Here is a 57,671-nt window from a genome sequence, read left to right as displayed (position 1 = left end):
GCATCCCGAATCAACAGCGCCACCCCCGCCAATTGCTGCAAACTGAACCGCGCCTGCACCCGGCGCCGGCCCAGTTCCTGGTTGAGCAGCACCAGCATTCCCGGCCGGTAGCGGTTGATTTCATCCACCACCGTCGCCAGCGTGGCGTTGTTGAATACCAGCACCTGCTCACGCCAGGCCACCACCGCCTGGGTGTCCACGCTCGTCACTTCGCTGATGCCGGCCGCGCCGTAGCTCAATTGCCGGCCACTGCCCAGGTTCACACGATGGCCGCCAATGTCCACCGACAGCGCCCCGTCGATACAGGTGACGCAGACCGTGCGATCGGTGTGCCGCACGTTGAACCGCGCCTGCGCCGCGCTCACCCAGCCCTCGGCGGCCTGGACCTTGAGCGGCTGTACAGCCTGGGCGAGCACTTCGACTTCACCCTCAAGCAATTCGATACCCTGGCCCACCCGGCTGATGCGCGTCTGCGTATTGAGCTCCAGGCTCACACCCTCGCTCAACAGCACATGCCGCTGCTCACCGACCTCGGTGCGATAGTCCGCCGTGAGCCCGGCAAAACCACCCGGCACGCCGACCCGCACCATCACTACCGCCGCCGACGCGGCAATGGCGCCGCCCAGGAACGCGCGCCGGCCAAACTGACGCGGGCGCTGCGCCGTTTCGGCCGCCGCGCCCACGTGCCGCCACAACATTTTGGCGCGCTCGAACGCCTGGGCATGCTCCGGGCTCTGGGCGCACCAGGCTTTGAGCGCCTTGGCATCGGCCACGGTGGCGCGGCCCGAGGTCAGCAGAACCAGCCAGTCGCGGGCTTCGTCGTGCAAGGGGCTGGCGGCGTTTTGCCGGGCGATGGAGAAGCTAAAAATGTTCAAGCGCGCACGTACTCACGGTTTTATCAGGGACTCAACACTAAGACGGTTTTCCGGCCCCGGGACCGAACCGCTGGATGACTTTTCTTTCCAGGCGCTTGGCGCAGTGGCCCAGGGCGGCCTTGATTTCCTTTTCGACCATGCGCGTGGAAATGCCGAAACGCTGGGAGATTTCCAGGTGCGGCGCCTCCTCCAGGCGCGCGGCGATGAGGATCTTGCGTCGGCGCGCCGGCAGTTCGTAAAGGGCCTTGACCAGGGACTGGATTTCTTTCTGGCCGCCCACCACCCGCGACGGGTCCTGGGCTTCATCGGCGCTTTGCAGCAGCTCTTCCACCTCGCTGCCGGTAAGCAAACGCGCGTCGGCCTGGCGGCGGTCGGCGGCGATGTTCAGGGCCATGCGGTACAGGTAAGCGTTGGGTTGCGCGAGGTTCGGCGGCATGTCCATGCGGTCGACGCGCAGGTACGTTTCGTGCAGCACGTCGTTGGCCAGGTCCTCCGAGCCCAGGCGCTTGCGCAAACGGACCTTGAAGTCTTCGTAGGAGGCCAGGAACAAGCTGACCATCGTACTGTGCCCGGTATTTTTCATCCGCCCCAGGCTCCTTTTGCTGCTGTGCATTCCATGCGCGTTCCTGTTGTGTCGGGCATCAAAAGTAAAGTCACCGGTTGGCGCAATGAACTGGGCGCCGGGCGCTCCACCCGTGCAGTGCCCAGGCTGCGTACCAGTGCTTCATCGCGTTGTTCGTCGCCGGTGGAGCTGACCAGCCGGCTGTGTTCGATCAGCCCCTCACGGTTGACCCACACCTGCACCAGCGCGCGAAAACTGCCGGGGCGCGTGAGGGGCGACCGGCACAGGCTGGTTTCGATGGCCTGCTGCAAGGCCGTGGCATAGCTGTTATTGATCCGCGCGGCATTGCGCGCCGCCACGCCATGGGCCGGCGGCGGCTGGCTGACCTCGGGCAACTGCAAGGTAAACGCATCGCCGCGTGCATAACGTGCCATCAGGCCGCTTCCTGTCAGCAACATCGCCAGAGCCTCCTGCGCCGTAAAGCGCCCGCGCACCCCGATGGCGCGCCGGCCCCGCGTCAGCTCGCGGTCTACCAGCACGGCCATGCCGGTGGCGCGGCTATACGCTTGCAGTGCAGGCTCCAGGTCTTGCGCCGGCAGGTTCAGCAGCAACAGCGGTGCTTCTGCCTGCGCCAGGCGACCGCCGATCAGCAGCAACAGCAAGCCCAGGGCGCATACGGCGCGCCGACAGGCTCCCTGTTCACCCCCTGCTCCGCATCGCTGCACGGCCGACGCACCCTAGAAAACCGTCATCCTGAGGCCCGTTTATGAACCTGATGTTACGGTGATAGCAAAAAACATCACGGTGACGAGCAGGCCCGCTGCACTACACTTTGCAGCCTTACCGGCCCACTCCCGCGGCCCGCCAGGAGGCCATGATGAAGCTGCTCCCGTTGCTTGCCAGTGTGTTGCTGTATACCGCCGTGCCCGTGCTTGCCCAGGCCGACAACGCTGCGGGCGGTTGCACCGAGGTCACAGTGGATGGGTACAAGGCGCCCGACTATGGCTGCCTGGGCCAGCAGATGGGCAATGACACGAACGCGGCCAAGGCCGCGCAAAAGAACCGCGAGGCGCAGCAGCTTTCGGTCCAGAAACGAACGCCGAATGCGCTGGGCTTGTCGACCCCGGCGGCGACGGGAGTGCGCATGGGTAATACGTTTGGAACATCCGTCAAACCACAACGGCCGTAAGGCCAATCGACGCGCGTAGACGCTGAAACGTTCAACCAAGCACGTCCATACAATTCCCCCGCGCCCCTGCCCCTAACCTCACGGCTTTCTATCCCGTAGAAGCGCTGGAGAATGGGCATGCGTAACAAAGCAATCAAAGTAACCGTGGCATTGACGCTGCTGGCGAGCGCAATGATGGGCAATGCCTTCGCGGCAACCCCGAGCGTGGCCGTGGCGCCGCAATATGACACCAGCCATGTGTATGTCGCCCCGGCGGATGTGGACCGTTTCGCCCAAAGCTTCCTGGCCACCTTCGGCGGCAAGAGCACCGCCCAGGTGGTGGTGAATGTGCTGCCGGTGCCGAGCAGCACCACCTCGCAACTGCTGCAGACGCCGGCGGGCACGGTATCGCTGTTCGGCTTTACCACACCGATCCCGCACCCGTTTGGCCAGGAGCGCAACGGCTATCTGGTCAAGGACATGGACGTCGCGCTCAAGGCCGCCCGCGACAACGGCGCGGCGGTGATCGTCAGCGATTTCCCGGACCCCATCGGGCGCGACGCGGTGGTGCAATGGCCGGGCGGCGTCAACATGCAGCTCTACTGGCACACCAAGACCCCGGACTATGCCGCCTTCCAGACCGTACCGGAAAACCGCGTGTACCTCAGCGCCGAGCGGGCCGACGCCTTTATCAAAGGGTTCGTGGGCTTCTCCCACGGCAAAATACTGGCCGATGACCAGCACGCGCCGGGCATCGATGTAGGCCAAGCCAGCGGCACCTACCGGCGTGTCGATATCGAGTCGCCGTTCGGGCGCATGGCGGTGCTGGTAACCAACGGCCAACTGCCCTACCCCTTCGGCCACGAAACCACCGGCTACCAGGTGGCCGACCTGAGCGCCACGCTGGGCAAAGCCACCGGCTCCGGTGCCAAAGTGGTGGTGCCGGCGTTCGACAGCAAGGTCGTCGCAGCGCGCTGGTCGAATTCCCCGGCGGCTACGTCGCGGAAATTCACCAACTCAACGCCGCAAAATGATGCGCCGTACAGGCTGGAGCCTGGCCGTGCTGTGGCCGCTGCTCGCCGGCAGCGTCCACGCCGACGAGCAACCGACGCGGCCGGCCATCAAGGCCAATCGCTGGCAGGAAGACTGGTCCGTACTGCAGAACCCGGCGCTGCGCACGCAAGCGCTGGACAACCTCAAGTACATCCCGTTGTCAGGCGCCAACCCGTACACCTACCTGTCGCTCGGGGCGACCTTGCGCGAGCGCTTCGAGATGAACGACGCCAGTGGCTTCGGCGTGAAGAATGTGCAGCGTGATCGCTACCTGATCCAGCGCTTGCAGGTACACGCCGACCTGCATCTGAACGAACACTGGCGGGTATTTACCCAGCTGGAAGATGTGCGGGCGTACGACAAGACCACCGTCGGTGGCGCCGACCAGAACCGCGTCGATTTGCGCCTGGCCTTTGCCGAGTACGTCAACACCTTCGACAGCGGCACGTTCAAGGCGCGAGCCGGGCGTCAGGACTTTGCCTTCGACTTGCAGCGCTTTATCTCCTCGCGGGACGGCCCGAATGTGCGGCAGTCGTTCGATGCGCTGTGGGCCGACTGGGAGACCACCCACTGGCGCTTTATCGGCATCGCCAGCCAGCCGGTGCAGTACCAGGACGGTCGACATTTCGACGACAAGTCCAACAGCGACGCGCGCTTTCACATGGTGCGCGTCGAGCGGCTGGTGGGTGGCAAGAACGAGCTGTCGGCCTACTACGGCGTGTATGAACGCAGCGCCGCGCATTACCTGGATGCCGACGGTGACGAGACCCGCCACCTGTTCGATGCGCGCCTGGGCGGCGCGGCCATGGGGTTCGACTGGGACATCGAAGCGATGCTGCAAAGTGGCTCGGTGGGCAGCAAGGACATTCATGCCTGGGCCGGCGGCAGCCGCACCGGCTACACCTTTGACAGCCTGGCCTGGAAACCGCGCATCGGCCTGCAACTGGACATCGCCTCGGGCGATCGCAAGGCGGGTGACGGCACCCTCGGCACCTTCAACCCGCTGTTTCCCAACGGCTATTACTTTTCCCTGGCGGGCTACACCGGCTACAGCAACCTGATCCACGTCAAGCCATCGATCACCGTCAAGCCCCTCGACAAGCTCAGCGTGCAAACCGCCGTCGGCCTGTTGTGGCGGCAAACCACCGATGATGCGGTGTACACCCAGCCCAACCTGCCGGTGGCGGGAACCGCCGGCCAGGGTGATCGCTGGACCGGGGCCTACGCGCAACTGCGTACCGACTATGGCTTCACCCCCAACCTCACCGGCGCGGTCGAAGCGGTGCACTACGCGGTGGGCCAGACCCTGCGCGATGCCGGCGGCGCGGACAGTAATTACCTGGGGGTCGAACTCAAGTTCAGTTGGTAGCCCCAAACAAGCACACCGGTACAAGCCGTGAAGCCGGTTTAACGGCCATAGTAATCCCGCGTTTTACCCACCCCTATCAAGGAGTTTTGCATGAGCACATTCGTTGCCAAAGACGGTACCCAGATCTACTTCAAGGACTGGGGCAGCGGCAAGCCCGTGCTGTTCAGCCACGGCTGGCCGCTGGATGCCGACATGTGGGAATACCAGATGGAATACCTGAGCAGCCGCGGCTACCGCACCATCGCGTTCGACCGCCGTGGTTTTGGCCGTTCGGACCAGCCGTGGACCGGCAACGACTACAACACCTTCGCCGACGATATCGCGCAGTTGATCGAACACCTGGACCTCAAGGACGTGACCCTGGTGGGCTTCTCCATGGGCGGTGGCGACGTCGCGCGCTACATCGCCCGCCACGGCAGCGCCCGTGTTGCCGGCCTGGTGCTGTTGGGCGCGGTGACGCCGATCTTCGGGCAGCAACCGGATTACGCCCAAGGCGTGCCGCTGGAAGTGTTCGCGGGTATCAAGGACGGTTTGCTCAAGGACCGTGCGCAGTTCATCTCAGACTTCAACACCCCGTTCTTTGGCCTCAACAAAGGCCAGGTGGTGTCTGAAGGCACCCTGAGCCAGACCCTGCAGATCGCCATGCTGGCCTCGCTCAAGTCGACCGTGGACTGCGTCACCGCGTTCTCCGAAACCGACTTCCGCCCGGACATGGCCAAAATCGACGTGCCGACCCTGGTGATCCACGGCGACGGCGACCAGATCGTACCGTTCGAAACCACTGGCAAGGTGGCGGCCGAGATGATCAAGGGCGCCGAGTTGAAGGTCTACAAGGACGCGCCCCACGGGTTCGCCGTGACCCACGCCCAGGCGTTGAACGAAGACTTGCTGGCGTTCCTGAACCGCTGAAACAGCTGAAACACCGCTCTCCTTATTTGGCCGGGCTTGCCCGGCCCTTTTATTCAGGCAAACCGCCCGCCCAATGTGAAGCGACCCGGCCCGGCGAGCAGTACGCTGGTAAAGATGATCAGCAGCAACCAGCCGAACTGCCCTTCCAACAACGTCCACTGCGGATGCACCACCAGCATGGCGATCAACAGCACCGCCAGGATCGGCAAGCAGGCCAGGCGCACCAGCACCCCGGCGACGATCAACACGGGGCACAGCACCTCGGCAAAAATCGCCAGTAGCAAGGTCATGTGCGCGCCCAAATGAAACGGGTCTTCGATCTGCTTCAACTGTTCGCTGTAGTCGAGCACCTTGGGCAAGCCATGCACCCACAGCAGGAACAGCGCCCCGCTCGCCCGTAGAAACAACAGCCCCAGATCCCGGTGTTTTGATTCGTTCATATGCGCTCCCTGTAGATGGTTATCGACGTCGATTGTGTCCACCGAGGCGCATGCACGCTTGCAAGCCTGTGCTGACCTTTACTCCCCCGTGCCGGCGAACGCCGTGACGATTTCCTCGATCACCGCGCGCACCCGTGCGGTGTGACGCAGGTCGGCGTGGGTCACCAGCCACACGTCATACGGCAACGGCCGTACACGCTGCGGCCACAGGCGCACCAGGCCGTCGCGTTCGCCGGTGCACACCGGGATCTCACCGATGCCCAGCCCGGCCGCGATGGCGCGGCGCACCAACAGGCTGGAACTCAACGCCGCGACGATGCGCCCCCGGCCCAGAGGTTCGCTGACCAGCGTCAGGTCCTTGTGGGTTTGCAGGTAGGGTTGGTAGACCACCAGGTCGTGGCCGTCGAACAGGCCGCCCGGCTCAGGGCTGCCGTGGCGCTCGATATAGGCCTGCGACGCAAACAGCCCCACCGGCCAACGGGCGATGCGCCGGGCGATCAGATCGGGATTGTCGGGACGGGTATTGCGCACGGCGATATCGGCTTCGCGCTTGGCCAGGCTGAGGATCTGGGTGGAGGCGTCCAGTTGCACGCGCACATCCGGGTGCTTGCCGTGCAGGCTGGCGATGGCCGGGATCAGGAAATCGATGGCCAGGGAGTCAGTGGTGCTGACCCGCACGATACCGGTCAGGCGGTCGTCCAGGCCTTGGATCTGGCGCTCCAGGTCCAGGGCCGAGCGCTCCATTTTTTCCACCGAGTGCAGCGCGGCCTCGCCCACGGCGGTCAGCGCATAGCCTTCGGAGGTGCGCAGGAACAAGGTCGCGCTCAAGGATTTTTCCAGGGCATTGATCCGCCGCCCGACCGTGGCCTGATCCACCCCCAACACCCGTGCGGCACCGCGCAATGTGGACTCGCGGCATACCGCCAGGAAAACCCTCGCATCATCCCAATTCATCTCCGCTCCCGCTGCATATATGCATCATCGTGCCGTGTAATCGCTGCATTATTGCACCTTCAATCCTGGATATGCTGGGCACCGGAAAAATCCTCAGGATCGCCATCATGCACGACACCCCACCCCGCAGCGCTGTCTGGCTGCCGATCTTCGCCGGTTTGTGCGCCAGCCTGGTCAGCATCGGCCTGGCGCGCTTTGCCTACACCCCGTTGATTCCTTCGTTGATCCAGGCCCATTGGTTCAGCGCCAGCGATGTGGTGTACCTCGGCGCCGCCAACCTGGTCGGCTACTTGATCGGCGCGTTGATCGGTCGGCCCATCGCTCAGCGCACCTCCAACAAAACCGCCCTGCGCCTGATGATGGTGGCGGTGACCCTGGCGTTTTTTGCCTGTGGTTTTCCGCTGTCGCTGACCTGGTTCTTCGGCTGGCGCCTGCTGTCGGGCATCGCCGGCGGCGCGATCATGGTACTGGTGGCCGCGACCGTGCTGCCGCATGTTCCCGTCGCGCGCCGGGGCCTGGCCAGTGGTGCGATTTTTCTCGGGATCGGCCTGGGCATTGCCGGTTCCGGCACGCTGGTGCCGCCGCTGTTGAGCCTTGGCCTTGCGCAAACCTGGTTCGGCCTCGGCCTGCTGGCCGTGGCGCTGACGGCCGCCAGCTGGTGTGCCTGGCCCAGTGGCACGCCGCAGCAAGCGCCGACGCCATCGGGCGTCTCTGCACCCACACCGCCGGCCGTCTATCTGCTGTTTGCGCAATACGCCTTTATGGCTGCGGGCCTGGTGCCGGCGATGGTGTTCCTGGTCGACTACGTGGCCCGGGGCCTGGGTGCCGGGGCGCATGTGGGGGCGATGATCTGGGTGATGTACGGCCTGGGTTCGATTGCGGGGCCGGTGACCTACGGTTTTCTGGCGGATACGCTGGGCGCGCGCTTGAGTATCCGCCTGGTGCTGGTGGTGCAGGCCATCGCGGTGGGCGCATTGGCAATGGCGAGTGACTTCATGGCCCTCGCCACCCTGGCGGTGATCCTCGGTTCGTTCCCGCCAGGCATCGTGCCGCTGGCGCTGGCGCGGGTGCACGAGCTGATCCCCAACCATCACCAGCAACAAGTGGCCTGGAGCCGCGCGACCGTCTCCTTTGCCACGTTCCAGGCGATTGCAGGCTTTGCCTATTCGGCGCTGTTCAATCTCAGCGGCGGCCAGCATGCTCTGTTGTTCGTAATCGCCGCCGTGGCAATCGTGGTTGCGCTGGCGCTGGAACTGGGCATGATCCTGCTGAACCGCCGACCGCTCGATACGGTCCCAACCCATACGCTCATCGCTGCAGGTACTCTCAAATGACGCTTCCCAACGACATGACCCTGATTGAAATCACCACCCCTGGCGACCCGGATGTGCTGCAACCGCGCCAGGTCGACGTGCCGGTGGCCGGCCCCGGCGAGATCCTGATTCGCGTGCACGCCGCCGGGGTCAACCGCCCCGACGCCCTACAACGTGCCGGCAAGTACCCGATGAAACCCGGCATGAGCCCGTACCCCCGGCCTGGAAGTGGCCGGTGAAGTGGCGGCATTGGGCGACGGTGTGTCGGCGTTCAAACTGGGTGACAAGGTGTGCGCGCTGACCAACGGCGGCGGCTACGCGCAGTATTGCGCGGTGCCTGCCGGCCAGGCGCTGCCGGTCCCCAAGGGCATGGACTGGATTCAGGCCGCTGCGGTGCCGGAAACTTTCTTCACCGTGTGGGCCAACCTGTTCGGCCTCGGTGATGCGCACACCGGCCAGCGCGTGCTGATCCATGGCGGCACCAGTGGCATCGGCACCACCGCGCTGATGCTGTGCCGCGAGTTCGGTATACAGGCCTTCGCCACCGCCGGCAGCGCCGACAAATGCGCGGCCATTGCCAAGTTGGGTGGGGAGCCGATCAATTACCGCGAGCAGGACTTCGCCGAGGTCATCAGCCAACAGACCTACGGCAAGGGCGTGGACGTGATCCTCGACATCATGGGCGGCTCGTACCTCAACAACAACCTCAAGGCCCTGGCCATGGACGGGCATCTGGTGATGCTGGGTTTCCTCGGCGGCGCCAGGGCCAATGACGTTGACCTGCTGACCATCCTCGGCAAGCGCGCGGTGATCACCGGCTCGCTGCTGCGCGCGCGCACCCGTGAAGAAAAAGCCGCGATCGCCGAACAACTGCGCGAGTACATCTGGCCGGTACTGGAGGCCGGGCGCTGCCTGCCGATCATCGACAAGGTCTATGCCTACACCGACGCGGCCCAGGCCCATGCGCGGATGGAAGGTGGGGATCATATTGGCAAGATTGTGTTGCAAGTCAGCTGACCTGACAGCCCCGACGGCTCAAGGGTTTGAGGTGCTTGGCCTCAAGCCCGGCCTTGTGAAAATCTCAAACCAAATGGAGTTTCCCTGTGGGGGCCGCGTGTTTATCCGGGGTACGTGGGGTAGTCGGTATAGCCCACTGCCCCGCCGCCATACATGCCCTCTTCCCGCAGTGGGTTCAGCGGCCAGCCGTTGAACAAGCGTTGCGGCAGGTCTGGGTTGGCAATGAACGGTCGCCCGAACGCGATCAAATCCGCCAGCCCCGCGTCCACCAGTTTGGCAGCGCGTTCAGCGGTGTAGCGCCCGGCGTAGATAATGCGCCCGCTGAAGGTGCTGCGTACGGCTTCACGGAAGCTGTCGGGCAGCACGGGCGCGTTGTCCCAATCGGCCTCGGCGATGGAGACATAGGCAATGCCCGAAGCTTGCAGCACCTTGATCGCTTCGATATAGGTGTGGTGCGGGTCTTCTTCCACCAGGCCGATGTAGACGCGGTCCTCGTCGGTGCCGCTGAACAACGGTGAAAAACGCACGCCCAGGCGTTCCGGCCCGACCACCTTGCACACGGCTTCGACGATCTCGCGCAGAAAGCGCAGGCGGTTTTCCAGGGAGCCGCCGTATTCATCATCACGGGTGTTGGAATGGGCCGAGATGAACTGGTTGACCAGGTAACCATTGGCCGCGTGGATTTCCACCCCGTCGAACCCTGCGTCCAGCGCATTGCGTGCCGCTTGTGCGTAGTACCCGACCAGTTCCTCGATCTCCAGCACGGCCAAGGCACGCGGCACGGGTGGCGACATCAATTCTCCAACCCCAGCACCGGTTTCAATAAAGGCCTTGGCCTGCAACGCCGGCAGCGCGGAAGGCGCCACCGGTGCGGCGCCGCCCGGCTGCAAGGCGTTATGGGACACCCGCCCCACATGCCACAACTGAGCGAAGATCACCCCGCCTTCGGCATGCACCGCGTCGGTGACCTTGCGCCAGCCATTGATCTGCGCCGGAGTGTAGATGCCCGGTGTCCACGCATAACCCTGGCCACGCGGTTCGATCTGCGTGCCCTCGCTGATCATGAAACCGGCGCCGGCGCGCTGGCGGTAATACTCGGCCATCAGGTCGGTGGCGATATCACCGGGTTGCGCGCTGCGCTGACGGGTCAACGGTGGCAGCACCACGCGGTTGTTCAAGGTGCGGTGCCCCAGCTTTACCGGGGTGTTCAAAATACGGTCATTCATAGCGGATCTACCAAATTCAGGACGAGTAAACGCATTGGCGGCCCGTTTGGGTCGCCAATGAATGGAGCGGTCAGTCAGGTCAAGCGGTGAGTTTCAGCAGGGCCTTGGCCACCTCGCTGGAACTGCCGGGGTTCTGCCCGGTGACCAGCAGGCCATCGACGATCACGAAGGACTGCCAATCGGCACCCTTCTCGTACTGGCCGCCCAACTGCTTGAATTCATCTTCAATCAGGAACGGCACCACCTTGGTCAGGCCGACCGCTTCCTCTTCCGAGTTGGAGAAGCCGGTAACGCGACGGCCCTTGATCAACGGCTCGCCGTTGACCGCCTTGACGTGACGCAAGGCGCCCGGCGCGTGGCAGACAAAACCAACCGGCTTGCCGGCACGCTCAAACGCTTCGATCAGCGCGATGGACACCGGCGACTCCGCCAGGTCCCACAGCGGGCCGTGGCCGCCTGGGTAGAACACGGTGTCGAAGTCGTCGGCGTTGACTGTGTCCAGCTTCACCGTGGTGGCCAGGGCCTGCTGCGCGGCCGGGTCCTTGCCAAAGCGCTCAGTCTGCTCGGTTTGCGCATCCGGCTCATCGCTCTTAGGGTCCAACGGAGGCTGGCCACCGGCAGGGGATGCCAGCACCACCTCGGCACCGGCGCCCTTGAACACGTAATAGGGAGCGGCAAACTCTTCGAGCCAGAAACCGGTCTTGCGCCCGGTATCGCCAAGCTGGTCGTGAGAGGTCAGTACCATTAATACTTTCATGTTCCAGTGCCTCGATCAGTGAATGTCAGTGTGTTCAGGGTGACCCAAGAGCTGTCGGGTCAGCAGCAGCGCCTCGTCGAAGGCGCGGGTGTACGGGTGATCTTGCTCATCACGCTGGCGCCCAGCCATAACGCGTAAAGCTGAGGGGCCAGTTGTTGTGCGCTGTGCCCAAGGTTCAGCGAGCCTTCGTCGACGCCACGTTGCAGGGCTATCGCCAGCAGTTCGATGGTGCGTGACGTACCGCGCTGCAACGCCAAACGCATCGGCTCTGAAAGATCGGACACCTCGGCACCCAGTTTGACGGCAAGGCATTTACCCGCGTCGGTGCAGCCGGTCTGGTTGTCGGTCCAGGCTTGCCAGTAGCGCATCAACTTGGCGCAGTGGGTCAAACCGGGCTGATCGAACAGTTGCCGCATGCCGCGCACGTAGTTGTCGAAGTAGCTATCGAGCAACACCACGCCGAACGCATCCTTGGAGCTGAAGTAGTGATAAAACGAGCCTTTGGGCACTGCGGCGGCCTGGAGGATTTCGTTCAGGCCCACCGCAGTAAACCCTTTGCGGCCGACAAGCACTTGCGCCGTGTCGAGAATGGTCTGCCGTGCACTTTTGGTTTCGCTGTTCATGCTTGATCCCGTCCGATTAGACCAGTCGTCTAGTTCGTTGGGGCCATGTTAGAAGCCGCGCCGGACGCTCACAATGTCAGATGCGCAAGGATTACGGACATGCCGCGAAGTCGGTTGCCGTTTGCCAGGCACGCGCCGACAATCGCCTCTCCCGACCGCTTGGAGAATGATGATGCACAGCGTTGCGCTGATGGTTTACCCGAACTTCCAGTCGCTGAGCCTCAGCCTGGGCTCGGTGTTCGAGTGCGCCAACCTGCTGCGTGGCGAGCCGGCTTATGAGTTCCACCTGGTGTCGGAATGCGGCGGCGCGGTGATGTCGTCCCTGGGGTTTTCGGTGAATACCTCAGCGGTTCGGCCCGAGGGCTATGACACGCTGATCGTCAGCGGCTACCTGGAATTTCGCCTGCCGGAGGCCAACCTGCTGGAGCTGGTCAAGGCCGCTTCGGCCCAGTCGCGCCGGGTCGCCTCACTGTGCATGGGCATCTTTGTCCTGGCCGACGCCGGCTTGCTGGAAGGCAAGCGCACCACCACCCATTGGATTCACGCGCCGGCATTTCGCAAGCGCTACCCGGCCATTCGCCTGGAAGAAGACAAACTGTTCGTGGTGGATGGTCAGGTGTGGACCGGCGCCGGCATGAGCGCCGGTGTGGACCTGGCGCTGGCCATGGTGGAGAACGACCTGGGCAGTGATTTGGCCCGGCGCATTGCGCGCAAACTGGTGATCGCCCAGCGCCGCGGCAGCGAGCAGTCGCAATTGTCGGCGCTGCTGGAACTGGACCCCAAGTCCGACCGCGTCCAACTGGCCCTGGCCTATGCCCGCGAAAACCTCACGCATGACCTGTCGGTGGAAGCCCTGGCCGATGTCGCGCGACTGAGCCCGCGCCAGTTCAGCCGGGTGTTTCGCGAAGAAACCGGGCAAACCCCGGCCAAGGCCATCGAAGCCCTGCGCGTGGAGGCCGCGCGGGCGATGATGGAAACCAGCCGTCATCCGGTTGAAGTGGTGGCGCGTGAAACCGGCTTTGGCGACCGCGAACGCATGCGCCAGGCGTTTCTACGCGCGTTCGGCCAACCGCCGCAGGCGATGCAGCAGGCGTTTAATGCAACGCCGCACGGGTGATCAGGTAACTCACCAACTGCGGCTCATCCTCAAGCTCGATGGCGTGCACCGGGCGCGGCAGGTTATCCAGCACCGTGCGCCAGAACGCTTGGGACACTTCGTCCTGGTCATAAAAACGCACCAGCCAATCGGCCTCGCCGCTGCACAGCACCTGGCTGGCGATGGCGCGGCCGATGCCTTTGCGGCGGTAGCGCTTGAGGATGAACAGGTCGGCCAGCTCCAGGGCGTCGACGCCAGGGACTTCACTGTCTTCGATCAACAGGAAACCGGCGATGAAACCATCGACCAGCAGCAGGTTGGCGCTCCAACGCGGGTCCTGCCAGTAGCGGGCCAGGTGTTCGTCGTGGATGTAGAAACGGCCGTCGGCCTCGACATCCTCCTGCTCCCAGTCCGAGGATTCATAAGCGTAGTACTGGTAAAGATTGCGGATCAGTTGGGCCTCTTCAGGGCCGGTCTGGATCAGTTCGACAGTGGTTTCAGGCATGGGGCTCTCGGTGAAAAATGCACGGCGACATTGTTCACAAATCGGCGGAACAGTCCAATACAGCGGCGAACCTTTCTACTTGCTGAACCGATTGCAAATAGCCGTGCCCTGCTGCCGAAGCGCTGAAACATTTCGAATAGACTTCGCCGAAATCCCCCTTTCTCAAGGACATGTATTTTGACGAACGTCTGTTCCGCCGGCCTGGATGTGGGCTTTGCGTCCCTGGATTATTTGCAGATCTTTATCCTGGGGGTGATCCAGGGCATCACCGAATTGTTGCCGGTGTCCTCTACCGCCCATATGCGCGTGGTGCCCGCCCTGCTTGGCTGGCAAGACCCCGGCTCGGCGTTTTCGGCGGCCATGCAGTTGGCGGCGCTGGCGGCGGTGGTGAGTTACTTCTGGCGCGACGTACGCCAGGTGACCACCGGCAGCATCGGCGCGGTGCGCCGAGGTGACTATAACGACCGCTGGTTCAAGCTGGCGGTGGCGATCGTTTTGGCGACTATCCCCATCTGCATCGCCGGGCTGGCACTGTCTTCGACCTTGAATGCCTGCAACTCGCCCTTGCGCGGGTTGATGGTGATCGGCATTTCCTGCCTGGTCATGGCGGTGTTGCTGGCAGCGGCCGAGCTGCGGGCACGGCACACCCGCGAGGTGGGCCAGATGCGCCTGCGGGATGCATTGATCGTGGGTATCGCGCAGATTGGTGCGTTGATTCCCGGGGTGTCGCGTTCCGGCTCCACACTGACCGCCGCGCTGTTCCTGAACTTCAAGCGTGAAGAAGCCGCGCGCTTTTCGTTCCTGCTCGGCCTGCCGGCCATCGCCCTCGCCGGTTTGAAAGAACTCTGGGTGTTGTTGCACGCCGACCTGCCGGCCCACGCCTGGCCGCACCTGCTGTTCGGGCTGGTGGTGGCGAGCGTCTCGGCGTTCTTTGCGATCTGGGGGCTGATGAAATTTCTGGAGCGCTTCTCGACCTGGCCGTTCGTGATCTACCGCGCGCTGCTGGGGGTGTTCCTGATTGTCGCGGTCAGCACCGGACTGCTGCCAGGGTAGTGGCTCTTTTGAGTCATGTGCTCTTCAGTCCCTCGTTTGGCACTCGCTCCACACCTGACGTATCAGTGCTTTGAGCCTCAACGCCTCGGCCCAGCGATCGCTGATCTCACGCCCATCCGCGCCGGTAATCGCATAAGGCGGCGGGCCCAGTTCGCAGGTGAACGACAAACTCCGCGGGGTATCAGCCCGGGCCAGCCAGTCGTCGATGCCGTAGCGCCACCAACCGGTAAAGCGCTCGACCCAGGCGTGGTGCTGGGGAAACTCAAGCGATACCTGCACCTGCTCGCTGCTGGCCACGCGCCCATGGAAGCCCCAGCTGTGACGCAGGATGGTGCGGATCTGTTCATCGTCCTCAACGGTGCCCGGCTCCGGCAACTCACGCCCGACAACATAGTGCGACAGGTCGGCGAGCAGCTTCAGGTCGGGCATTTGCGCCAGCAGGTCGAGGGTGAACAGCAGGTCGTTGGTCAGCCGATAGCGGTGAGTTTCCAGCAGCACCGGAAAGTCCACCTGCTCGGCCAGGCGTTGCCAGCCTTCGACCAGCCGGGCGGCTTCGGCCTGGGTGCGCGGGCGCACGTCGGCTTGCAGCGTGAGGTGGTGGCAGCCATAACCGCTGATCACATCCAGCGCGGCGGCCAGGTCGTCCACCGTTTGCGGGAACAACTGGCCTTCGACCTGTAAGCCCCGCGATGTGGCGGCGGCGTGCAAGCGCGCCACCTCGGCGGGCCGCCAATAGTGATCGGTGATGCCGTCGAAGCCGGCGGCGGCGATTCGGTCCAGCTGCGCTTCGAGCGGACCGGGTTCGGTTTGCATGGCCCACAGCGATTGAAATACCAGCAATTGGCGCATCGTCAGCCTCGCAGTAACTGTTTAAGGGGCAACTCAGGGTCAGCCAGATGGGCCGCGGTGAGCGGATCCGAGCACTGATCAGGCGTTCGCACAGCTTGATGTCCTTGGCCACGCTGTTGCCGATGCCCCAGCCGCAGGCACCTTGCAAATGGCCCTCGGTATCGAGGTAAAACAGCAGCAGACCGCCGGCCGGCAGTACGCGACCGGCCGTCGTCGCGGTCATCACGCCCACCGTCTGCAGGCCCCAGTCGTATTGGTCGGACCAGAAACCGGGGATCGCGTCAAAAGCCACTTCACGGCCCAACAGATTCAGCGCCGCATGCCGCCCCTGCGCCTCGGCGTTACGCCAGGTTTCCTGGCGTTGATACTCGCCCCCTGGCGAAACTCACAGACATCGCCGGCCGCATAAATGTTCGGCGCGCTGGTCCGCAGGTAGGCATCCACGCGAATGCCCTGCCCGACCTCCAACCCTGCGTTGGCAGCCAGTTCGAGATTGGGTTGCATACCGATGCCCACCACCACCAGGTCACAGGGCAACATCTGCCCGTCGACCAATTGCACGGCATCGTCATGGATGGTTTCCAGTGCCACATTCAAACGAACATCGACCCCTTGGCCGCGATGCAGGTCCAACAATGCCTGGCTGATCACCGGCGGCAACACCCGGCCCGCCAGGCGCGGCCCGGCTTCGAGCACGCTGACCTCACAGCCCAGGCTTCAGCGCTCGCGGCGACCTCAAGGCCGATAAACCCGCCGCCGACAATCACCAGCCGCGTGCCCGGACGCAAGGCACTGCGCAGGGTCAGGGCTTCATCATGGGTGCGCAGGTAAAGCACGTTGGCCTGCGCTTGAGGGCAAACGCCGCGCCCTGCCGCCGGTGGCCAGCAGCAACCCGGCATAGGCCAGCCATTGGCCGTCGGCGAGTTGCAGCCGCTGTTGCCGTGGCTGCAACTGGGTCACCGGGTTCCCGGCGATATGTTCGATATTCAACTCAGCCATCCGTGCGCTGTCGCACAGGCTGCAACCGGCCAGGTCCGCGGTGCCCTGCAGCAACCCCTTGGACAGCGGCGGTCGTTCATAGGGCAAGTGCGGTTCGTCGCCGATCAGGATCAGGCGCCCGGTATACCCTTCTTCGCGCAGGGTCAGCGCCGCACGGCCGCCGGCATGGCCGGCGCCGACGATGATCATGGGTGCGCTGATCATCACGCCGTGACCGCGAGCAATACCCGCCCCGCTTCAACGCGCACCGGGTAGGTCTTGAGGTTGACGCACACCGGCGCGCCGAGGGCCTTGCCCGAGCGGTAGTCGAAGCGCCCGTTGTGCTTGGGGCACTCGACCACATGGTCCATCACCAGGCCATCGGCGAGGTGGATTTTCTCGTGGGTGCACAGGCCGGCTGTGGCAAAAAATTCATTGTCGGCGGAGCGGAACACCGCGTAGGTGTGGGCACCGTGATCGAAGCGCAGCACGTCTTCTTCGTCTATTTCGCCCACGGCGCAGACGTCGATCCATTGATCGTTCATGGCGTTATCTCTTGTTTTAAGGAGGATTAGCTAACAGCAGCTTCTGCATGTGTCGGGGCACTGGCAGCCGGTTCTGCCTGGGGGCGAATCGGCCGCTGCACGAAATACGTCGGGTCGCGGCGCTGCTTCAGGATCGTCGGGATGATCTCTTTGTAAGCCTCGAACAGATTGGCGTAGGGCGGCGGGCAGTCGTTGCGGATCTCTTCGTGCAACTGCGCCAGGGCGTGGTACGGCACCATTGGGTACATGTGGTGCTCAAGGTGGTAATTCATGTTCATGTAGATAAAACGCAGCACGCGGTTCATGTAGATGGTGCGGCAGTTGCTGCGGTGGTCGAGCACGTCTTCGGCCAGGCCCACGTGCTGGGTCAGGCCGAACACGTAGCCGAGCCAGGCGCCATAAATACTCGGCAGGCCCACCAGCATCAGCGGCAGCCAGCTGTGCAGGTACAACGCCGTGCCGATGAGCAGCGCATATATACCCACCCAGATCCGCGCGGCGCGGTACACCTTGGGCCACTCCGATTCAGGGATAAAGTCCTGCTCCTGGGCGCTCATTTGGCCGACGGCATGGCGCGCCACACCGCTGAAGGTTTTCCAGGCGAGGGGCAGATTGAACAGGCTGAGAAACATCATCCACAGACTCGGCGGGCGCGGCTCGACGATCTCCGGGTCGCGGCCGACCACGATGGTGTCGGTGTGGTGACGGGCATGGCTCCAGCGCCATACATGCGGTTCGAAAATGCACATGAAGCAGGCGACCTGGTACAGCACGTCATTCATCCAGCGGGTCTTGAACGCGGTGCCGTGGCCGGTCTCGTGCCAGCGCGGGTTGGAGGCGGTGCCGTATAACACGCCATAGGCGAGGAAGAACGGCACGCAGGCCCACGAGCCCCAGAACCAATAGCCGCCAAAGCCGGTGGCAAACAGCGCGATCACCCAGATGGCGGTGTCGAGCAGCGCCGGGCCGTCTCGGCGTTGCATGAGTTCTTTCATGCGTTTGCGGGAAATCGGCGACTGGTACCAACTGGCCGAGACCAGGCCTTTTTCGGCCGCGCGGGCAGCTTCGGGGCCGTTCAGGCTGTAGTCGCGCCGGGCGGTTTGGGCGGTGTGTTCAGGGCATTGTTATTGTTCTCCGCAAGCGAAAAGTTTCCAGATGCGTTGCGAGACCCACCATAGAGTGCGGCCAAATCCCCCTCAAGGCCTTGAATCCATTCCCTATCAAGCTATCATCCAGGCCCGGCGGGGCCGAGTAGTTTTCTATCAAGACGCACAAGGGGCCAGCCATGCACACCACCAAACGCCCAACCATCGCCACCGTGGCCGCCCAGGCGGGCCTCAGTGTGGCCACCGTCGACCGCGTATTGAACGCGCGAGCGCCGGTGAACCCGGACACCGCCGAACAGGTGTTCCAGGCCGCCGAAGCCGTGGGCTACTTTGCCGCGCGGCTGATCGGCCAACGCATTCGCGAACGCCGCCCCACCTACCGCTTCGGCATCCTGCTGCTGGGCACGGCGCAGGCGTTCTATGCGAACCTGGCGCAGTCGATCAGCGACGCGCGGAGCATCACGCCACGGCCAACCTCAGTTGCCAATTCGAATACATCAACGACCGCACCCCAAGCGCCATCGTCGCGCAGATCGAACAATTGGCCGTGCAGTGCGACGCCCTCGCGGTGGTCAGCTTTGCCCACCCGCTGATCAATGCGTGCCTGGCCCAGATCCGCGCGGCCGGCGTGCCGGTGGTGGCGCTGCTTTCGGATATTCATGAGCAGGCCCTGGAACCCTACGTGGGCCAGGACAACCACGTGGTCGGGCGCACCATGGGCTGGTTGCTCGCACGCACGTGCGGCGCGCGCAAAGGCAGCGTGGGGATCCTGCTCGGCGGCCATCGCTTCCTCGGCCACCAGGCACGGGTCGAAGGCCTGCACGGCTACCTGGCCGAACACGCACCGGGGCTCAAGCCGCTGGAACCGCTGATCAACCTGGATAACTGCGACATCACCGAAGAGGCCACCCTCGACCTGATCAGCCGCCACACCGACCTGCGTGGGCTGTGCGTGGTGGGCGGCGGGGGCGACGGCATCATCAGTGCCCTGGCACAACTGCCCAAGCGCCCGGCGCTGTGCTGCATTTTGCAGGAGTCCACCGAGCTGTCACGCCAGGCGTTGAGCCAGGGCCTGATCGATGTGGTGATGGACTCGCAGCCGCGCCAGACGGCGGTGGCGTTGGTGGAACTGCTGGTGCAATTGCAGAGTGCCGAGGGGCTTTGATGCGGTGCGGCATCGGGTGCATATAGCGCCGCGGATTGTCACCTCCGAGAATCTTTAGCGCGTCCGACACTCAACCTTCAACCCGCCCTGCTCCTGCTCGTGGCTTTCAATCACTACCGGCAGGAAGCGGCGGATCACCGCCATGTTGCTGTGCAAATGGTCGCTCATCTGCGCGGTGGTAAAACTGCCACCGCCCGCCAAAGCCATCGGCAACAGCGAGTTGATCGGCCAGGTGTTCGCCCACCGCCGTGTCGCTGGCCTGCCATTGCAGGGCCTGGTTGATCGCCTCATCGGCCACGGTTTCAGCGCGAACCCGGGCCATGCCAAGGCACTGAACACTTCGGTGACGTGCTCGTGTGCGTACTCCAGCATCAGCACATTGCCCGGGCCTTGATTGGGGTCTATCTCGACCGCAGACAACTGCTCCAGGCTGAAGTCCAGTCGCTGGCGTACGCGCTTGAACTCACGCTCGCTCACCTGGGGGGCAGGCCGGCGCTCAGCGTGGTCGCCCGCGCTTGCAGCAATGTGCCACGCTGCATCAGGTGCAACGGCGCCAGTTCGCCGGGCTGGATAAACGCCTGCAACTCGCCGCCACCGGCCGGGACGAAACCATGCCGGAGCAGCGTCAACTCGACACGCGCGCCCATGCGCCGCAACAGCGGCAACCAGGCGCGTTGCAAAGTCCACTGGCGGTGCCAGTGGGTTATGAGTGCCACCGCAAAGGGTCACGCGGCTGGCGGTCAGTGCCTGCAGCAACGCCGACGGCAGCGTTTGCAACACCAGGGTGCAACTGCCCGCCGTGCCAATCGCAAAGCGGTAGTCGCCGCCTTGAATCGGCCCGGCGCAAAGCGCAGGGTTTGCGACCCCAGCTCAGCGCCTTCCACCCGCGCGCCACACACCTGGGCCGCTGCCAGCACGGCCGTCAGGTGTTGACGCATCAACCCCGGGCGGCTGCGCTTGGCGCGGATGTTCCTGATGCACAACGTCCGCCCGGTTACCATCGACAGGCTCACGCCACTGCGCAATACCTGGCCACCGCCGATGACGCCATCCAGTTCAATCACGTCCTGTTTCATAACCATCCCTATGCAGAGCGTTTGACCGTGTCCTGCAAGTAGCGGTCCAGTCGTTGCGAGTCTTCCCGAGTGCGTGGCAATACCGGTACCTCGCGTTCCAGCTCAGCCACGATGAAGGCATGCAACGCCGGCCGCCGCGGACCATAAGCCGCCTCACCGGCGATTGCGTTTGAGCGCCAGCAATGTCGCCACTTCGTCCAGCAGAGGCGCGTCGCTCACCGTGCTCAGCAAGTCGGCGAAGGTCATCGGCGGGCGCCCCAGGCCCAGATCGATCCAGCGCACCGCCAGCAACGGCCGCAGCACGTAGAAGTACTTCTTGAAGCGTACCGTTTCGCCTTGCAGGTAACCGCGAAAGTTCTTCCTGGCCATCGACAGGTAGTGATTACGCGCAGCCGGCGGGCTGTAGAAGGCTTCGGCCAACGCCCGCAACTGCGCGGTGGCCTCGGTTTGCTGGCGATACACCAACGGCGAATCCAGCCACTCCAGTAACGTGGGATTGGATTTGCGCAGCAGACCCAAAGTCTTGCGCAGTTCCCAGCCACTCACGTCCAACTCGTCATCCAGCGGACGTTCGATCACGTCGCGCGGCGCATCCACCTGCATGAACCAATCAGGTTTTTCCACATAGACAAAGCGCACATCGTAGTCGCTGTCGGTGGAAGCAAAACCCCAGGCGCGACTGCCGGATTCGCAGGCATACAGCACTTTCACATTGCGCTCGCGCTCTATTCGGTCCAGTTCCTGCGCAACCCGGGCGCGCATGGCGTCGCTCAACGGGTGCCGTTCTTCCTTTGCATTTCGATTCCTCCGTTTATCCCTTGACGCACACCACCTGATGCAAGGTGTGCAGCACCTGCACCAACTCGCGCTGGGCGTGCATGACGCGGTCGATGTCCTTGTAGGCCATCGGTATTTCGTCGATCACATCGGCGTCCTTGCGGCACTCCACATGGGCGGTCGCGCGGATCTGGTCGGCGACGGTAAAGGTGTTCTTCGCCTTGGTGCGGCTCATGGTGCGGCCCGCACCATGGCTAGCACGAGCAGAACGATTGTTCGTTGCCCAGCCCGCGCACGATGAAGCTTTTTGCGCCCATGGAGCCCGGAATAATCCCCCACTCGCCTTTTTTCGCGGAGACCGCGCCCTTGCGGGTCACCAGGATGTCTTCGCCAAAATGCCGCTCTTTTTGCACATAGTTGTGATGGCAGTTCACCGCTTCCAGCGCCACTTCAAACGGTTTGCTGATCACTTGCCGCGTGGCCTGGACCACCGCGCGCATCATTAACTCGCGGTTCTGCCGGGCAAAATCCGGAGCCCATCCCACGGCTTGCACGTAGTCATCGAAGTGTTGGCTGCCCTCTTCGAAATACGCCAGGTCGCGGTCCGGCAGGTTGGCCAGGTGCTGACGCATGTCTGCCTGGGCCAACTGGATAAACAGGTTGCCGATGGCATTGCCCACGCCCCGCAGCCGCTGTGCAACATGAACCAGACACGGTTGGCCTCATCCAGGCACACCTCGACAAAGTGGTTGCCGGTGCCCAACGTCCCCAGGTGTTGGCGGTGGTTGCTGCGCTCCAGTTGCGGGTACTTGTCGGTGATCGCCTTGAAGCGCGGATGCAACGTGGCCCATACCTGATCGGCCTGGGCCGGCACGTCTTCCACGCGCCTTTGTCACGGCCTTTACGGCTGCGGGTACGGCCATGGGGCACGGCGGCCTCGATGGCACAACGCAGGCCATGCAGGTTATCCGGCAGGTCGCCGGCCATCAGCGTGGTGCGCGCGGCGATCATGCCGCAGCCGATATCCACCCCGACCGCCGCCGGGATGATCGCGCCCACGGTGGGAGATCACGCTGCCGATGGTCGAGCCCTTGCCCAGGTGCACATCCGGCATCACCGCGAGGTGCTTGAAAATAAACGGCATCCTGGCCGTGTTCATCAGTGCTGACGAGCTTCGGGCTCCACCGGAACGCCTTCGGTCCAGAGCTTGATCGGTTTGCCGTTGGCGACTTCCAGCAGTTGGTAGGTGTTGTTCTGCATGATCTCGGTTCTCTTTTGAAAAGCCGTCGTTACGGCGTCGTGCTGGTGATAGCAGCAGACGTGCCAGGTTTTACGCTCGGTGTTAAAAAACACGTAATAGATTGTTTTATATAACTATTTTTATCGCACTCTTTTTATCGCTGAAAAACGATGACAAACCCATCCCCTGCTTCTATCCGTACATATCGTTACTATCATTTTGGTCCAGCCATGAAACACAGCGCACGGTGCCATCGGATTTATCGGTTCCAGGCTGGATCGCGTCGGCAAGGGCGCCAATCGCTGGAACCACTGGCGCCCCAGCGTCGGGCTGTGCCAGCAGGATGATCTGCAGATCGACCGCCTGGAACTGATCCACGACGTCGACGCCCGCGATGTCAGCCTTGCCGAGCGAGTGCGCGCCGACATCCAGCGAATCTCGCCCCACGCAAGGTGCGCCTGCCCGATGCCGCTGGCCAATCCCTGGGATTTCGAAGAGGTGTACGGCGCGTTGCACGACTTCACCAGTGCCTACCGCTTCGACACCGAGCGCGAGGATTACCTGGTGCATATCACCACCGGCACCCACGTGGCGCAGATTTGCTGGTTCCTGCTCACCGAAGCGCGCACCTTGCCGGCCCGCCTGATACAAACCATCCCCCAGCCGACGCCTGGATGCCGACGCACCCGCCACCGGCACCCACACCCTGATCGACCTCGACCTGTCGCGCTACGACCGCATCGCTTCGCGTTTCGCCCACCAGCGCCTGGAAGGCCTGGCGTTTCTCAAATCCGGGATCGCCACACGCAACCCTGCGTTCAACGCTTCCATCGAACAGATCGAACGCGTGGCCGTGCGCTCCACCGCACCGATGCTGCTGATCGGCTCAACCGGGGCCGGTAAATCCTTCCTCGCCCGGCGGCATCTACGAACTCAAGCGCAGCCGCCATCAACTGCAGGGCCGCTTCGTTGAGGTGAACTGCGCCACCCTGCGCGGCGATGGCAGCCATGTCCGCGCTGTTCAGGCATGATCAAGGGCGCCTTCACCGGCGCGCAAAACGCCCGCGACGGCCTGTTGCGCGCCGCCCACGGTGGCATGCTGTTCCTCGATGAAATCGGCGAACTGGGCCTCGACGAACAGGCCATGCTGCTCAAGGCCATTGAAGAAAAACGCTTCTACCCGATGGGCGCCGACACCGAAGTGGCCAGCGACTTCCTGATCATCGCCGGCACCCACCGCGACCTGCGCGAGCGGGTCGCCGACGGGTTGTTTCGCGAAGACCTCTACGCGCGCATCAACCTATGGACCTTCGACCTGCCCGGCCTGGCGGGCCGCCGCGAAGACATCGAGCCGAACCTCGACTTCGAGCTGGAGCGCCACGCCCGCGAACAAGGCCATCGCGTACGTTTCAACCTGGAAGCGCGGCGCCGCCACCTGGCGTTGGCCTGCTCCAGCGAAGCGGCCCTGGCTGGGCAACTTTCGCGAACTGTCAGCTTCCATCACACGCATGGCGACCCTGGCCGACAGCGGGCGTATCGATCAAGCCCAGGTCGAGGAAGAAATACAGCGCCTGCGTTATGCCTGGGGTCTGAGCGCACCCACGCGTACCTGCCGGCCGACCTGGATCTGTTTGACCAGTTGCAACTCAAGGCCGTCATCGACATATGCCTGCAATCCGACTAGCCTGTCCGATGCAGGCCGACGCTTGTTTGGCGTGTCACGCCAGGCCAAGGCGCAACCGAACGATGCGGACCGGCTGCGCAAATACCTGGCACGGTTTTCGATTGATTGGAAGCAGTTGAAGCCGTAGGGCAGAAGGTACTCCCGGCGGACCGCTCCATCGAGTGCATGAAGCCCTCGACCTAAACTCAGTTCAAATGTGGGAGGGGGCTTGCTCCCTCCCACATTGTCTGCGGCAGCCGCGACATATCGGTTCAGCCCGCCAGGAGGCCAACCAATGCGCGCGGCACGGCGAAGGCTGGCCTTGACGACCAAGCGGTGAAAGGGGGCGATAACGAAGAGGTAGGCGCGCCCAGGCGGTTGTGGCACTGGACCACGGTTGAAAAAACCAGTTGGCGACTGCCTTGCGCCTCTGCCTCTGCGCAACACAGGACCGATATCCGGAAGTCGAGGTGCGTGTCGTCCTCTCCCAACACGATTTCGGTCTGGTTGGTGCTGTAGACCTTGAAGGGGCCAACCCGATCAGCCAGTGATGCCAGATGCCTGGCTGTCTTGAGACCAAAACCCACAACGACAGTGTCTCGCACGTTCATGAGCCATCCGATCCAGGAGGGCTGGTTGAAAAGGATGAATCGAGCCAGCAAATCCGGGTTGCCGGATGTGCCCGCCGGGAGAGCGGATTGCAAAAGCGTCCGCCAGGTTCACCGGCGTGTAAAGCTGGGTAATGCTGGACCTCGAGGGCACCGGCACCGACCTGATGAGCTTGAACGTCTTGGGGCATTGGGGTATCTCCTGAGTCCTGGCTACCAATTGGATGACGTACCATGGCGCGTTTGTTGTTGAGAGGCGCCTACTGCTCCTTGTCGGATACTGAGCCCGATCAAAGCATCATAGAGCGCTTGCCGCCCAGTGGGCAGAACCGGGCAGCAACGTCGCACGGCGCTTGTCGGCATCGAACCAGGATTCAACCAACCATCCCACCAGATAAAGCGCCGACAGGCATCCGCCCGCGGTCGCAACGTTGCCCTGGCACACAAGCGGCTGGTCCATGAGTTCAAGCCCCAGGGCCTGCAAGCTGATCGCGCATCCGGGTGTGTCGTTCGCCTGGCCGCCGAGCAACCAAGCCGTTCCAGAATGAAAGCGCCGGCGCATAGGGAACCGATTCGCTGGCGTCCGGCGTCAAGTTCAACACGACGGCAGGGAAGTCTGGGGCGGCAAGTGCAGCGAGTATGCCCTCCTTGCCACTGGCGAACAATACCGCGTCGGCACTGTTGGCCTCGCTGAGCGGAACGTGCACCGAAACAGGCAGGCCATGCGCCGACCCGCACGCAGCGCTGGCCCCCACTATTCGGACGTGCCAGTCCTGCGTGTTGCGGCCTCAGAATGTCCCACATCAGAAACAGATCGATATCAGTGAATCGGTCGAATGCAACCAGAACGATTTTCTTCAAGGCGAACTCCATGAAACTTGCTGGCGTGCAAAACGCGAAGGCCGTGTTTGCTGGTGTTCGCAGCGTATCAATCGGTTGCGCACCATACACAGCCTGTATGGCGCTAAACAGGGAGGGAAATAACGGGTGAAAACACTAACGCGTCAGCATTGGATCGCGGCGGGTTTTGAGGCGCTCGACCAAACAGGGCATAGCGGCGTTTCGGCCGAGAGCCTATCGCGCCGACTGAATGTGACGCGCGGATCGTTCTATCACCATTTCCGCAATCGCGAAGACTTTGTGCGCGCCTTGCTGACCGCCTGGGAAGAAGATTACACAGAGCGCATGCTCGCTTATGCGGCGCAGGGCCGTAGCGCGGGCGAAACCTGCAACGCTTACTTGAACATTGCCGCGCGGAAACAGCCTGCGCGGGAAGTTTCCATCCGCGCCTGGGCGCTGCACGACCCGTTGGTTGGCGAGTTTCAGCAGCGTGTTGACACGCGACGACTGGACTTTGCGATACGGACGTGCCGCCGCCTGATCCCTCTGCCAGGCAGTGCAGAAGTGATGGGGCAAGTGGCCCATCTGTGCCTGATTGGTGGTCAACAGGCCGGGCTGCGGCATGACGCGGCCCGCTTCAACAGTTTCCTGCATCGAGCCTTTTCACTTGTCGACGGAGCGCTTGCGCCATGGCGGGCCAGGCCATGAGCTAAAAGAGCGGGCCGGAACACGTCACACGCCCCGAAAATCCCCGGCACTCAGCCCAAACCGATTCATCTTGTTATACAGCCCACCCCGCGACACGTTCAGCTGTTGAGCGGCCAGGCGGATATTGCCGCCGGTGTTTTTCAGCGTGGCGACGATGGCGTGCATTTCGTGGCTGCTCCAGGTCTTGGGCGGGTTGAGGTTCGTACGCTCGGGCCAGTGGGCGGGGCCTGGCGTCCAACGGCAAATCGCCGGGCTGGATCAGCTCGCTCACGGCCAGGTTGGTCGCCCGTTCGATGGCGTTTTCCAGTTCGCGCACATTGCCCGGCCAAGCATGCGCCGAAAGCAAGGCCAGCGCCTGCGGTGAAAAGCCCTGCACAGACTTACGCAGCGAGCGCGTGCAGCGTGTGCAGAAAGTGCCGCGCCAGCAGTGGGATGTCATCGCGGCGCATGCGCAGGGTGGCACGGTCAGGTTCAGTACGTTGAGACGGTAATAGAGGTCTTCGCGGAATGCGCCCTGCGCCACTGCTTGGCTGAGGTTGCGGTGGGTGGCAGCGATGATGCGCACATCCACTGGGCGTGCGCTTTTGGCCCCGACCCGCGCAATCTCGCCCTCTTGCAATACGCGCAGCAGGCTCACTTGGGCGTCGAAGGACATGTCGCCAATTTCATCGAGAAAAATCGTACCGCCATCGGCCCAGCTCGAATTTGCCCGCTGAGCCGCCACGGGCCGAGCCGGTGAAGGCGCCCTCGACATGGCCGAACAATTCACTCTGCACCAGGTCTCGTGGAATCGCGCCGCAGTTGACCGCCACGAACGGGCCGTTGCAACGCTCGCTGGCGTTATGAATGGCCTGGGCGAAGAGTTCCTTGCCGGTGCCGCTTTCTCCCAGGATCAGCGTAGTGGAATCACTGCGGCTGGCGATGCGCGCCAGGTGCAACGCATCCTGGATCGCTCGCGAGGTGCCCTGGATGGTGTCGAACGTATAGCGCGCCTGGGTGCCGACGATACGCCGGGTGATTTCACGGATGCGCCGGTTTTCGCGCAGCGACACAATCACCCCGCCCTGCTCCAGCGGGCACACCGAGACCAGGCACGCGAGGTTGGCTGCGGTCGTGCAGTTGGAAGGTGCAATCCAGGTCGCGCACGGGCTCACTCAGCGGATCGCTCAACTCACTGCGCCCCAGTCGCTGGAAGGACTGCCAATCAGCTCCAGCCCCACCCCGAACAACTGACGGGCATAGCGGTTGAGCGCCTTGATGCAGCCGCGCTCATCCAGCACCACGAGGCCTTCATTGAGCACTTCGAGCATGGCTTGCTGTTCTTCGAGCAAGGCTTGCAGGGCCATCTGCCGAGAGACAGCATCGGCCGCCGTCTGCACGGTGCCCAGGGTGTGGAAGTGGAACCAGCCGGGTTCGGCGGTGAGGGGTAAGCATGGCCGGGGTCTGGCCCTGGGCGCTTCGATCGGCGCGGCGGCGCAGTGCATGCGGCGCTGGCGCAGGCCGACGGCGAAGTTTTCTTCGGCCAGCATATACACCAGACGGTCTTCGGCCAGGGCCGGCCCGGTGCAGTTGGTGCCTTGTACCGACTCCAGCAAGCGGCTGCCACCGGCGTGATATCCAGCCCACAGGAAATACAAGGTGGTGCCGTCTGCATCGGTGAGGTTGATGTGCCCGCGCGGGTTGTAGGCCAGCAAGCCATGCATGACCTGGCGGCGGCGGCGATCAGTACGCGGTGGCGGGCCAGGGTGGCGGCCAAGGTTTGCGGCGCAACAAAGCGGTACTGGCTGTCGGCGGGGTCGATAGCGGCCTCGACACTGCGTCGCCAGGATTCCCAGGTCACTTGGCGCACGTCGGCCGGGCGTTCGCTGCGGCCCTGCTGGCAATCACGCCACGCCTGCTCCAGCGCGGCAACCGGGCCGTCGTTCGCGTGGCCGGCCCCAGGGTCGTGAGGTAATCGAGGTCTTGTACGCTGAAGGCCAGGCTCATCCGATGCGTCCATGTTCATGTTTTTGACATGTCAGTATAGGCATGTCATCAAAATGAACATATTTTGTTTAATCGATTTTAAAAACACTAGCTAAAATCAATGCGTTATCAATTGGCACGGCCTTTGCTCCTCCTCTTTGCCCATCAGGATCGTCCGAGGTCAACAATAAGAAGGGATACCACATGAGTATACAGAACATCCGCCTGGGCCTGATCGGTGCCGGTCGCATGGGCAGCTTCCACGGCCTGACTGCGGCGCGGCATATTGCCGGTGCCCGCCTGACAACGATCGCCGACCCCACCCCGGTCAGAGCGCGCGCTTGGCCGCTGAGCTGGGCGTGGACAAGGTCTACACCGACCCACAACAGTTGATCGACGACCCGGACATCGACGGCGTCATCATCGCCGCCCTGCCCGCAGCCATGCCGAGCTGGTGATCAGCGCCGCCCGCGCCGGCAAGGGATCTTCTGCGAAAAACCCACTGGCCATCACCCTCGATGAAGCCGACCGCGCCATCGCCGCCCGCCGCCGATGCCCGCGTTCCGTTGCAGGTCGGCTTCAACCGGCGCTTCGCCAAGGAGCTTCCGTACGGCCCACCAAGATGTGCTGGCCGGGCGTATCGGTCACCGCAATTGCTGCGTTCGCTCACCCGCGACCCGGCGCTGAACAACCCGGCCGCGTCGCCACAATGGGTGATCTTCCTGGAAACCCTGATCCACGACTTTGACACCCTGCGCGTCACCTCAACCCCGGCGCCGAGGCGGTGCAGGTCCACGTGATGGCCGACGCGCTGATCGCCCCGGACTACAAAGCAAAGGCTTGCTCGACACCGCCGTGGTCACGATCCGCTTCGACAACGGTGCGATTGCCACCGCCGAGGCGAATTTCCAGGCCGTGTATGGCTACGATGTGCGTGGTGAAGTGTTCGGCAGCGCCGGCATGCTCACCATGGGCGGCGTGCAGGAGTCCGACCTGGTGCGCTACCTGGCACCGGGCATCCAGGCCGACACTCAGCGCCTGGACACCGACCTGCTGCGCGACGCCTACGTCGCCGAGGCTCAACCACTTTGTCGATTGCCTGCGCAGCGCCTCAGCCCTTGGCCAGCGGCGAGATGCGCGAGCGGCGCTGGCGATTGCGCGCGCCTGCATCGAGTCCTATGAGCAAGGTCAGGCGGTGACCCTGTGATCCCGTTCAAGCTGGCGATCAGTGCCGAGATGGTATTTCTCGACCGGCCCTTCGTCGAACGCGTCAACGCATTCGCACGCTGGGTTTTTGCGCCGAAATCTGGGGCTGGACCGACAAGGACATCAACGCCCTCGCCGCCACTGGCGCCGATTTCCCCTCGATGACCGGCTATATCAGCGGCACCCTCACCGACCCCGACGGCATCCGCCGCTTGCTCGACAGCGCCCGCGAATCCTTCAGCGTTGCCGAGCGGCTCAACTGCCCCAGCCTCAACCTGCACGGCACCGGCCTGCGACGACGGCCTGCCGGTGCAGCCCTCCGGCCACGACCACCGGACGCATGTGGTTGAGCGCCTGCAAGACCCTGGAGAAAATCGCGCGACTGGGGGAAGACGCCGGCCGCGTATTCCTGCTGGAAAACCTCAACACCGCGGTCGACCACCCCGGCACCCCGTTCGCCCGCGCCGACGACACCCTGGCGTTGATCGAAGCCGTGGGCAGCCCGCACCTGAAAATGAACCTGGACCTGTACCACGCGCAGATCGGCGAGGAAACCTCATCGAACTGATCCAGCGCGCGGGCCATGCCATTGGTGAAATCCAGGTGGCCGATGTACCGGGGCGCAAGAACCCGGTACCGGCGAAATCCATTACCCGACCATCGCCAGGGCCTTGCATCGCATCGGCTACAACGGCGTGGTCGGCCTGGAAGGCTGGGCCAGTGGCGACAGCGAACTGGCCCTGGCGCGTTTCCGCCAAGCGTTCACCCTATAACAACAAAAGGAACACCCCCCCCCATGCCTCGCTATTCATTGCTCGTTGCCACTCTGTTACTGCTGTTCAGCCAATGGACCTTCGCCGGTTATCGCATCGGCGTCAGCATCGCCAAGGTCGACGATAACTTCATGACTTACGTGCGCACCGGCCTGGAAGCCGCCGCCAAGCAGCAGGATGTACAGATCCAGTTCGAAGATGCCCAGGGCGACGTGGTGCGCCAACTCAACCAGGTCGAGGGTTTTCTCAACCAGAAGGTCGACGCGGTGATCGTGCTGCCGGTGGACACCTCCGCCACCGCCAACATGACTCGCGCCGCAGTCGCCGCCAAGACGCCGCTGGTGTACGTCAACCGCCATCCGGATGAACGCACGCTGCCCAAGGGCGTGGTCACCGTGGCCTCCAATGACATCGAGGCCGGGCAGTTGCAGATGCGCTACCTCGCCAGCTTGGCGGCAAGGGCAGTGGCGATCATCATGGGCGACCTTGCGCAGAACGCCACCCACGACCGCACCGAAGGCGCCAAACAGGTGCTCAAGGACTTTCCGGGGATCAAAGTAGTGGAGCAGCAAAGCGCCGAATGGCAACGCAGCAAAGGCATGGACCTGACCAGCAACTGGCTGCTGGCGGGGGCGCAGTTCGATGCAATCATTGCCAACAACGACGAAATGGCCATTGGCGCGGCCATGGCCTTGCAGCGTATCCGGCAGGGCCAAGGGCGAAGTGGCGATTGTCGGTATCGATGGCCTGCCCGATGGTCTGGCGGCGGTCAAACGCGGGATGCTGGCGGCGTCGGTATTCCAGGATCCCAAGGCCCAGGCCACCCAAGCGGTGGCGTCGGCGATTAGGATGATCAAGGGTGAACCGATCGAAGCCGAAGTTTGGGTACCGTTCGAGCTGATCAAGCCCGAACAGGTGGCGGTGTTCGAGCAACGCTACAAATAAACGGGTATACACCGCTCCAAATGTCGGGAGGGGGGGCAAGCCCCCTCCACGCCGAATCTCAGTCGGTCCAGATCACTCGCGTCATGCCGCTCGGCCAACTGCTCTGAAAGCTCGCCCGACACCCGGTTAACCCGGCGCCCCCGCTGCACCGCCGGTCGCGCGTCAATCGCATCCGCCCAGCGCTGCACATGTGCGTACTCATGCACCGATAAAAATTCCGCCGCGCCATACAAGCGGCCTTTGACCAAGCCACCGTACCAAGGCCAGATGGCGATGTCGGCGATGGTGTATTCGTCACCGGCGATGTATTCGCTGACTGCCAGACGCTTGTCCAGCACATCCAACTGGCGCTTGGTCTCCATGGCAAAACGGTTGATCGGGTACTCCATCTTGCTCGGCGCATAGGCGTAGAAATGCCCGAAACCACCGCCCAGGTACGGCGCGCTACCCATCTGCCAGAACAGCCACGACAAACACTCCGCACGTGCGGCCGGTTCCTTGGAGAGAACGCGCCGAATTTCTCGGCCAGGTATTGCAGGATCGCGCCGGACTCAAACACGCGAATCGGCGTGGCGCCGCCGTGATCCATCAAGGCGGGGATCTTCGAGTTGGGGGTTGACCGCCACGAAGCCACTGCCGAACTGGTCGCCGTCGCCGATCTTGATCAGCCAGGCGTCGTATTCAGCGCCCGCGTGGCCCAGGGCGAGCAGTTCTTCGAGGAGGATGGTGACCTTCTGCCCATTGGGCGTGGCCAGGGAATAAAGTTGCAACGGGTGCTTGCCCACCGGCAGCGCCTTGTCGTGGGTGGCGCCGGCGATGGGCCGGTTGATGCTGGCGAAGGTGCCGCCGCTTTCGGTGTCCCACGTCCAGACGGCGGGAGGTACGTACTCGGTCATGCTCACTGCTCCTGAGGCGATCAACGAAGCGCTCCAGACTAAACCAAAGACTCGCCGTGCGGGAGCCCGCTGAATCAGCACCGCTCCCACACTCGGTTGCAGGGTCTGGAAAGTCGCGCGCTACACCCAGCCGCCGTCGACGATAAAATTCTGCGCCGAACACATCGCCGAGGCATCCGAGGCCAGAAACAACGCCATATTGGCGATATGTTCCGGCATGACACCGCCGGGCGTGCACTGGCTGCGGGCGATCAGCTCCTTGGCCGCATCATCTACCCACATGGCCAGTTGTTTTTCGGTCATCACCCAACCGGGCACCAGCGTATTGACGCGGATATGGTGAGGCCCCAGCTCCCGTGCCAGGCCGCGGGTCATGCCGTGCGCGGCGGCCTTGCTGGCGGCGTACACCGGGTAACCGGCGGAGGCCATCATCCAGCCGACCGAACCCAGGTTGATGATCGAGCCGCCGCCGGCGCCTTTCATCATGGGCACCACCGCCTTGGCGGCAAAAAATGCGTGCTTGAGGTTGACCGCAATCAGCTGGTCGAACATCTGCGAGTCAACGTCTTCCAAGGTATGGCGCACGTCGTTCGCCGCGTTGTTGACCAACACCGTGATCGGCCCCAGCGACTGCTCAAACCGCGTGATTGCCGCCCGAAAGCCAATTTCGTCGGTGATGTCGCAGCATACGAATTCCACCGTACGCCCCTGTGAACTCAAGAGCGCCGCCAGGCGTTCGCCCTGGCTCTGTGCGCGGTCCACAAAGGCCACCTTGGCGCCTTGCGCGGCAAAGGCGCGCACCATGAATTCACCGATACCCGAGGCGCCCCCGGAGATCAGTACGGTCTTGCCTTCAAGGTCGGGATAAACAGCCTGTGCAGTACTCATATAACGGTGCCTCGATCAATTAGTCTTATTTTATTTTACGAAATCGGCGTTTAAGGCTATAAATTCGCTGTCACACCGACAAAATATCGCTATTAGTAGAACTATTCCACTCAAAACAACAAAAGGAAGTTCGACCATGAAGCACCCTCGATACCTGCTCTCGGGCCTTGCCATGTCCATGCTGATCGCCAGCGGCAGCGCCCAGGCGGCAGGGCTCAGCAGCGAGCACAAGCCTTTCGGTAAAACCAACGACGGCACGCCCGTCGAACAGTACATCTTGCGCAACAGCCATGGCATGCAAGCCACCGTCATCACCTACGGCGGCGTACTGCAGTCGCTGAAGGTGCCGGACAAACACGGCAAGGTCGACGATGTGGTACTCGGCTTCGACGACGTACAGGGCTACCAGGCCGGTACGGCGTTTTTCGGCGCGACCATCGGGCGCTTCGGCAATCGCCTGGCTGGCGGCGCCTTTGAGCTCGACGGCAAACGCTTCCAGGTGCCGCTCAACGACGGCCCCAACGCATTGCATGGCGGCGCGCAGGGCTTCGACAAGCATGTATGGAAAGCCGAGCCGGTCAAGGGCAAGGACTCGGTTGGGGTCACCCTCACCTACCTGTCCAAGGACGGTGAGATGGGCTTCCCCGGCAACCTGAAAACCGAGGTCACCTACAGCCTCAACGACAAGAACGAACTGCACATCGACTACAAGGCCACCACCGACAAACCCACGGTGCTCAACCTGACCAACCACAGCTACTTCAACCTGGCCGGCGCGGGCAATGGCGACATCCTCAAACAGGTTGCCACCTTGCATGCCAGTCACTACACGCCGGTCAATGCGACGCTGATTCCTACCGGCGAACTCGCCCCCGTCAAGGGCACGCCGATGGATTTCCTCAAGCCCACGCCGATCGGCCAGCACATCAAGGACGATCATCCGCAGCTCAAATTCGCCGAACCGAAGCAAGGCGGGTTTGACTTCAACTGGGCGCTGGACACCAAGGGCGACGTGAAAAAGCTGGCCGCCGAAGTGCATGACCCGGAGTCTGGCCGGCGCTTGCAGCTCTACACCAGTGAGCCGGGGGTGCAGTTCTATACCAGCAACTTCCTCGATGGTTCGGTGAAGGGCAAAGCAGGCAAGACTTACCTGCACTGGAGTGGGTTTACGCTGGAGACCCAGCACTATCCGGATGCGCCTAACCAGCCGAGCTTTGCATCAACTCGCTTGAACCCAGGGCAGACCTACACCCAGAACACCGTCTTCAAGTTCAGCGCCGAGTAAAACTGTGGGAGGGGGGCTTGCTCCCTCCCACCTTTGCCCTCACAGGGCTTTTGATCAGCGTTGTTTCATACGGTCGATGACCACCGCCAGCAACAGGATCGAACCACGGATCACGTACTGATAGAACGTGTCGATGTTCTTCAGGTTCATCGCGTTCTCGATGATCGCCAGGATCAGTACCCCGGCAATCACATGGCGGATCATGCCGACCCCGCCGCTCAACGACACACCGCCCAGCACGCACGCCGAGATCACCGTCAGCTCGAAGCCCTGGCCGATCATCGGCTGGCCCGAGGTCATGCGCGACGCGAGGATCACCCCGGCCAGCGCGCCGATCAGACCGTGCACGGCAAAGATCAGGATCTTGGTGCGATCAACGTTGACCCCCGCCAGCAATGCTGCTTCCGGGTTGCCGCCGATGGCCATGGTGTTGCGCCCGTAGGTCGTGTAGTTGAGCAGCCAACCGAAGAACAGGAAGCACAGGATGGTGATCAGGATCGGCACCGGCACGCCGAACAACTGGCCGTTGCCGAAGATGAAGAACTGGTCCTGGGACACGCCCACTGCCTTGCCGTCGGCAAAAATGTAAGCCAGGCCGCGCACGATCTGCATGGTCGCCAGGGTGGTGATCAGCGCATTGACCCGCAGCTTGGCAATGACGATGCCGTTGATCAACCCGACGATCAGGCCCATCCCCAGCGCCGCGCCGATGCCGAGCATGACGCTGTCGGTATCGCGCATGACAATGGCCGCGACCACGCCGGCGCAGGCGATCACCGAGCCCACCGACAAGTCGAAATGCCCCGATGCCAGGCAAAACAGCATGGTGCACGCCGCGATGCCCACGGTGGACACCGCCAGGCCCAGCCCGCGCATGTTCAGCGGCGAAAGGAAGTTATCGATCAGCAAGGCGCACAGCACAAAAATGCCCACCGCCGCCAGCAGCATCGCCCAGTTGTCGAGCAGCGCGCGCATATCCAGGGGTTTGCGTGCGGTTGGCAACGCGTTGTTTTGAGTGGTCATGGTCTTCTCTCAGTTCGTCACGCGGCGCGGCAAGGCCAGCTGCAGCAGGTTGGATTCAGTGGCGTGCGCGCGCAGTTGTTCGCCGCGCATGGCGCCTTCGCACAGCACCAGGATGCGGTCGGAAATGCCCATGACTTCCATCAGGTCGCTGGACACCACGATCACCGCGATGCCTTGGGCTGCGAGGTTGTGAATGATCTGGTAGATCTCGGCCTTGGCGCCGATATCGATGCCCCGCGTCGGTTCATCGAGCAGCAGCACTTTCATCGGCATCGACAGCCAGCGGCCGAGAATGGCCTTCTGCTGGTTGCCGCCGGAGAGGTACATGATTTTCTGCGCGGCGTTCGGGGTCTTGACCTTCATGGCCTTGATTTGATGCTCGGCGTTGCCCTTCTCCCAACCGTCGCGCAGCAGCCAGCCGAAGGTGGAATGGGCGCCCCGCGCGCTGATGTTGATGTTCTCGGCCACGCTCGACAGCGGAATGATGCCTTCCTTTTTACGGTCTTCCGGGCACAGCAAGACACCGGCGGCAATGGCGTCGCGGGGCGAGCGCAACTGCAACGGCTCGCCACAGAGTTGCAGGCTGCCGGCACTCGCGCGTTCCAGGCCGCTGAGCAGGCGGAACAGCTCGGTGCGCCCTGCCCCCACCAGCCCGAACAGGCCAAGGATCTCGCCTTTGCGCACCGCGAAACTCACCGGCTCACGCAGGCCAGGGCCGAGCAAGCCGTCGACCTTGAGCGCTACCTCGCCATGCTCGCGCGGGCGGTAATCGTAGATGTCCTGAATGTCGCGACCGACCATGCAGGTCACCAACTGGTCGTGGGTCAGCGTGCTCATGTCATCGAAGGTGCGCACGTAACGGCCGTCCTTGAACACCGTCACCGCGTTGCAGATGCGGAAGACTTCTTCCATGCGGTGCGACACATACAGCACCACTTTGCCCTCGTCGCGCAGGCGCGTGATGATCGCCATCAAACGGTCGATCTCGCGCGCCGAGAGGCTGCTGGTGGGTTCGTCGAAGGCGATCACATGGGCGCCACGGGACAGCGCCTTGGCGATTTCCACCAATTGGCGCTGGCCCAGGGACAAGCGCCCGAGCTTCTCGTCCGGGTCGATTTCATCGGCCAGGCCCTTGAGCAGGCCAGGGCCTGCTTGCGCAGCAGGCCCCGGTTGACCACGCCGAAACGCGTCGGCAAATGCCCCAGGAACAGGTTCTCGGCCACGCTCATTTCCGGCACCAGGTGCAACTCCTGGTGGATCACCGCCACGCCGCTGGCGATGCTGTCGGCGGCGCACTTGAAGGCCATGGTCTGCTCGCCGATCTGCAGCGTGCCGCTGCTGGGGATATAGGCACCGCCCAATATCTTCAGCAGCGTCGACTTGCCGGCGCCGTTTTCGCCCATCAAGGCGTGCACCTGCCCTGGGTGGGCGGTGAAACAGATGCCGTCCAGCGCCTTGACGCCGGGAAAGGTTTTGCCGATGCCGTCAAACCGCAGGGCCGCAGCAGTCATTTCCACAGCCCGATTTTGGTCAGTTCTTCCTTGAAGTTCTCGCGGGTGATCAGGGTCACTTCGTCCATGGCGGTGTACTTAGGCGGCTCGGTGCCTTTGGTCACCCACTCGTACATCATCTCGGCGGTTTTGTAGCCTTCGATGTGCGGGCTGGGCAGCATCGAGCCGAAGAAGCCGCTGTTGGCTTTCTTCAGTTCGCCGATGGCGTCGGTGCCGTTGATACCGATGCCGATCACGTTGGCGGCGGCAAAACCGGCGCTTTCAGTGGCGCGCACGCCACCGAGCACGGTGTTGTCGTTCATGCCGCCGATGATCAGGTTTTTCGCGCCACGGGGCAGTTTGACCAGGGCCGAGTTGGTGGCGTCCATGCTGCCGGGAACGTCGAGGGTTTTCAGCGGGGCGGTGAGGATGTGGTCCTTGGGAATACCGGCCTCTTCCAGGGATTTGATCGAGCCGTCGGTGCGCTTCTTGCCAGTGTCGAGTTCATTGAAGGTGTTGACCACGGCATAGGTCTCCTTCCAGTCCCACCCGCGTTTTTTCGCTTCGGCGGCCATCGCGGCGCCCTGTTTCTGGCCCACTTCGAAAGCGGCCATGCCCAGGTACGGCACGTCTTCCATGAAATTACCCTTGGCATCGACGAAACGGTCGTCCACCGCCATGACTTTCATGTCGTTGAGCTTGGCCTTGGCCACGATGGCCGGGCCCAGGGACACGTCCGGCGGGCAGATCACAAAGCCCTTGGCGCCGTTGGCGGCCAGGCTGTCGATGGCCGAGAGGGTTTTTTCGCCATCGGGCACGGCGATTTTGATGAGTTTGAACCCCTTGTCCTGAGCGGCTTTTTCGGCAAAGGCCCATTCGGTCTGGAACCACGGCTCCTCGGCCTGCTTGACCAGGAAACCGATCTTCACTTCTTCAGCGGATGCGAGGCTGCTGAGGCTGCTTAAAGCAACGGCGGCAGCAAGGACGCGTAGAGCCTTTTTCATGAACGACACCTCTTGTTGTTGTTTTTCGAGTTTTTGGAGTTAACCGGCAAAGCGATGGCAAGGCTTGCCGGGTACATCAACATCAATGGCCAGCACGGCACCGTCCAAGGGGTGAGCCAAGGGGCTGGCCGCGCTGGTGATAAACAGGGTGGTGAGGTTGGGCCCACCGAACACGCAACTGGTGGGGCGGCTGACCGGCAGTTCGATGATGCGATCCACCTCGCCCGCAGGCGTCAGGCGCAGCAGGCAACTGCCATCCCAGCGGGCGTTCCAGATAAAGCCCTCGGCGTCCATGGCCGAGCCATCCGGGCCGCCGCGCGTGTGCGGCCCAAACCACACCCGTGGCGGTGCGAGCTGGCCATCGGCGTGGATCGAATACTGATAGAGCGTGCCGTCCAGGCTGTCACCGAAATGCACCTGGCTGCCCTCCTCGTTCCACAGCAAGGTGTTGGGAATGCCCAGGCCTTGCAGCAACGGCGTGACCCGCGCATCGGCATCGATACGGAACAGGCCGCCGGAGCGCCGGGTAATCGGCAGGTCTTCACCCTCCTCGCCAATGTTGTTCTGCATGGTGCCCAGCCACAGGCGCCCCTGGGCATCGCAGCGTGCTTCATTGCCACGGTTGCCCGGTTGCGGGTCGGCCACGCAGAGCAGGGTCAAGGCTTCGGTCGCCAGGTCCAGCCGATAGACGCCGCTGCTCAGGGTCACCAGTGCATCGCCGCGTTCACACGGGATAAACGCCGAGACATGCTCGGGCAACTGCCAGATGCGCAATTGCCCGCCCATCAGGCGCAGCGCTTGTTTACCGGCGATATTGACCCAATACAGCGCCTGGGTCGGCACGTCCCAGAACGGCCCTTCGCCCAACTGTGCACGGTGTGCAGTGACCGCATTCCACAACATGAAACCTCCGGGTTCCTTACAGCGACTCGCGCGATGGCGTGCCGTCCACCAGGCGCTGGATACGCAGCGGGTTGGCGTTTTTCAACGCGTCGGGCAGCAGGCTATCAGGGTAATTCTGGAAGCACACCGGACGCAGGAACCGGTCGATGGCCAAGGTGCCGACCGAGGTGCCACGGGCATCGGACGTCGCCGGGTACGGGCCGCCATGCACCATCGAATCGCACACTTCGACGCCGGTCGGGTAGCCGTTGAGCAGGATGCGCCCGACTTTCTGCTCCAGCAGCGGCGTGAGTTCGGCGAACTGTTGAAAGTCCGCCGGCTCGCCGATGACCGTCGCGGTGAGCTGACCGTGCAGGCCGTGCAAGGCGGCGCTCAGTTGAGCCTGGTCGGCCACTTCGACAAACACCGTGGTGGGGCCGAACACTTCTTCCTGCAGAGCCTCATCGCCGTTGATCAGCAAGCTGACATCGGCTTTGAACAGTTGTGGCTGCGCCTGGTTGCCGGACTGGGCATTGCCCGCCAGGTGCTGGATGCCAGGGTGCGCCAGCAGTTTTGCCAGGCCCTTGCCGTAGCTGCTCAAGGTGCCGGCGTTGAGCATGGTCTGCGCCGGTTGCGCGCCAATCAGTTGCGCCACCTGTTGGGTGAACGCGGTGAATGCCGGCGAGGCGATGCCGATCACCAGGCCTGGGTTAGTGCAGAACTGACCGCAGCCTTGCACCACCGAAGCGGTCAGGTCGCGGGCGACGGTTTCGGCGCGGGCGTGCAGGGCCTGGGGCAACACGATCACCGGGTTGATGCTCGACATCTCGGCAAACACCGGGATCGGCTGCGGGCGTGCCGCCGCCATATCGCACAGGGCACGACCGCCTTTGAGCGAACCGGTAAAGCCCACTGCCTGGATCGCCGGGTGCTTGACCAGCGCCTCACCGACGCCGCCACCGAAGATCATATTGAACACGCCGGCCGGCATCTCGGTGGCTTCTGCCGCGCGGATGATCGCATTGGCGACCTGTTCCGCCGTGGCCATATGGCCGCTGTGCGCCTTGAAGACCACCGGGCAACCGGCCGCCAGCGCAGCGGCGGTGTCGCCGCCGGCGGTGGAAAACGCCAGGGGGAAGTTGCTGGCCCCGAACACGGCGACCGGGCCGAGGCCGATGCGGTATTGGCGCAGGTCCGGGCGCGGCAGTGGCTGACGATCCGGCAGCGCCCTGTCGATACGCGCACCGTAGAAATCACCGCGACGCAGCACCGTGGCAAACAAACGCATCTGGCCGCTGGTGCGCCCGCGCTCGCCTTTGATACGCGCAGCCGGCAGTGCGGTCTCGCGGCACACCAGCTCGACAAAATTGTCGCTCAGCGCATCCAGCTCATCGGCGATGGCGTCCAGGAACTGCGCGCGGCGCGCGGCACTCAGGGCGCGATAGGCCGGGTAAGCCTGCGCGGCGGCCTGGGCGGCGGCGTCGACTTCCTGCGCGGTGGCCTGGTAGAAATCCTGGGGCAAGGCTTGGCCCGTGGTGGCATCGACGCTTTGCAGCTTGACGCTACCGTTGGCGCTGCGCTGGCCGCCGATGAAATTGTGGCCGAGGAACTGGGTCATGGTGGTCTCCTTTAAAGGGTGATGACGTTGCCGGGTTCGAATGCCGCATCAACGCTGCCGACACTGTTGACCAGCGGCGCGCCGAACTCGGCCTGGCTGATCTCGAACACGTCGCCCGGCTGGGTACGTATACCGTCGGCAAATGACAGCGTGGCGGTGCCGAAAAAGTGGATGTGCACATCGCCCGGCTTGAGGAACTGGCTGTATTTGAAGTGGTGGTATTCGAGATTTTCCAGGCTGTGGCACATATTGGCCTCGCCGCTGAGGAATTCGTTCCGCCAGATTTCCTCGCCGTTGCGCAGGATACGGCTGGTGCCGGCCAGGTGCGACGGCAGTTCGCCCACGCGCAGTTCCGGACCATAGCTGCAACTGCGCAGTTTGGAATGAGCCAGGTACAAGTAGTTCTTGCGCTCCATCACGTGGTCGGAAAACTCGTTGCCCACCGCAAAGCCCAGGCGATAGGGCTTGGCGTCGTGACCGATCACATAGAGGCCGCCGATCTCCGGCTCTTCACCGGCGTCTTCGGCAAATGGCGGCACCGGGAACGCTTGGCCGGGACGCACGACGATGCTGCCGTCGCCCTTGTAGAACCACTCCGGTTGCACACCGGCCTGGCCGGCGGCGGGTTTGCCACCCTCCACGCCCCATTTGAAGATGCGCATGGTGTCGGTCATGGCGCTGTCGTCGCCGGCCTGCTGGTGCATCTTGTCCCGCGCCGAGGCACTGCCCAGATGGGTGAGGCCGGTGCCGCTGATCAGCATATGAGCGGGGTCCGGATGGTCCAGCGGCGGCAGAATTTTCTGCTCGGCCAGCAAGGCTGCGTAGTCATGGCTGGCGCCCAACCCGAGGCTTTCGACCTGCTGTTGCAGCTTGATGCCCGCTTCGATGGCGGCCAGCGCCAGTTCACGCACGCTTTGCGCACCCAGCACTTCGCGCAATTGGCTGCCGTCTACGACGCCGACACGACGCTGGCCATTATTGAGTTCGAACTGCACTAAACGCATGAAGGTTCTCCAAAAATTAAGTACGTGTGGCGCCACGGGCGCTGGCGGCGAATTGGTCGGCCGGCAGTACATGCTTGCGCTCAAGCACGCGATAGACCACGCCGGTCAGCACCAGCCCGAACACCATCACCGTCGACAGAAAGTACAGGCCCGAGGCCAGATTGCCGGTGTATTCCTTGAGCGCGCCGATCACGAACGGACCGATATAACCGCCGAGGTTGCCCACCGAGTTGATCAACGCAATGCCCGCCGCCGCACTGGCGCCGGCGAAGAAACGCCCCGGCAAGGTCCAGAACACCGCCGTGCAGGAAAACAGCGCGAACGCCGCCAGGCACAGCGCCGCCATTTGCAGCACCGGCGCGCTCAGCCAGGCGCTGCAGAACAGCCCGATGGCGCCCAGCACATAGAGCACGGCGAGGTGGCCGTAGCGGTCGTTCAAACGGTCGGAACTGCGCGGGATGATCAGCAGGCCAATGATGCCGAAGATGTACGGCACGGCGGAGATGAAACCGGTGGTGAGGTCGCTGCCGCCGAACTGCTTGATCAGGGTCGGCAACCACAGGCCCAGGCCGTAGATGCTCAGGGTCACCGGCAGGTAAAACAGCGCCAGCAACAGCACGCGCTTGTCTTTGAGCGCATGCAACGGGTTGCCGTGGCGGGTCTGGCCGTAGGCTTGCAGGTCTTTGTTCAGCTCACCAGTCAACCAGGCCTTTTCGGCGTCGTTCATCCACTTGACTTGTTTCGGGCCGTCCGGCAGGTAACGCAGCACCGGCCAGGTCAGCAGGATCGCCGGCGTACCGATCACGATGAACAGCCACTGCCAGCCGTGCAGGCCGAAGATGCCGTCCATGCCCAGCAGGCCGCCCGAGACGGGGCCGGTGATCATCATCGCGATCGGCTGGGAGAGAATAAACAGCCCCAGGATTTTGCCGCGATGGCGCACCGGGAACCATTGGGTGATGTAGTACAGCACGCCCGGAAAGAACCCGGCTTCAGCCGCGCCGAGCAAAAAGCGCATCACATAGAAGCTGTGCGGCCCCTGCACAAAGGCCATGCCGATGGTAATGGCGCCCCAGGTGATCATGATGCGCGCGAACCAGCGCCGCGCGCCGAAGCGGTCGAGCATCAGGTTGCTGGGGATCTCGAACAGGAAATAACCAATGAAGAACAACCCCGCGCCCAGGCCGTAGGCCGCGTCCCCGATGCCGACGTCGGCACCCATGTGCAACTTGGCGAAGCCCACGGCGGAACGGTCCACGTAGGCAATCAAGTACAGCAGGATCAGGAAGGGAATCAGTTTCAGCGTGATGCGCCGGATAAGCCGCAATTCCTCGCTCATGGGGGTCGATCTCCGATTGTTGTTCTTATAGGAATCGGGAACGCCTCTCGCGGAAATCCGCCAGGGTCGTGCCTCAGTTGAGATCGACTATATAGTAGTACTATTTGCGAAACAACTCTTCCAAATGGAAGAATTTGCGCTTATGTTTAGCCGCAGAGAGAACATATAGTCATACAATAAGAGAATCGATCATGTCTGATAAAAAGCCCGGCCTACGCTCCGCCCAGTGGTTTGGTACCGCCGACAAGAACGGCTTCATGTACCGCAGCTGGATGAAGAACCAGGGCATTGCCGATCACCAGTTCCATGGCAAGCCGATCATCGGCATCTGCAACACGTGGTCGGAGCTGACCCCGTGCAACGCGCATTTCCGCCAGATTGCCGAGCACGTCAAACGCGGCGTGATCGAGGCCGGCGGTTTTCCGGTGGAATTCCCGGTGTTCTCCAACGGCGAATCCAACCTGCGCCCCACCGCCATGCTGACGCGTAACCTGGCGAGCATGGATGTGGAAGAGGCCATTCGCGGCAACCCGATCGATGGCGTGGTACTGCTGACCGGCTGCGACAAGACCACCCCGGCCCTGCTGATGGGCGCCGCCAGTTGCGACGTGCCGGCGATTGTGGTCACCGGCGGGCCGATGCTCAATGGCAAGCACAAGGGCCAGGACATCGGCTCGGGCACCGTGGTGTGGCAGCTCAGCGAACAAGTGAAGGCCGGCACCATTACCCTGGATGATTTCCTTGCGGCAGAGGGCGGCATGTCGCGCTCGGCGGGCACCTGCAACACCATGGGCACCGCGTCGACCATGGCCTGCATGGCCGAGGCGCTCGGCACCTCGTTGCCGCACAACGCGGCGATCCCGGCGGTGGATGCGCGGCGTTATGTGTTGGCGCACATGTCCGGCATGCGCGCGGTGGAGATGGTGCGCGAAGACTTGAAGCTGTCGGAGATCCTGACTAAAGAAGCGTTTGAAAACGCGATTCGCGTGAACGCCGCCATCGGCGGTTCGACCAACGCGGTGATCCATTTGAAAGCCATCGCCGGGCGCATCGGCGTGGAATTGGACCTGGACGATTGGACCCGCATCGGCCGCGGCATGCCCACCATCGTCGACCTGCAGCCGTCGGGGCGTTTCCTGATGGAAGAGTTCTACTACGCCGGCGGCCTGCCCGCCGTGCTGCGCCGCCTCGGCGAAGCCAACCTGATCCCGCACCCGAACGCCTTGACCGTCAACGGCAAGACCCTGGGCGAGAACACCAAGGACTCGCCGATCTACGGCCAGGACGAAGTGATCCGCACCCTCGACAACCCGATTCGCGCCGACGGCGGCATTTGTGTGCTGCGCGGCAACCTGGCCCCACTGGGTGCAGTGCTCAAGCCGTCGGCGGCCAGCCCTGAGCTGATGCAGCATCGTGGCCGCGCGGTGGTGTTCGAGAACTTCGACATGTACAAGGCACGCATCAACGACCCGGAGCTGGACGTGGACGCCAACTCGATCCTGGTCATGAAAAACTGCGGGCCCAAGGGTTACCCGGGCATGGCTGAAGTCGGCAACATGGGCCTGCCGGCCAAGCTGCTGGCCCAGGGCGTGACCGATATGGTGCGCATCTCCGATGCACGCATGAGCGGCACGGCATACGGCACCGTGGTGTTGCACGTGGCACCGGAAGCCGCCGCGGGTGGGCCGTTGGCCACGGTCAAGGAAGGCGACTGGATCGAGCTGGACTGCGCCAATGGCCGCTTGCACCTGGACATCCCCGACGCAGAGCTGGCGGCGCGCATGGCTGACCTGGCGCCACCGCAGAACCTGATCGTCGGCGGCTACCGCCAGCTGTACATCGACCATGTGCTGCAGGCCGACCAGGGCTGCGACTTTGACTTCCTGGTAGGGTGCCGTGGGGCTGAAGTCCCGCGTCATTCCCACTAATTGGGATGCTATGATGCCGCGAATTTAAGCCAGAGCATCCCGCCCGTTATGGATCACCAGCCGCCCAAGCCGCGCAAGAGCATGCATGCCCAGATCGTTCAGGACTTGGGCATGCACATCGTTTCCGGTCGCTTCAAGCCCGAAGAAAGGCTGCCCATGGAGGCCACGCTCTGCGAGGAGTACAAGGTCAGCCGCTCGGTGCTGCGTGAAGCCACGCGAGTGCTCAGCGCCAAGGGCCTGGTGTATTCCAAGCCCAGGGTGGGCGCGGTGGTGCGGCCGCGCTTGAAGTGGCACTTGCTCGACCCGGACGTGCTGTCCTGGCTGATGCAGTCCACGCCCCATAGCGAGTTCTTCAATACCCTGGCGGGTGTGCGGCGCATCCTCGAACCGGAAATCGCCGCCATGGCCGCGACCACGGCCACCGATGAAGACATCGCCATTATCGAGAAGGCCTACTGCGGCATGGAAACCGCGAAGACCCACGAAGACCTGCTACAGGCCGACCTGGACTTCCACCGCGCTATCGCCGACGCCACGCGCAACGATCTGCTCGCGTACATGTGCAACATGCTGTCGTTGCCGCTGCGCGAATCGATCAACATCACCAACCGGCGCCCGGACATTCAGGGCTTGAGCCTGCCCCGGCACAAGGCGATCCTCACCGCGATCCAAAACCGCGACGCACTGGGCGCGCGGCATGCCTCGCTGGTGCAGTTGGATGACACGCGAGTGGCGCTGGATACGGTGATGAATGTGTTGACGCCGCTTTAAAGCCACTGGAGAGCCAAATGTGGGAGGAGGCTTGCTCCCTCCCATATTTGGAGTTTCACCTATCTTGAGAGCGTGGGCCTGCCCACACGTCCCGCAAGCGCTTTAACGCAAGCCGTAGGCGTGAATGCCGACGTCGTAAAGGTGACTTTGCCTGGCCCAGAACACGCGGTCGCTGGCGCCGTCGAAGCCGCGGATGCCGTGTTCAGCACCGTCCAGCGCCAGACGTCTCCACGACTGGCCCCAGTTCGTGGAATAGAACACCGCCCCCGACGAGATGCTCGCCTTGCCCCACCAGTACAGCCAGCGCGGGGGTTGATGTTGGCTGTAGGTGCTGATCATCAGGCTGTTGCGCCCCACCCACAGTTTTTGGGCCACGGTGCTGGCGGCCAATGGCGAGAACACATTGGGCACCTCGCCCAAAGGTTGCCAGGCCAGGGTGGTGGTGTTCATTTCAGCGACCACGGCCTGCCCATCCGGGCCATGGTCGATCAGGCCAAGCACACGCCCCGCGCCATTGTTGGCAAGGTCGGTGATGTACAGGTCGTCTTCACGCTGGGCAGTGCCCGTCTGCCATTGCCCGTCCACGCGCGTCAGTTCCACGCGCGTGGTGACGCTGACGCTCACATTGCCACCCTTGTCATCGGGGGCGACGCCCCAGAAGCGCTGGGACACCCAGATGTAGGCGCGTCGGGCATCCAGTTGCAGCACGTGGGTCACCTGATCGTTCGAGTCGTGCCACTGCTTGATATCCGGGCGTTTGCGGCTCACGTATTCACGCCCTACCACCAGCGGGTGTGGCGTCGCGATCAACGTACTGTGCAGGCCGCCATCGGCGGAGTAATACACCCCGGTCGATACACGGTTGGATTCATCCTCCATCTCATCGGGGAAGCTCCAGGCCCAGACCTCGTCCTTGCTGTAAAAGTACGGATCGAGCAGCATCAGCGCGCCCCCTATCGCGGGGAATAGTTCGCCGGCCAACAAGGTCCAGGTCTTGCCTTGGTCATCACTGGTGAACACCACCTGGCCATCGGCCCCGTTGGGCCGCTTGAGGTCGGTGAGCAGCAACACGCGCGCGCCATCGGCACTGGCCACCAGGGATGCGGCGCCGCTGAGCTGGGCCACTTGCTTGAACTGGCCGTCAGCCTCCAGCCGCGACACGATGGTGGTCTGGGGCTTGCTGCGCGAGAAATAGCCGAAATAGGTGTTTTGCTCTTGCGGCGCCTTCGGCGCCTTGCCGTAGAGCTGCTCGGTCAGGTTTACCGGCCCGGCGGACGGTTCGAAGGTGTGATATTCGTCGTCTACCAGCCCCACCAACCATGTGCCTTGAGCCGTCACCACCACGCCGGTTCCCGACTCGCCAAAATCACGTGGCGTCAGGCCCTGCAAGCCCCCCACCCCCCCCCCCCGCCTGCTGATCCAGGCTGGCGCCGCCGATTTCCAGCTTGGGGCCGGTGATAATCCACATGTACCACAGCGCAGCGCCGACCAGCAGCGCGACGACCAGGCGGGGGATAAGGATTGAACGAGGCATGGGATGTCCATCTCCGGGAAAATGGGCACGGTTTTCTCATCTATCGGGCAAGCGGTAAACGCTTATTTGAGGGAACGCGGGGTTTTCTGCCGAGACTGTGAGGTGGCGTGCAAACACCCGCGGATGATGCACGCCACCAGGCAGAATTACAGGGAGTAGGAGATACCCACCTGCACCGTGCGCGGCGCGCCGGGATAGGCGTAGATATTGCCGAAGGCGCCTTCTTCGTATTCACGATTGAACAGGTTCTTCACGTCCAGGTTCAGGCGTACTTGCTCGTTGACTTTGTAGTAGCTGAGGAGGTCGACGACGGTGTAGGCGTCCATGGAAAACGCCGTGTTGGCGGTCTGGCCCGCACGCTGGTCGACGTATTTGCCGCCGGCACCCAGGCCCAGGCCCTTGAGGGCGCCGTCCTGGAACTCATACACGTTGAGCAGGCTGAAGCTGTTGCGCGGGATGTTCAGCAGGCGCGTACCGGATCGGATCGCATTGTCCTTGGTGACCTCGGCGTCCACATAGGCATAGCCACCGATCACACGCCACTCAGGGGTGAGATTGCCGGCAACGTTCAGGTCGAACCCTCGGCTGCGCACTTCACCCGCCGCGACGCTGAAGGTGCTGATCACCGGATCGGTGGTGAGTACGTTCTTTTTCTCGATCTGATAGATCGCCGCGTCGACGCTCAGTTGGCGATCCAGAGCTTCCCACTTGATGCCCATCTCGTAGGATTTGCCCTTTTCCGGCTCGAAGCCACCGCCTTCGCGCGCAGCACCAGTGTTGGGCTTGAACGAGCGTGCGGCATCGGCATAGACCGCCACGGTATCGGTGAGGTCATAGATCACCCCCACGCGTGGGGTGACGGCGTTTTCTGCGGTCTGAAAAGGGTTCACGCCGGGCACATAACTTTCGTAGTCATGCTCAAACCGTTCAAAACGCGCGCCAGCCAGGACTTTCAAGCGTTCAGTCAGGGCCACCTGGTCCTGCACGAAGGCCGCGTAGGTCTTGAGGTTTTCCTTATCGTGGGTCGGCGTACGGGTCAGTGCCGGGCGTGGCTGACCATAGACCGGGTTGAAAATATCGATCGGAAAAGTTCCGGCTGCAAGGCTGGAGCGCTGGATGATTGACTTGTAGTCGTAGTCTTCGTATTCGACGCCAGTGAGCAGCGTGTGCTCCAGCCCACCGGTGGAGAAGTGCCCCGTCAGATTGAGTTGGTAGTCCTTGTCGGTCCACTCCAACTTGCGATAGTTGAAGTTGCGCTGAAGGGTACGCCCATCGGCGCCCAGGCTATTGGCGTTGTTAGCCTCTACGCCATTGCCTTTCATGGTGCCGTCCAACCATTGGAAGCCACCGCCCAGGGTCCAGTTGTCGTTGAGCATGTGCTCAAAGCGCAACTGCGCCACATTGTTATCGTTGTGCAGATCACCGGCGTATTTTTCGCCCCAGAACGTGTCCCGCGACGGGGTACTGCGCTGGTTCGCGAAACGCGTCAAACCACGGTCCAGCGGGTGATTGTTGCGTATGAAATCACCCTCGAAGATCACCTTGGTCGCATCGGTGGCCTGCCAGGTGATCACCGGGGCTACGCCGTAGCGTTCGGTCTCAACGTGATCACGGAAGGTGTCGCCGCCCTCGCCCACCACGTTGAGGCGATAGGCCAGGCGGCCTTCTTCGTCCAGCGGGCCGGAGGCATCCAGGGTGCCGCGCTTCATGCCCTGGTCATTCAATTGGCTGCCAAGGGTCACAGTGCGTTCGGCCAGCGGCTGCTTGGACACCACATTGAAGGTGCCGCCGGGATCGCCACGACCGTACAGCATGGTCGCCGGGCCGCGCAGCACTTCAAGGCGTTCGATGGTATTGGCGTCGGGGGTGGCCGGATAGCCGCGGTTTACGGGGAACCCATTGCGATAAAACTCGGCTGTGGTAAAGCCACGCACGGTGAAACTGGTAAGCCCCTGCCCGCCAAAGTTGTTGGCCCGGCCCACACCGCCAGCGTAATCCAGGGCGTCTTGCAGACGGGTCGCACCGATGTCCTCGACCACGTCCTTGGACACCACGCTGATCGACTGCGGGGTTTCATGAATCGAGGTATCGGTGCGCGTCGCACTCGCTGAACGCGTGGCGTGGTAGCCCTTGACCGGCCCCTGCGCCGTCTCGTAGTCCGCGGCGCCGGTCACGTTGGTCGCTTGCAGTTCGAGGCTGGCTTTTTCGGTGGGCGAAACCTCTGCCCAGGTAAAAGGCGAAAACGCCTGAAGCACGCAGATGGAAATCAGGGTACGACGCATGGATGTTGCACCTAGTGAATGAGCCAGATGGGGCGGCAAACCTGCCAAGAATTCGCGGCGCATGGTATATCAACGCATTCTTGTTTGATATCTATTCTCATTCGTTATTTTTTGGGTATCCGCTTTGTGACGTTCTCCCGCACCCGCGCGCCATCCAGGTACACACAATCCTTGCCATTACCCTTGGCGGTGTACAGGTTGCGGTCGGCACACTTGAGGACCGCCGACATGTCGGCACCCGCCGAGAAACGCGTCATGCCTGCACTGCAAGTGTAATGATGGGGCGGCGCGACGCTGCTGCGAATCGCCTGCAACAGGCGCAGTGCGAAATCGCCGGCAGCCCAAGGGTCATCCCCCAGCACCAACACACCGAACTCTTCGCCGCCGATCCTGCCGAAACTGTGGCTGCCTGGGGTGTTTTTGAGGCTGGCGGCCATGGCGCAGAGAATCCTGTCGCCAACATCGTGGCCGAACTGATCGTTTTTCAATTTGAAACTGTCGATATCCAACATCATGAACCAGCCGCCTTCATTGGCGGCGATCAACTTGGCGAAGCTCTCCATGAAAGCGCGCCGGTTGAGGATGGAGGTCAAGTAATCAGTCTGGGCCAATTCACGAAACTCACTTTCCACCAACAACACTGAGCGCAGGTTTTTCAAGTAGGAGAAGCTCAGGATGAAACCAATCGACACCGACGATAAGCAGAAGATGAACAGATAGGTCTGCGCACCCGGGTAAAAACCCGCCGTGATGGTGGGCCACAGCACGGCCCACACCAATGCCGCGCAAAAGCAGAAAATCCGCGACGGCGATAAAGAGGATGGCGCTGCTGATGACCACTGTCACCGCGAGCGGTAAGGCAAACACCTGCAGTTCAACGTTGGCGCTGATCACGTAGGCGAAGCCGGCGCAGAGCAGCACCGCGTAGACCACGCCCAATAGAGCGCCACACCCGATAATTGACCGCCACGCGATGGCAGCCAAACACGATCAGCAAGCCCAGCGTGATCGCCATCAGGTCCAGCCCCCATATCACCGGGCTCGCCAGCAACACCCCCAACCAAGCGATGATTCCGAGCAATTCGGCCTGGGTGACTGCAGGCGATAACAAGCGCTGCATTCGCGGCCTGAGCTTCAAAATAGCCGGCATGATTTCCTTCCCTGTATTAGTTGCCTATGTACTATCGGCCTGGCTCAACTGAAGGCTGTGTAAGCACGTCGCAAACGAATACGCCATAAAGCGTCTGACCAAATAAATAAACGGCGGCAGCACTTCAAGTTGGGTCTTTGAATGAATCTTGAAATATCCCCGGTCCGCGCCCTCTTGTACCAAACGAATAACATGGGTTTTGGACACCGATAACTGCTCTGCGATTGCAAGATAGGAAGACGACCTGAAACTTGCACCCTGGTTATCCGGCGCACAGGCATCGTTATAAATCGCCAACATCAACATGTGCCCGGCATCGCGCTTTACCAGCCAATAACAGTCAGGCAGTAACAGATCGATGGTCGCGTTGTGCGTCAGCAGAACCGAAAAACCTTTGAAATAACGTGCCAGGTAAGTGCGGTCATCCAACCCCACCATTTGCGCGACAACGGACTTTTCGGGGCACATCACGCCCAGTGGCTCCACCACGGACGCGAGCATCAGCCTGATCTCCCGGCAGGCCTGGGACGAAGGCCTGAATACCCGCAAGCGGCTGTCATCGGAATGGCCCGTGACCTTCATGAACCCCAGCGCCCGGAACAACAGGAAGATCGACTCCAAACTGTTTCCCGAACAGAACCCGCGCGTCATGCAAAACTCTTTGACCTCGGAGAGTAACGGCACGGGCTTGGAGAAATAAGTGCTCAACAGCGTAAAGGACACCATCAAACGGCTGAACTTTAACGCGGTCTTGTAAAAAAACGGTCTCTTTGAATAGGGCTCCAGCAACATTATGTAATGATTGCGCACGCACGCTTCAAACTTTTCATGACGCTCAAACGCTTGCGCCGAATGCTCCATTGCCAACTTCAACGAACTGCCACACATGAGAAAGAGCCCTGATCAAACAACTTGGATTCACTGATCTCAATTGCAGTACCGGTAATGGCTTTTTGCCTTGAGCGCAATCTATCGTAATTACGCCAACGGACAGCGTCGCTACCAAAATTGTTCCGAAAATGCCTGAGTGGCTTAACCGTTTCAGTGAGCCTTCGAACCTTCCCCCCCAGCCCGGCGTCCGAGCTAAGGCACTGTTTGCTTACCGTTCACCGCGAGGTTGTCGTTTGAAAGCCGCCATCATCAAAAAATACCGTTTGATCATCAAGACCATGGGTTACGTAGGCTGGTCGCTGTTCTGGCTGCTGCTGTGGGATATCGCCGTCACGGTGGATTTCATGCTGTTTCTCAACGCCAAGGTCAACTTGCCGCTGATGCCGCTCACCTTGCTGGGTTCGGCGCTGATTGTGTTGATCAGTTTTCGCAACAGCAGTGCCTACAACCGCTGGTGGGAGGCGCGGACCTGTGGGGCGCGATGGTCAACAACTCACGTAGCTTTGCGCGCCAGGTACTGACCCTGCTGGACGACCCCGGCAGCGACGTGAACCCGACCAAATCCACCCTGCTGCGCCGCCATGTGGCCTATGTGAACTGCCTGGCCGCACACCTCAAGGGCGAGCCGTGCCCGGATGAAGTACGCGCGTTCATCCCCACCGACGAATTCGCGCGCAACGGCGCCACCAATAATTTTGCCAACGATATCCTCACCGGTTCGGCGGCGTTGTTGGCTCGCGAATACAAGGCCGGGCACCTGGACAGCATTCGCCTGGCGCGGTTGGAGTCGACGCTGGTGGACCTGTCCAACGCCCAAGGCGGCATGGAGCGTATCGCCAACACGCCCCTGCCCTACCCTTACGTGTATTTTCCACGGCTGTTTATTTCGTTGTTCTGCCTGATCGTACCGGTGGGCCTGGTGGAGTCCCTGGGCTGGTTCACGCCGTTGGCGTCGACGGTGGTGGGCTTCATGCTGTTGGCCATCGAACGCATCGGCACCGATCTGCAAAGCCCGTTTCGCTCCAGCGAACACCAGATCCAGATGGAAGCCATCTGCGAAACCATCGAAAAGAACCTGCAATCGATGCGCCGCGACGCCCTGGCCGACGACCAAATCGGCTGATCACACCTCGCGCCCTAAAGTGCGTGCCCTACCGGTCGATAAACCAAGGGTACGCATGGCCATATCCCCTCATAACAACACATGCGGCGTTCAGCACTAGCGTTTCTCCTTGCCAAAACTACAAATACCCGCAGGTGAAGTCATGAATATCAAGCAGAAGTTGACCTGGGCGTTCGCGGCAATCGCGTGCCTTCCGGTCATACTCGTGGCCGTGTTGGTAGTGCTGAATCTGCGCGAGGGGGCCCTGGCCAATTTCCTCGACAGCAGCGGTCGCGAAATACGCCAGATCGACAACGGCATGAAGCAGTTCTTCGACGGCATCAGCCAGAACGTCGATTTCGTGGCCAAGGACCCGCGCGTTGTCGCGGCCAAGGACCTCAAGAGCTACGCCGGCGCCGATGCGGCGCAAATCCCGCTGACCCAGACCAACAAAGAGCTGCTGGCGATTTTCGACCAGTTCGCCAAAAGCCATCCCACCACCGCCTACCTGTCCCTGGGCCTGAGCGACGGCGGGCTACGCCAGTTGGCCGGACGACACCAAACTGAACAACTACGACCCACGTGTGCGCCCCTGGTACAAAGCGGCCATCGCCGCCCCCGGCGCCACCGTGCGTACCGGCGCCTATACTGGGCGCCGGACGACGTGGTGTTGATTGGCACCGTACACACCGTCGCCGATGCCAGCGGCAACATCCTCGGTGTGGTCGGCCTGGATGTGTCGCTCAAGCAGCTCACCGAACTGGTGCGCAACATCAAGCTGGGCGACAGCGGCTACCTCATGCTGGTGGAAGGCAACGGCAACGTGCTGGTGGACCCCAGCGATGCCAAGCACAACTTCAAACCCCTGGCCGAGCTGGGCCCCAACTACGCCGAACTGGCCAAGCGCAGCGACGGCGTGACCCAGATCGACATCGACGGCGTGGCCTACATGGCCAACGTGGTCAGCTCAAAGACCTGGGCTGGCGCTTTATCGGCCTGATCAAGCGCGATGAAGTGATGGCCGAAGCGACCCGCCTGACCTGGCTGATCGGTGCCATCGCGGCGGTACTCGCCGTGGTCTTCGCCATCGTCGGCGCCAGCTTCGCCCGAGTGATCGTGCGGCCGATTCGCGGCGTGGCCGACGGCCTGCAAGAGATCGCCGAAGGCGAAGGCGACCTCACGCGCCAGCTCAAGGTGCAGGGCAAGGACGAGACCGCCAGCCTGGCGGGCTGGTTCAACCAGTTCCTGAGCATGATCGCGCAACTGGTGCAGCGCATCGGCAACGCATCGTCGGACCTGCAAAGTGCCGCCGCCGACACCAGCGAAGTGGCCAACAACATGAACCAGGCTGCCGGCCGCCAGCGCGAAGCGGTGGAACTGGTGAGCACTGCGTTCAACGAAATGGTCGCTACCGCCAATGAAGTGGCGCGTTCGTGCAGCGCCGCGGCAACCAGCGCCGATGAAGGCTACCGCGACGTGCACGACGGCCAACAGCACATCGGCGAAGCCACCGGCAGCGTGCTCAAGCTCAGCGAAGACCTGCAGAAATCGACCCAGACCATGCAGTTGCTGGAGCAGGACAGCCAGAACATCAACACCATCCTCGACACCATCCGTTCGATTGCCGAGCAGACCAACCTGCTGGCGCTCAACGCCGCCATCGAAGCCGCGCGCGCCGGTGACCAGGGCCGGGGTTTTGCCGTGGTCGCCGATGAAGTCCGCGCGCTGGCACGCCGCACCGCCGATTCCACCGGCGAAATCGACAGCCTGCTGGGCAACCTCGCTCGCCGCACCCAGGAAGTCACGCAGCAGATGCAAGGCAGCCTGCTGGTGTCTCACACCAGCGTGGAGCGCATCCAGCAGGCCCGCGACAGCTTCGACAAGATCCGCGGCTCGGTGGACTCGATCCGCGACCAGAACACCCAGATCGCCACCGCGGCCGAGGAACAGCACCAGGTTGCCGAAGAGATCAACCGCCACATCGCACAGATCCATGCCGATGCGCAGTTGGTGGAAGGCTTTGCGCATTCGGCGCAAACCGGCTCAGGGCCGCCTGACCGATATTTCCGGTCAGCTCAAGGGCCTGGTGGGTCGCTTCAAGTTCTAGCCGCTGTCACACCGGGGTCGCCTGCGGGGGCGTGTATTGGCTACTATAGCCACGCGTTTCCCGCCCTTTGCCCAACCACCCCGGAGCCTTAATGCCCAACCCCAAGGACACGGCCGCCGACAGCAGCGCCCCGATGATTCCCGAGCAGCGCCGTGAGCAAATCCTGCGGCAGTTGCGCAAGCATCAGGTGATGAGCGTGCACCAGTTGATGGAGATGTTCGATTGCTCGCACATGACCGTGCGCCGCGACATCGCCTTGCTGGAGCAGGAAGGCCGCGCGTACTCCGTCACCGGCGGGGTGCGTATCGCCAGCCAGTTACACAGCGAACCCAGCCATCAATCCAAAGCCGTCGTGGAACTGCCGCAAAAGCAGGCCATGGCACGGCTAGCCGCGCGGCTATTGCACGCGGACATGACGGTATACCTGGACGCCGGCACCAGCACATTGGAGATCGTCCCGTATATCAAGGCGCTGTCCGGCATGACGGTGGTGACCAATGACTTCGGGATCGTACAGGCCTTGATGGATGCGCCGCAGGTCATGGTGATCCACACCGGCGGCCAGCTGGACCACGACAATCACTCCTCGGTCGGCGGGCTGGCCGTGGCGACGCTGCGCCAGGTGGTCACGGACATTGCGTTTGTATCGACCAGTTCCTGGGATCTGCACCGGGGCATCACCACACCTTCGGCGCTGAAAGTCGAGGTCAAGCAAGTGGCCATGCAATCGGCGGCTCAAGTGGTGCTGGTGGCCAGCGGCTCCAAGTACGGCACCTTCAGCATGTACCGCATCGCCGGGCTGGAGCCGTTCGACGTAATCATCAGCGACGACGCCCTCGCCCCCGCAGCGGCCGATGGCATCCGCAAGCGTGGCATTGAATTGATGCTGCCGGGCGATCCGTCGCCGGCATGCAGCCCCGAGCAATGGCGAGGCTTGGATGGCGGTGGCAGGGCTGGCTGATGGGGTGGTTGGCACACTGCCCCCTCCCACGCGACTAGTGGGCGGCTTTCCAGTCCCGCAACCATGTCAGGCCCGCCGAGGTATCGCCCTTTGGCCGGTACTCGCAGCCCACCCAGCCGTCGTAGCCCAACCGGTCGAGCAGTTCGAACAGGAACGGGTAGTTCAACTCGCCCTGGTCGGGCTCGTGGCGGTCCGGTACGCCGGCAATCTGGATATGGCCAATCACCGTCGAAATCGCGGCGCAGTTTGGTGGCTACGTCGCCTTCGACGATCTGACAGTGGTAGCAGTCGAACTGAACCTTGAGGTTGCTTGCGCCGACTTCCCTGCAGATGGCCTGGGCCTGGTCCTGGCGATTGAGGAAAAACCCCGGCATGTCGCGCGTATTGATCGGCTCCAGCAATACCGTGACGCCGACCTTGGCCGCCGCCGCGCTGGCGTAGGCCAGGTTTTGCAGGTACACCGCGTGATGTCGCTGGCGCAGGTCTTCCGAGGGCAGCAAGCCGGCCATGACATGCACGCGGTTGTTGCCCAGCACGGCGGCGTATTCCAGGGCGCGATCAAAGCCACGGCGGAACTCGGCCTCGCGCCCCGGCAGGGTCGCGATACCCCGCTCCCCGCCGCCCAGTCACCGGGCGGCGCGTTGAACAGGGCCTGCACCAGGCCGTTGTCCCTCAGGCGCTGGCCAAGCACCTCGGCGGGGTAGTCATAGGGAAACAGGTACTCCACCGCGTCAAAACCATCGGCCCTGGCGGCACCGAAGCGGTCGAGAAACTCATGTTGCGGGTACAGCATGCTCAGGTTGGCAGCGAAACGAGGCATAGAAACTCCCGAAAATCAGACAAAAGGCCAGATCAGCAGTGTAATCACGAAACCCAGGGTACCCAGCAAGGTGGTGATGACGGTCCACGTTCGCAGCCCATCGGCCACATTGAGCCCGGCGAGTTTGGTGAAGATCCAGTAGCCGGCGTCGTTGATGTGCGACATGGCCAGCCCGCCACCGCCCATGGCCAGGCACAGCAGCGCCAGGTGATTGGGCGTCAGGTTGAGGGTGGCGATCAGCGGGCTGATGATACCGGCCGTGGTCACCAGGGCGACGGTGGTGGAGCCCTGTACCGCGCGCAACAGCATGGTCAGCAGGAAACCCAGGGCCAGCACCGGCAGCCCGGTAGTACGCAACAGGTCGGAGACCACCGCGCCGATCCCGGTGTCCACCAGCACTTTACCGAACACCCCACCGGCGCCGGCGATGAGGATCACCATGGCCACGCCCGGCAAAGCCGAGCCGATCACGTCCGACACCTGGCTGCGGCTCCAGCCCCGGCGCGAGCCCAGCAGCCAGGCGCACAACAAGGTGTCGATCAACAGCGCCACCAGGGGCGCACCGAGCACCGTCATCACCCCGCGCAGTGCCGATTCAACCGGCAGCAACGAGGTGGCCAGGGTGCCCAACAGGATCAATACGATAGGCAGCAGAATCAGGCTGACGATCAGGCCAAAGCCCGGCGCCGGGGCCGGCGGCAGCTTGGCGACGATAGCGCTGGTGGATTCTTCCAGGCCCATCGGGGCTTCGGCAACGCCGGCCTGTTGCACCGCGTTGTCGTTACCGTGGGTCCAGGCGCGCAGGTCTTCATTGGTGACATGAGGGCCGTAGACTTCGGCGCGGATGTCGTCGGTCATCGGGTAGAAGCGCCGCGTCATGCGCCCCGCCACGCGGTAACCGACGTAGCACAGCAAGGCGGTGATCGGCAGACCGAACATCAACACCCGGCCCAGGTCCGCACCCAATTGGCTGGCCGCCGCCACCGCGCCCGGATGGGGCGGCAAAAACGCATGCACCGTCAGCAGCGCCGCGCACATCGGCAACGCAAACACCAGCAACGGCTTGCGTGCCCGGCGTGCGACACCATAGGCCAGCGGCATCAGGATAATTACCCCCACTTCAAAGAACACCGGCACGCCGATGATGAACCCGGCAATGGTCAGCGCCAGCGGCGTACGGCTGTTGCCAAACCGCTCGATCAACGACTTGGCCAAGGCCTCGGCCCCGCCGGACAGCTCAATGATGCGTCCGATCATGGCGCCCAGGGCGATGATGATCGCGATATGGCCGAGGGTCTTGCCCATGCCGCCTTCGATGGTCGCCACCAGATC

The 57,671-nt window shown here is 62.8% G+C and carries 35 protein-coding genes and 22 pseudogenes (2 of these 57 only partly in view); 22 read left to right on the top strand and 35 right to left on the bottom strand.

The window, feature by feature from the left end:
- The 3 genes in view from AB4O25_RS02665 to AB4O25_RS02655 are tightly spaced (at most 37 nt apart) and all read right to left on the bottom strand, a layout consistent with a single transcriptional unit that may run on beyond the window.
- Positions 1–875, bottom strand: partial view of a FecR family protein gene (locus tag AB4O25_RS02665; protein WP_017530230.1) — the 5' portion only. It extends 52 nt beyond the left edge of the window; the window shows 875 of its 927 coding nt (coding positions 1–875); it begins with the start codon at positions 873–875; its stop codon lies beyond the left edge, outside the window.
- 37 nt (positions 876–912) lie between these two features.
- Positions 913–1,458, bottom strand: coding sequence for an RNA polymerase sigma factor (locus tag AB4O25_RS02660; RefSeq protein ID WP_017530229.1), 546 nt, complete (start codon positions 1,456–1,458; stop codon positions 913–915).
- A complete protein-coding gene (locus tag AB4O25_RS02655) occupies positions 1,455–2,099 on the bottom strand; it encodes a secretin and TonB N-terminal domain-containing protein (protein WP_017530228.1) in 645 nt (214 codons plus the stop codon). Before AB4O25_RS02655 ends, AB4O25_RS02660 begins: the two co-directional genes overlap by 4 nt.
- A 215-nt stretch (positions 2,100–2,314) precedes the next feature.
- Here AB4O25_RS02655 and AB4O25_RS02650 point away from each other — a divergent pair, with 215 nt between their 5' ends.
- The 4 genes and pseudogenes from AB4O25_RS02650 to AB4O25_RS02635 all read left to right on the top strand — a co-directional run bounded on the left by AB4O25_RS02650 (position 2,315) and on the right by AB4O25_RS02635 (position 5,936).
- A complete protein-coding gene (locus AB4O25_RS02650) occupies positions 2,315–2,626 on the top strand; it encodes a hypothetical protein (RefSeq protein WP_017530227.1) in 312 nt (103 codons plus the stop codon).
- A 117-nt stretch (positions 2,627–2,743) separates the two neighbouring features.
- Positions 2,744–3,639, top strand: a pseudogene (locus AB4O25_RS02645) (VOC family protein).
- Complete coding sequence (locus AB4O25_RS02640) at positions 3,636–5,027, top strand: alginate export family protein (protein ID WP_460150425.1); 1,392 nt, start codon at positions 3,636–3,638, stop codon at positions 5,025–5,027. Before AB4O25_RS02645 ends, AB4O25_RS02640 begins: the two are co-directional and overlap by 4 nt.
- Before the next feature lie 90 nt (positions 5,028–5,117).
- Entirely contained in the window at positions 5,118–5,936 is an 819-nt protein-coding gene (locus AB4O25_RS02635; RefSeq protein WP_017530224.1) for an alpha/beta fold hydrolase, read from the top strand.
- 53 nt (positions 5,937–5,989) lie between these two features.
- Here AB4O25_RS02635 and AB4O25_RS02630 read toward each other — a convergent pair whose 3' ends face one another.
- Entirely contained in the window at positions 5,990–6,376 is a 387-nt protein-coding gene (locus AB4O25_RS02630; RefSeq protein ID WP_460150424.1) for a DoxX family protein, read from the bottom strand.
- 78 nt (positions 6,377–6,454) lie between these two features.
- Positions 6,455–7,330: a LysR family transcriptional regulator gene (locus AB4O25_RS02625; protein ID WP_137220409.1), complete on the bottom strand. Its 876-nt coding sequence runs from the start codon at positions 7,328–7,330 to the stop codon at positions 6,455–6,457.
- Between the two features lie 107 nt (positions 7,331–7,437).
- On the opposite strand from AB4O25_RS02625, the gene AB4O25_RS02620 reads away from it, so the two are divergent.
- Both AB4O25_RS02620 and AB4O25_RS02615 read left to right on the top strand, forming a co-directional pair.
- Positions 7,438–8,664, top strand: a complete 1,227-nt coding sequence (locus AB4O25_RS02620; RefSeq protein WP_460150423.1) for a YbfB/YjiJ family MFS transporter — start codon at positions 7,438–7,440, stop codon at positions 8,662–8,664.
- Positions 8,661–9,660: pseudogene (locus AB4O25_RS02615) on the top strand (NAD(P)H-quinone oxidoreductase). Before AB4O25_RS02620 ends, AB4O25_RS02615 begins: the two are co-directional and overlap by 4 nt.
- Before the next feature lie 101 nt (positions 9,661–9,761).
- Here the strand turns inward: AB4O25_RS02615 and AB4O25_RS02610 are convergent.
- From AB4O25_RS02610 to AB4O25_RS02600, 3 genes and pseudogenes are all read right to left on the bottom strand, one after another.
- On the bottom strand, positions 9,762–10,886 hold the full coding sequence (locus AB4O25_RS02610; protein ID WP_017530219.1) for an alkene reductase: 1,125 nt from the start codon (positions 10,884–10,886) through the stop codon (positions 9,762–9,764).
- A gap of 79 nt (positions 10,887–10,965) precedes the next feature.
- Positions 10,966–11,643, bottom strand: a complete 678-nt coding sequence (locus AB4O25_RS02605; RefSeq protein ID WP_068932214.1) for a type 1 glutamine amidotransferase domain-containing protein — start codon at positions 11,641–11,643, stop codon at positions 10,966–10,968.
- Positions 11,640–12,266: pseudogene (locus AB4O25_RS02600) on the bottom strand (TetR/AcrR family transcriptional regulator). Before AB4O25_RS02600 ends, AB4O25_RS02605 begins: the two are co-directional and overlap by 4 nt.
- Before the next feature lie 172 nt (positions 12,267–12,438).
- Between AB4O25_RS02600 and AB4O25_RS02595 the strand changes: the two are divergent.
- Positions 12,439–13,383 (top strand): GlxA family transcriptional regulator, encoded by a 945-nt coding sequence (locus tag AB4O25_RS02595; RefSeq protein ID WP_017530216.1) that lies wholly within the window; start codon positions 12,439–12,441, stop codon positions 13,381–13,383.
- Here the strand turns inward: AB4O25_RS02595 and AB4O25_RS02590 are convergent.
- The gene (locus AB4O25_RS02590) at positions 13,361–13,867 is read right to left on the bottom strand and encodes a GNAT family N-acetyltransferase (protein WP_017530215.1); all 507 of its coding nucleotides are present in this window, start codon (positions 13,865–13,867) and stop codon (positions 13,361–13,363) included. The genes AB4O25_RS02595 and AB4O25_RS02590 overlap by 23 nt on opposite strands.
- Before the next feature lie 177 nt (positions 13,868–14,044).
- Here AB4O25_RS02590 and AB4O25_RS02585 point away from each other — a divergent pair, with 177 nt between their 5' ends.
- A complete protein-coding gene (locus tag AB4O25_RS02585; protein ID WP_137220406.1) occupies positions 14,045–14,920 on the top strand; it encodes an undecaprenyl-diphosphate phosphatase in 876 nt (291 codons plus the stop codon).
- A gap of 24 nt (positions 14,921–14,944) precedes the next feature.
- On the opposite strand, the gene AB4O25_RS02580 is transcribed toward AB4O25_RS02585, so the two are convergent.
- The 4 genes and pseudogenes from AB4O25_RS02580 to AB4O25_RS02565 form a co-directional block, all read right to left on the bottom strand.
- Positions 14,945–15,769, bottom strand: a complete 825-nt coding sequence (locus tag AB4O25_RS02580; protein WP_065878528.1) for a sugar phosphate isomerase/epimerase family protein — start codon at positions 15,767–15,769, stop codon at positions 14,945–14,947.
- Between the two features lie 2 nt (positions 15,770–15,771).
- Positions 15,772–16,972 (bottom strand): annotated as a pseudogene (locus tag AB4O25_RS02575) (NAD(P)/FAD-dependent oxidoreductase).
- Entirely contained in the window at positions 16,972–17,292 is a 321-nt protein-coding gene (locus AB4O25_RS02570) for a MocE family 2Fe-2S type ferredoxin (RefSeq protein WP_003173381.1), read from the bottom strand. The pseudogene AB4O25_RS02575 and the gene AB4O25_RS02570 overlap by 1 nt, the downstream one beginning before the upstream one ends.
- Before the next feature lie 26 nt (positions 17,293–17,318).
- The gene (locus AB4O25_RS02565; RefSeq protein ID WP_460150934.1) at positions 17,319–18,371 is read right to left on the bottom strand and encodes a fatty acid desaturase family protein; all 1,053 of its coding nucleotides are present in this window, start codon (positions 18,369–18,371) and stop codon (positions 17,319–17,321) included.
- A 206-nt stretch (positions 18,372–18,577) separates the two neighbouring features.
- On the opposite strand from AB4O25_RS02565, the pseudogene AB4O25_RS02560 reads away from it, so the two are divergent.
- Positions 18,578–19,621, top strand: a pseudogene (locus AB4O25_RS02560) (LacI family DNA-binding transcriptional regulator).
- Here AB4O25_RS02560 and rtcA read toward each other — a convergent pair.
- From rtcA to AB4O25_RS02545, 3 pseudogenes are all read right to left on the bottom strand, one after another.
- A pseudogene (gene rtcA, locus AB4O25_RS02555) lies at positions 19,618–20,639 on the bottom strand (RNA 3'-terminal phosphate cyclase). The pseudogenes AB4O25_RS02560 and rtcA sit on opposite strands and share 4 nt — an antisense overlap.
- Before the next feature lie 8 nt (positions 20,640–20,647).
- Positions 20,648–21,401 (bottom strand): annotated as a pseudogene (locus AB4O25_RS02550) (nucleotidyltransferase domain-containing protein).
- Between the two features lie 49 nt (positions 21,402–21,450).
- Positions 21,451–22,676: pseudogene (locus AB4O25_RS02545) on the bottom strand (RtcB family protein).
- A 232-nt stretch (positions 22,677–22,908) separates the two neighbouring features.
- Between AB4O25_RS02545 and rtcR the strand changes: the two are divergent.
- A pseudogene (rtcR, locus tag AB4O25_RS02540) lies at positions 22,909–24,467 on the top strand (RNA repair transcriptional activator RtcR).
- Between the two features lie 137 nt (positions 24,468–24,604).
- Here rtcR and AB4O25_RS02535 read toward each other — a convergent pair.
- Together AB4O25_RS02535 and AB4O25_RS02530 are read right to left on the bottom strand one after the other, a co-directional pair.
- Positions 24,605–25,126: pseudogene (locus tag AB4O25_RS02535) on the bottom strand (DUF2867 domain-containing protein); the annotation flags it as partial.
- Between the two features lie 14 nt (positions 25,127–25,140).
- Positions 25,141–25,788 (bottom strand): annotated as a pseudogene (locus AB4O25_RS02530) (DJ-1/PfpI family protein).
- A 126-nt stretch (positions 25,789–25,914) separates the two neighbouring features.
- Here AB4O25_RS02530 and AB4O25_RS02525 point away from each other — a divergent pair.
- The gene (locus AB4O25_RS02525; protein ID WP_460150421.1) at positions 25,915–26,475 is read left to right on the top strand and encodes a TetR/AcrR family transcriptional regulator; all 561 of its coding nucleotides are present in this window, start codon (positions 25,915–25,917) and stop codon (positions 26,473–26,475) included.
- A 24-nt stretch (positions 26,476–26,499) separates the two neighbouring features.
- Here AB4O25_RS02525 and AB4O25_RS02520 read toward each other — a convergent pair.
- Positions 26,500–28,461, bottom strand: a pseudogene (locus AB4O25_RS02520) (sigma-54 interaction domain-containing protein).
- A gap of 183 nt (positions 28,462–28,644) precedes the next feature.
- Between AB4O25_RS02520 and AB4O25_RS02515 the strand changes: the two are divergent.
- From AB4O25_RS02515 to AB4O25_RS02505, 3 pseudogenes are all read left to right on the top strand, one after another.
- A pseudogene (locus AB4O25_RS02515) lies at positions 28,645–29,647 on the top strand (Gfo/Idh/MocA family oxidoreductase).
- Positions 29,648–29,676: 29 nt separating this feature from the next.
- Positions 29,677–30,419 (top strand): annotated as a pseudogene (locus AB4O25_RS02510) (TIM barrel protein).
- 23 nt (positions 30,420–30,442) lie between these two features.
- Positions 30,443–31,364: pseudogene (locus AB4O25_RS02505) on the top strand (sugar ABC transporter substrate-binding protein).
- A 65-nt stretch (positions 31,365–31,429) separates the two neighbouring features.
- Here AB4O25_RS02505 and yghU read toward each other — a convergent pair.
- Both yghU and AB4O25_RS02495 read right to left on the bottom strand, forming a co-directional pair.
- Positions 31,430–32,260, bottom strand: a pseudogene (gene yghU / locus AB4O25_RS02500) (glutathione-dependent disulfide-bond oxidoreductase); the annotation flags it as partial.
- 120 nt (positions 32,261–32,380) lie between these two features.
- Complete coding sequence (locus tag AB4O25_RS02495) at positions 32,381–33,148, bottom strand: SDR family NAD(P)-dependent oxidoreductase (RefSeq protein ID WP_460150419.1); 768 nt, start codon at positions 33,146–33,148, stop codon at positions 32,381–32,383.
- Between the two features lie 136 nt (positions 33,149–33,284).
- On the opposite strand from AB4O25_RS02495, the gene AB4O25_RS02490 reads away from it, so the two are divergent.
- On the top strand, positions 33,285–34,433 hold the full coding sequence (locus AB4O25_RS02490; RefSeq protein ID WP_460150418.1) for an aldose epimerase family protein: 1,149 nt from the start codon (positions 33,285–33,287) through the stop codon (positions 34,431–34,433).
- Positions 34,434–34,487: 54 nt separating this feature from the next.
- Here the strand turns inward: AB4O25_RS02490 and araH are convergent, their stop codons facing one another.
- From araH to AB4O25_RS02455, 7 genes and pseudogenes are all read right to left on the bottom strand, one after another.
- Positions 34,488–35,456 carry an L-arabinose ABC transporter permease AraH gene (araH, locus tag AB4O25_RS02485; RefSeq protein ID WP_017530734.1) on the bottom strand — a complete coding sequence of 323 codons (969 nt, stop codon included), beginning with the start codon at positions 35,454–35,456 and terminating at the stop codon, positions 34,488–34,490.
- 9 nt (positions 35,457–35,465) lie between these two features.
- Positions 35,466–36,967: pseudogene (gene araG, locus AB4O25_RS02480) on the bottom strand (L-arabinose ABC transporter ATP-binding protein AraG).
- A complete protein-coding gene (locus AB4O25_RS02475; RefSeq protein WP_003173354.1) occupies positions 36,964–37,950 on the bottom strand; it encodes a substrate-binding domain-containing protein in 987 nt (328 codons plus the stop codon). The pseudogene araG and the gene AB4O25_RS02475 overlap by 4 nt, the downstream one beginning before the upstream one ends.
- A 39-nt stretch (positions 37,951–37,989) precedes the next feature.
- Positions 37,990–38,853: an SMP-30/gluconolactonase/LRE family protein gene (locus AB4O25_RS02470; protein WP_217856369.1), complete on the bottom strand. Its 864-nt coding sequence runs from the start codon at positions 38,851–38,853 to the stop codon at positions 37,990–37,992.
- A 16-nt stretch (positions 38,854–38,869) separates the two neighbouring features.
- Complete coding sequence (locus AB4O25_RS02465) at positions 38,870–40,450, bottom strand: aldehyde dehydrogenase (NADP(+)) (RefSeq protein ID WP_217856367.1); 1,581 nt, start codon at positions 40,448–40,450, stop codon at positions 38,870–38,872.
- An 11-nt stretch (positions 40,451–40,461) separates the two neighbouring features.
- Positions 40,462–41,454: an AraD1 family protein gene (gene araD1 / locus AB4O25_RS02460; RefSeq protein WP_116079630.1), complete on the bottom strand. Its 993-nt coding sequence runs from the start codon at positions 41,452–41,454 to the stop codon at positions 40,462–40,464.
- 16 nt (positions 41,455–41,470) lie between these two features.
- Positions 41,471–42,793: an MFS transporter gene (locus AB4O25_RS02455; protein ID WP_017528384.1), complete on the bottom strand. Its 1,323-nt coding sequence runs from the start codon at positions 42,791–42,793 to the stop codon at positions 41,471–41,473.
- A 191-nt stretch (positions 42,794–42,984) separates the two neighbouring features.
- On the opposite strand from AB4O25_RS02455, the gene AB4O25_RS02450 reads away from it, so the two are divergent.
- Both AB4O25_RS02450 and AB4O25_RS02445 read left to right on the top strand, forming a co-directional pair.
- Complete coding sequence (locus tag AB4O25_RS02450) at positions 42,985–44,721, top strand: IlvD/Edd family dehydratase (protein WP_460150416.1); 1,737 nt, start codon at positions 42,985–42,987, stop codon at positions 44,719–44,721.
- Between the two features lie 48 nt (positions 44,722–44,769).
- The gene (locus AB4O25_RS02445; protein ID WP_017528382.1) at positions 44,770–45,492 is read left to right on the top strand and encodes a FadR/GntR family transcriptional regulator; all 723 of its coding nucleotides are present in this window, start codon (positions 44,770–44,772) and stop codon (positions 45,490–45,492) included.
- Positions 45,493–45,594: 102 nt separating this feature from the next.
- Here the strand turns inward: AB4O25_RS02445 and AB4O25_RS02440 are convergent, their stop codons facing one another.
- The 5 genes and pseudogenes from AB4O25_RS02440 to AB4O25_RS02420 all read right to left on the bottom strand — a co-directional run bounded on the left by AB4O25_RS02440 (position 45,595) and on the right by AB4O25_RS02420 (position 51,319).
- Positions 45,595–46,881, bottom strand: a complete 1,287-nt coding sequence (locus tag AB4O25_RS02440; RefSeq protein ID WP_460150414.1) for a hypothetical protein — start codon at positions 46,879–46,881, stop codon at positions 45,595–45,597.
- Positions 46,859–47,026, bottom strand: a complete 168-nt coding sequence (locus AB4O25_RS02435) for a hypothetical protein (protein WP_460150413.1) — start codon at positions 47,024–47,026, stop codon at positions 46,859–46,861. Before AB4O25_RS02435 ends, AB4O25_RS02440 begins: the two co-directional genes overlap by 23 nt.
- Before the next feature lie 146 nt (positions 47,027–47,172).
- The gene (locus AB4O25_RS02430; RefSeq protein WP_460150411.1) at positions 47,173–49,308 is read right to left on the bottom strand and encodes a TonB-dependent siderophore receptor; all 2,136 of its coding nucleotides are present in this window, start codon (positions 49,306–49,308) and stop codon (positions 47,173–47,175) included.
- Positions 49,309–49,412: 104 nt separating this feature from the next.
- Positions 49,413–50,458: pseudogene (locus tag AB4O25_RS02425) on the bottom strand (GGDEF domain-containing protein).
- A 24-nt stretch (positions 50,459–50,482) separates the two neighbouring features.
- Positions 50,483–51,319, bottom strand: coding sequence for a hypothetical protein (locus AB4O25_RS02420; RefSeq protein WP_017528378.1), 837 nt, complete (start codon positions 51,317–51,319; stop codon positions 50,483–50,485).
- A gap of 263 nt (positions 51,320–51,582) precedes the next feature.
- Here AB4O25_RS02420 and AB4O25_RS02415 point away from each other — a divergent pair.
- The 5 genes and pseudogenes from AB4O25_RS02415 (at position 51,583) to AB4O25_RS02395 (ending at position 55,519) form a co-directional block, all read left to right on the top strand.
- A pseudogene (locus AB4O25_RS02415) lies at positions 51,583–52,472 on the top strand (bestrophin family protein).
- Positions 52,473–52,614: 142 nt separating this feature from the next.
- Positions 52,615–53,451, top strand: a complete 837-nt coding sequence (locus AB4O25_RS02410; protein WP_460150410.1) for a cache domain-containing protein — start codon at positions 52,615–52,617, stop codon at positions 53,449–53,451.
- Positions 53,452–53,468: 17 nt separating this feature from the next.
- Positions 53,469–53,645 (top strand): annotated as a pseudogene (locus AB4O25_RS02405) (hypothetical protein); the annotation flags it as partial.
- 396 nt (positions 53,646–54,041) lie between these two features.
- Positions 54,042–54,650: pseudogene (locus AB4O25_RS02400) on the top strand (methyl-accepting chemotaxis protein); the annotation flags it as partial.
- The gene (locus AB4O25_RS02395; protein WP_460150408.1) at positions 54,650–55,519 is read left to right on the top strand and encodes a DeoR/GlpR family DNA-binding transcription regulator; all 870 of its coding nucleotides are present in this window, start codon (positions 54,650–54,652) and stop codon (positions 55,517–55,519) included. The pseudogene AB4O25_RS02400 and the gene AB4O25_RS02395, both read left to right, overlap by 1 nt.
- Positions 55,520–55,553: 34 nt before the next feature.
- On the opposite strand, the pseudogene otnI reads toward AB4O25_RS02395, so the two are convergent.
- Both otnI and AB4O25_RS02385 read right to left on the bottom strand, forming a co-directional pair.
- Positions 55,554–56,339, bottom strand: a pseudogene (otnI, locus tag AB4O25_RS02390) (2-oxo-tetronate isomerase).
- 15 nt (positions 56,340–56,354) lie between these two features.
- Positions 56,355–57,671: the 3' portion of a GntP family transporter gene (locus tag AB4O25_RS02385; RefSeq protein WP_017528373.1), read on the bottom strand. It continues 144 nt past the right edge of the window; only the last 1,317 of its 1,461 coding nucleotides appear in the window; its start codon lies beyond the right edge, outside the window — the gene reads right to left on this strand; it ends in the stop codon at positions 56,355–56,357.

The organism is Pseudomonas sp. S3_A03 (assembly GCF_054668275.1).
The sequence above is the reverse complement of the archived record's forward strand: the minus strand, read 5'-3'. Positions and strand labels throughout refer to the sequence as shown.

Excerpts from the sequence above, each read along its gene's own strand:
- AB4O25_RS02435 (WP_460150413.1), bottom strand. The coding sequence starts at position 47,026 with ATGCCTCGTTCAATCCTTATCCCCCGCCTGGTCGTCGCGCTGCTGGTC.
- AB4O25_RS02595 (WP_017530216.1), top strand. The coding sequence starts at position 12,439 with ATGCACAGCGTTGCGCTGATGGTTTACCCGAACTTCCAGTCGCTGAGC.
- AB4O25_RS02420 (WP_017528378.1), bottom strand. The coding sequence starts at position 51,319 with ATGGAGCATTCGGCGCAAGCGTTTGAGCGTCATGAAAAGTTTGAAGCG.
- AB4O25_RS02470 (WP_217856369.1), bottom strand. The coding sequence starts at position 38,853 with ATGTTGTGGAATGCGGTCACTGCACACCGTGCACAGTTGGGCGAAGGG.
- AB4O25_RS02410 (WP_460150410.1), top strand. The coding sequence starts at position 52,615 with ATGAATATCAAGCAGAAGTTGACCTGGGCGTTCGCGGCAATCGCGTGC.
- AB4O25_RS02610 (WP_017530219.1), bottom strand. The coding sequence starts at position 10,886 with ATGAATGACCGTATTTTGAACACCCCGGTAAAGCTGGGGCACCGCACC.
- AB4O25_RS02630 (WP_460150424.1), bottom strand. The coding sequence starts at position 6,376 with ATGAACGAATCAAAACACCGGGATCTGGGGCTGTTGTTTCTACGGGCG.
- AB4O25_RS02590 (WP_017530215.1), bottom strand. The coding sequence starts at position 13,867 with ATGCCTGAAACCACTGTCGAACTGATCCAGACCGGCCCTGAAGAGGCC.
- AB4O25_RS02570 (WP_003173381.1), bottom strand. The coding sequence starts at position 17,292 with ATGAACGATCAATGGATCGACGTCTGCGCCGTGGGCGAAATAGACGAA.
- AB4O25_RS02490 (WP_460150418.1), top strand. The coding sequence starts at position 33,285 with ATGAAGCACCCTCGATACCTGCTCTCGGGCCTTGCCATGTCCATGCTG.
- AB4O25_RS02465 (WP_217856367.1), bottom strand. The coding sequence starts at position 40,450 with ATGACCCAGTTCCTCGGCCACAATTTCATCGGCGGCCAGCGCAGCGCC.
- AB4O25_RS02430 (WP_460150411.1), bottom strand. The coding sequence starts at position 49,308 with ATGCGTCGTACCCTGATTTCCATCTGCGTGCTTCAGGCGTTTTCGCCT.
- AB4O25_RS02445 (WP_017528382.1), top strand. The coding sequence starts at position 44,770 with ATGGATCACCAGCCGCCCAAGCCGCGCAAGAGCATGCATGCCCAGATC.
- araD1 (WP_116079630.1), bottom strand. The coding sequence starts at position 41,454 with ATGCGTTTAGTGCAGTTCGAACTCAATAATGGCCAGCGTCGTGTCGGC.
- araH (WP_017530734.1), bottom strand. The coding sequence starts at position 35,456 with ATGACCACTCAAAACAACGCGTTGCCAACCGCACGCAAACCCCTGGAT.
- AB4O25_RS02580 (WP_065878528.1), bottom strand. The coding sequence starts at position 15,769 with ATGCGCCAATTGCTGGTATTTCAATCGCTGTGGGCCATGCAAACCGAA.
- AB4O25_RS02495 (WP_460150419.1), bottom strand. The coding sequence starts at position 33,148 with ATGAGTACTGCACAGGCTGTTTATCCCGACCTTGAAGGCAAGACCGTA.
- AB4O25_RS02650 (WP_017530227.1), top strand. The coding sequence starts at position 2,315 with ATGAAGCTGCTCCCGTTGCTTGCCAGTGTGTTGCTGTATACCGCCGTG.
- AB4O25_RS02660 (WP_017530229.1), bottom strand. The coding sequence starts at position 1,458 with ATGAAAAATACCGGGCACAGTACGATGGTCAGCTTGTTCCTGGCCTCC.
- AB4O25_RS02625 (WP_137220409.1), bottom strand. The coding sequence starts at position 7,330 with ATGAATTGGGATGATGCGAGGGTTTTCCTGGCGGTATGCCGCGAGTCC.
- AB4O25_RS02395 (WP_460150408.1), top strand. The coding sequence starts at position 54,650 with ATGCCCAACCCCAAGGACACGGCCGCCGACAGCAGCGCCCCGATGATT.
- AB4O25_RS02620 (WP_460150423.1), top strand. The coding sequence starts at position 7,438 with ATGCACGACACCCCACCCCGCAGCGCTGTCTGGCTGCCGATCTTCGCC.
- AB4O25_RS02605 (WP_068932214.1), bottom strand. The coding sequence starts at position 11,643 with ATGAAAGTATTAATGGTACTGACCTCTCACGACCAGCTTGGCGATACC.
- AB4O25_RS02635 (WP_017530224.1), top strand. The coding sequence starts at position 5,118 with ATGAGCACATTCGTTGCCAAAGACGGTACCCAGATCTACTTCAAGGAC.
- AB4O25_RS02450 (WP_460150416.1), top strand. The coding sequence starts at position 42,985 with ATGTCTGATAAAAAGCCCGGCCTACGCTCCGCCCAGTGGTTTGGTACC.
- AB4O25_RS02455 (WP_017528384.1), bottom strand. The coding sequence starts at position 42,793 with ATGAGCGAGGAATTGCGGCTTATCCGGCGCATCACGCTGAAACTGATT.
- AB4O25_RS02640 (WP_460150425.1), top strand. The coding sequence starts at position 3,636 with ATGATGCGCCGTACAGGCTGGAGCCTGGCCGTGCTGTGGCCGCTGCTC.
- AB4O25_RS02475 (WP_003173354.1), bottom strand. The coding sequence starts at position 37,950 with ATGAAAAAGGCTCTACGCGTCCTTGCTGCCGCCGTTGCTTTAAGCAGC.